This window comes from Streptomyces sp. CA-251387 (assembly GCF_050936625.1).
Lineage (GTDB): Bacteria > Actinomycetota > Actinomycetes > Streptomycetales > Streptomycetaceae > Streptomyces.
Genome location: NZ_JBNJMJ010000001.1, coordinates 2,675,073 through 2,729,754, shown reverse-complemented (window position 1 = coordinate 2,729,754; position 54,682 = coordinate 2,675,073). Strand labels below are relative to the sequence as shown.

Annotated in this window: 56 protein-coding genes and 1 pseudogene (2 of these 57 only partly in view); 21 read left to right on the top strand and 36 right to left on the bottom strand. The window is 70.3% G+C overall.

Annotation, left to right across the window (positions count from 1 at the left end; all coding sequences use genetic code 11):
• Positions 1 to 141: the 3' end of a hypothetical protein gene (locus ACQEV2_RS12215; protein WP_433039372.1), read on the top strand. It extends 675 nt beyond the left edge of the window; the window shows 141 of its 816 coding nt (coding positions 676–816); the start codon falls outside the window, past its left edge; the stop codon is at positions 139 to 141.
• A 252-nt stretch (positions 142 to 393) separates the two neighbouring features.
• Here the strand turns inward: ACQEV2_RS12215 and ACQEV2_RS12210 are convergent, their stop codons facing one another.
• From ACQEV2_RS12210 to ACQEV2_RS12195, 4 genes are all read right to left on the bottom strand, one after another.
• Positions 394 to 2,580 (bottom strand): AAA family ATPase, encoded by a 2,187-nt coding sequence (locus ACQEV2_RS12210; protein ID WP_433039371.1) that lies wholly within the window; start codon positions 2,578 to 2,580, stop codon positions 394 to 396.
• A gap of 262 nt (positions 2,581 to 2,842) precedes the next feature.
• Complete coding sequence (locus ACQEV2_RS12205; protein ID WP_433039370.1) at positions 2,843 to 3,163, bottom strand: hypothetical protein; 321 nt, start codon at positions 3,161 to 3,163, stop codon at positions 2,843 to 2,845.
• 123 nt (positions 3,164 to 3,286) lie between these two features.
• On the bottom strand, positions 3,287 to 4,159 hold the full coding sequence (locus ACQEV2_RS12200) for a hypothetical protein (protein ID WP_433039369.1): 873 nt from the start codon (positions 4,157 to 4,159) through the stop codon (positions 3,287 to 3,289).
• A complete protein-coding gene (locus tag ACQEV2_RS12195) occupies positions 4,156 to 4,374 on the bottom strand; it encodes a hypothetical protein (protein WP_433039368.1) in 219 nt (72 codons plus the stop codon). Before ACQEV2_RS12195 ends, ACQEV2_RS12200 begins: the two co-directional genes overlap by 4 nt.
• On the opposite strand from ACQEV2_RS12195, the gene ACQEV2_RS12190 reads away from it, so the two are divergent.
• Positions 4,367 to 4,891: a hypothetical protein gene (locus ACQEV2_RS12190; RefSeq protein WP_433039367.1), complete on the top strand. Its 525-nt coding sequence runs from the start codon at positions 4,367 to 4,369 to the stop codon at positions 4,889 to 4,891. The two genes, ACQEV2_RS12195 and ACQEV2_RS12190, sit on opposite strands and share 8 nt — an antisense overlap.
• On the opposite strand, the gene ACQEV2_RS12185 is transcribed toward ACQEV2_RS12190, so the two are convergent.
• The 3 genes from ACQEV2_RS12185 to ACQEV2_RS12175 form a co-directional block, all read right to left on the bottom strand.
• Positions 4,870 to 5,448, bottom strand: a complete 579-nt coding sequence (locus tag ACQEV2_RS12185; RefSeq protein ID WP_433039366.1) for a helix-turn-helix domain-containing protein — start codon at positions 5,446 to 5,448, stop codon at positions 4,870 to 4,872. The two genes, ACQEV2_RS12190 and ACQEV2_RS12185, sit on opposite strands and share 22 nt — an antisense overlap.
• Positions 5,445 to 6,764 carry a helix-turn-helix domain-containing protein gene (locus ACQEV2_RS12180; RefSeq protein WP_433039365.1) on the bottom strand — a complete coding sequence of 440 codons (1,320 nt, stop codon included), beginning with the start codon at positions 6,762 to 6,764 and terminating at the stop codon, positions 5,445 to 5,447. The genes ACQEV2_RS12185 and ACQEV2_RS12180 overlap by 4 nt, the downstream gene beginning before the upstream one ends.
• A 711-nt stretch (positions 6,765 to 7,475) precedes the next feature.
• Positions 7,476 to 7,952 (bottom strand): ATP-binding protein, encoded by a 477-nt coding sequence (locus ACQEV2_RS12175; RefSeq protein WP_433039364.1) that lies wholly within the window; start codon positions 7,950 to 7,952, stop codon positions 7,476 to 7,478.
• Between the two features lie 483 nt (positions 7,953 to 8,435).
• Between ACQEV2_RS12175 and ACQEV2_RS12170 the strand changes: the two genes are divergently transcribed.
• Together ACQEV2_RS12170 and ACQEV2_RS12165 are read left to right on the top strand one after the other, a co-directional pair.
• Positions 8,436 to 9,521 carry a hypothetical protein gene (locus ACQEV2_RS12170; protein WP_433039363.1) on the top strand — a complete coding sequence of 362 codons (1,086 nt, stop codon included), beginning with the start codon at positions 8,436 to 8,438 and terminating at the stop codon, positions 9,519 to 9,521.
• Positions 9,521 to 10,072, top strand: a complete 552-nt coding sequence (locus ACQEV2_RS12165; protein ID WP_433039362.1) for a GNAT family N-acetyltransferase — start codon at positions 9,521 to 9,523, stop codon at positions 10,070 to 10,072. Before ACQEV2_RS12170 ends, ACQEV2_RS12165 begins: the two co-directional genes overlap by 1 nt.
• A 41-nt stretch (positions 10,073 to 10,113) precedes the next feature.
• Here the strand turns inward: ACQEV2_RS12165 and ACQEV2_RS12160 are convergent, their stop codons facing one another.
• Entirely contained in the window at positions 10,114 to 12,006 is a 1,893-nt protein-coding gene (locus ACQEV2_RS12160) for a DNA/RNA helicase domain-containing protein (RefSeq protein WP_433039361.1), read from the bottom strand.
• A gap of 292 nt (positions 12,007 to 12,298) precedes the next feature.
• Between ACQEV2_RS12160 and ACQEV2_RS12155 the strand changes: the two genes are divergently transcribed.
• On the top strand, positions 12,299 to 12,523 hold the full coding sequence (locus ACQEV2_RS12155) for a cold shock domain-containing protein (RefSeq protein WP_433039360.1): 225 nt from the start codon (positions 12,299 to 12,301) through the stop codon (positions 12,521 to 12,523).
• A 46-nt stretch (positions 12,524 to 12,569) separates the two neighbouring features.
• Here ACQEV2_RS12155 and ACQEV2_RS12150 read toward each other — a convergent pair whose 3' ends face one another.
• The 13 genes from ACQEV2_RS12150 to ACQEV2_RS12090 all read right to left on the bottom strand — a co-directional run bounded on the left by ACQEV2_RS12150 (position 12,570) and on the right by ACQEV2_RS12090 (position 26,468).
• Complete coding sequence (locus ACQEV2_RS12150) at positions 12,570 to 13,346, bottom strand: hypothetical protein (RefSeq protein ID WP_433039359.1); 777 nt, start codon at positions 13,344 to 13,346, stop codon at positions 12,570 to 12,572.
• 41 nt (positions 13,347 to 13,387) lie between these two features.
• On the bottom strand, positions 13,388 to 13,864 hold the full coding sequence (locus ACQEV2_RS12145) for a hypothetical protein (RefSeq protein WP_433054382.1): 477 nt from the start codon (positions 13,862 to 13,864) through the stop codon (positions 13,388 to 13,390).
• Positions 13,865 to 13,884: 20 nt separating this feature from the next.
• A complete protein-coding gene (locus ACQEV2_RS12140; protein ID WP_433039358.1) occupies positions 13,885 to 15,162 on the bottom strand; it encodes an MCE family protein in 1,278 nt (425 codons plus the stop codon).
• Entirely contained in the window at positions 15,159 to 16,499 is a 1,341-nt protein-coding gene (locus ACQEV2_RS12135) for an MCE family protein (RefSeq protein WP_433039357.1), read from the bottom strand. Before ACQEV2_RS12135 ends, ACQEV2_RS12140 begins: the two co-directional genes overlap by 4 nt.
• A complete protein-coding gene (locus ACQEV2_RS12130) occupies positions 16,496 to 17,647 on the bottom strand; it encodes an MCE family protein (protein WP_433039356.1) in 1,152 nt (383 codons plus the stop codon). Before ACQEV2_RS12130 ends, ACQEV2_RS12135 begins: the two co-directional genes overlap by 4 nt.
• Entirely contained in the window at positions 17,644 to 18,801 is a 1,158-nt protein-coding gene (locus ACQEV2_RS12125) for an MCE family protein (RefSeq protein ID WP_433039355.1), read from the bottom strand. Before ACQEV2_RS12125 ends, ACQEV2_RS12130 begins: the two co-directional genes overlap by 4 nt.
• Positions 18,798 to 19,856, bottom strand: coding sequence for an MCE family protein (locus ACQEV2_RS12120; protein WP_433039354.1), 1,059 nt, complete (start codon positions 19,854 to 19,856; stop codon positions 18,798 to 18,800). The genes ACQEV2_RS12125 and ACQEV2_RS12120 overlap by 4 nt, the downstream gene beginning before the upstream one ends.
• The gene (locus ACQEV2_RS12115) at positions 19,853 to 21,115 is read right to left on the bottom strand and encodes an MCE family protein (RefSeq protein ID WP_433039353.1); all 1,263 of its coding nucleotides are present in this window, start codon (positions 21,113 to 21,115) and stop codon (positions 19,853 to 19,855) included. Before ACQEV2_RS12115 ends, ACQEV2_RS12120 begins: the two co-directional genes overlap by 4 nt.
• An 8-nt stretch (positions 21,116 to 21,123) precedes the next feature.
• Entirely contained in the window at positions 21,124 to 21,948 is an 825-nt protein-coding gene (locus ACQEV2_RS12110) for an MlaE family ABC transporter permease (protein ID WP_433039352.1), read from the bottom strand.
• Between the two features lie 11 nt (positions 21,949 to 21,959).
• Entirely contained in the window at positions 21,960 to 22,730 is a 771-nt protein-coding gene (locus tag ACQEV2_RS12105; RefSeq protein WP_433039351.1) for an MlaE family ABC transporter permease, read from the bottom strand.
• Positions 22,727 to 23,674 (bottom strand): ABC transporter ATP-binding protein, encoded by a 948-nt coding sequence (locus tag ACQEV2_RS12100; protein WP_433039350.1) that lies wholly within the window; start codon positions 23,672 to 23,674, stop codon positions 22,727 to 22,729. Before ACQEV2_RS12100 ends, ACQEV2_RS12105 begins: the two co-directional genes overlap by 4 nt.
• A gap of 544 nt (positions 23,675 to 24,218) precedes the next feature.
• Complete coding sequence (locus ACQEV2_RS12095) at positions 24,219 to 25,331, bottom strand: sigma-70 family RNA polymerase sigma factor (protein WP_433039349.1); 1,113 nt, start codon at positions 25,329 to 25,331, stop codon at positions 24,219 to 24,221.
• A gap of 54 nt (positions 25,332 to 25,385) precedes the next feature.
• The gene (locus tag ACQEV2_RS12090; protein WP_433039348.1) at positions 25,386 to 26,468 is read right to left on the bottom strand and encodes a lytic transglycosylase domain-containing protein; all 1,083 of its coding nucleotides are present in this window, start codon (positions 26,466 to 26,468) and stop codon (positions 25,386 to 25,388) included.
• A gap of 138 nt (positions 26,469 to 26,606) precedes the next feature.
• Between ACQEV2_RS12090 and ACQEV2_RS12085 the strand changes: the two genes are divergently transcribed.
• Entirely contained in the window at positions 26,607 to 27,053 is a 447-nt protein-coding gene (locus ACQEV2_RS12085; RefSeq protein WP_433039347.1) for a DUF6086 family protein, read from the top strand.
• A 90-nt stretch (positions 27,054 to 27,143) separates the two neighbouring features.
• Here ACQEV2_RS12085 and ACQEV2_RS12080 read toward each other — a convergent pair whose 3' ends face one another.
• On the bottom strand, positions 27,144 to 28,238 hold the full coding sequence (locus ACQEV2_RS12080; protein WP_433039346.1) for a hypothetical protein: 1,095 nt from the start codon (positions 28,236 to 28,238) through the stop codon (positions 27,144 to 27,146).
• Between the two features lie 212 nt (positions 28,239 to 28,450).
• Between ACQEV2_RS12080 and ACQEV2_RS12075 the strand changes: the two genes are divergently transcribed.
• From ACQEV2_RS12075 to ACQEV2_RS12060, 4 genes and pseudogenes are all read left to right on the top strand, one after another.
• Positions 28,451 to 29,950, top strand: coding sequence for an esterase/lipase family protein (locus ACQEV2_RS12075; protein ID WP_433039345.1), 1,500 nt, complete (start codon positions 28,451 to 28,453; stop codon positions 29,948 to 29,950).
• Between the two features lie 21 nt (positions 29,951 to 29,971).
• Positions 29,972 to 30,160: a hypothetical protein gene (locus ACQEV2_RS12070; RefSeq protein ID WP_433039344.1), complete on the top strand. Its 189-nt coding sequence runs from the start codon at positions 29,972 to 29,974 to the stop codon at positions 30,158 to 30,160.
• A 151-nt stretch (positions 30,161 to 30,311) separates the two neighbouring features.
• On the top strand, positions 30,312 to 30,578 hold the full coding sequence (locus ACQEV2_RS12065; protein WP_433039343.1) for a winged helix-turn-helix domain-containing protein: 267 nt from the start codon (positions 30,312 to 30,314) through the stop codon (positions 30,576 to 30,578).
• 149 nt (positions 30,579 to 30,727) lie between these two features.
• Positions 30,728 to 31,054 (top strand): annotated as a pseudogene (locus tag ACQEV2_RS12060) (hypothetical protein); the annotation flags it as partial.
• Positions 31,055 to 31,238: 184 nt separating this feature from the next.
• Here ACQEV2_RS12060 and ACQEV2_RS12055 read toward each other — a convergent pair.
• Positions 31,239 to 31,805 (bottom strand): DoxX family membrane protein, encoded by a 567-nt coding sequence (locus tag ACQEV2_RS12055; RefSeq protein WP_433039342.1) that lies wholly within the window; start codon positions 31,803 to 31,805, stop codon positions 31,239 to 31,241.
• Between the two features lie 157 nt (positions 31,806 to 31,962).
• Between ACQEV2_RS12055 and ACQEV2_RS12050 the strand changes: the two genes are divergently transcribed.
• The gene (locus ACQEV2_RS12050) at positions 31,963 to 32,289 is read left to right on the top strand and encodes a nuclear transport factor 2 family protein (protein WP_433039341.1); all 327 of its coding nucleotides are present in this window, start codon (positions 31,963 to 31,965) and stop codon (positions 32,287 to 32,289) included.
• 67 nt (positions 32,290 to 32,356) lie between these two features.
• Positions 32,357 to 33,343 (top strand): aldo/keto reductase, encoded by a 987-nt coding sequence (locus ACQEV2_RS12045; RefSeq protein WP_433039340.1) that lies wholly within the window; start codon positions 32,357 to 32,359, stop codon positions 33,341 to 33,343.
• Between the two features lie 260 nt (positions 33,344 to 33,603).
• Here the strand turns inward: ACQEV2_RS12045 and ACQEV2_RS12040 are convergent, their stop codons facing one another.
• Positions 33,604 to 34,368 carry an SDR family oxidoreductase gene (locus ACQEV2_RS12040; RefSeq protein ID WP_433039339.1) on the bottom strand — a complete coding sequence of 255 codons (765 nt, stop codon included), beginning with the start codon at positions 34,366 to 34,368 and terminating at the stop codon, positions 33,604 to 33,606.
• 134 nt (positions 34,369 to 34,502) lie between these two features.
• On the opposite strand from ACQEV2_RS12040, the gene ACQEV2_RS12035 reads away from it, so the two are divergent.
• The gene (locus ACQEV2_RS12035) at positions 34,503 to 36,143 is read left to right on the top strand and encodes an alkaline phosphatase D family protein (RefSeq protein WP_433039338.1); all 1,641 of its coding nucleotides are present in this window, start codon (positions 34,503 to 34,505) and stop codon (positions 36,141 to 36,143) included.
• On the opposite strand, the gene ACQEV2_RS12030 is transcribed toward ACQEV2_RS12035, so the two are convergent.
• Entirely contained in the window at positions 36,130 to 37,164 is a 1,035-nt protein-coding gene (locus ACQEV2_RS12030; protein ID WP_433039337.1) for a Gfo/Idh/MocA family protein, read from the bottom strand. The two genes, ACQEV2_RS12035 and ACQEV2_RS12030, sit on opposite strands and share 14 nt — an antisense overlap.
• 98 nt (positions 37,165 to 37,262) lie before the next feature.
• Between ACQEV2_RS12030 and ACQEV2_RS12025 the strand changes: the two genes are divergently transcribed.
• From ACQEV2_RS12025 to ACQEV2_RS12015, 3 genes are all read left to right on the top strand, one after another.
• A complete protein-coding gene (locus ACQEV2_RS12025; RefSeq protein WP_433039336.1) occupies positions 37,263 to 38,648 on the top strand; it encodes a multidrug effflux MFS transporter in 1,386 nt (461 codons plus the stop codon).
• Entirely contained in the window at positions 38,576 to 39,775 is a 1,200-nt protein-coding gene (locus ACQEV2_RS12020; protein WP_433039335.1) for a serine hydrolase domain-containing protein, read from the top strand. The genes ACQEV2_RS12025 and ACQEV2_RS12020 overlap by 73 nt, the downstream gene beginning before the upstream one ends.
• Positions 39,776 to 39,917: 142 nt before the next feature.
• Complete coding sequence (locus tag ACQEV2_RS12015; RefSeq protein ID WP_433039334.1) at positions 39,918 to 40,925, top strand: small ribosomal subunit Rsm22 family protein; 1,008 nt, start codon at positions 39,918 to 39,920, stop codon at positions 40,923 to 40,925.
• Positions 40,926 to 40,949: 24 nt separating this feature from the next.
• Here the strand turns inward: ACQEV2_RS12015 and ACQEV2_RS12010 are convergent, their stop codons facing one another.
• On the bottom strand, positions 40,950 to 41,159 hold the full coding sequence (locus ACQEV2_RS12010) for a DUF6243 family protein (RefSeq protein WP_433039333.1): 210 nt from the start codon (positions 41,157 to 41,159) through the stop codon (positions 40,950 to 40,952).
• A gap of 108 nt (positions 41,160 to 41,267) precedes the next feature.
• Here ACQEV2_RS12010 and ACQEV2_RS12005 point away from each other — a divergent pair, with 108 nt between their 5' ends.
• Positions 41,268 to 41,891, top strand: coding sequence for a TetR/AcrR family transcriptional regulator (locus tag ACQEV2_RS12005; RefSeq protein WP_433039332.1), 624 nt, complete (start codon positions 41,268 to 41,270; stop codon positions 41,889 to 41,891).
• 181 nt (positions 41,892 to 42,072) lie between these two features.
• Positions 42,073 to 42,810, top strand: a complete 738-nt coding sequence (locus ACQEV2_RS12000) for a bifunctional DNA primase/polymerase (protein WP_433039331.1) — start codon at positions 42,073 to 42,075, stop codon at positions 42,808 to 42,810.
• A 40-nt stretch (positions 42,811 to 42,850) separates the two neighbouring features.
• Here the strand turns inward: ACQEV2_RS12000 and ACQEV2_RS11995 are convergent, their stop codons facing one another.
• From ACQEV2_RS11995 to ACQEV2_RS11970, 6 genes are all read right to left on the bottom strand, one after another.
• Complete coding sequence (locus ACQEV2_RS11995; protein ID WP_433039330.1) at positions 42,851 to 43,846, bottom strand: hypothetical protein; 996 nt, start codon at positions 43,844 to 43,846, stop codon at positions 42,851 to 42,853.
• A complete protein-coding gene (gene efeU / locus ACQEV2_RS11990) occupies positions 43,806 to 44,678 on the bottom strand; it encodes an iron uptake transporter permease EfeU (protein ID WP_433039329.1) in 873 nt (290 codons plus the stop codon). Before efeU ends, ACQEV2_RS11995 begins: the two co-directional genes overlap by 41 nt.
• A 6-nt stretch (positions 44,679 to 44,684) precedes the next feature.
• Positions 44,685 to 45,968 (bottom strand): iron uptake transporter deferrochelatase/peroxidase subunit, encoded by a 1,284-nt coding sequence (gene efeB, locus ACQEV2_RS11985; RefSeq protein ID WP_433039328.1) that lies wholly within the window; start codon positions 45,966 to 45,968, stop codon positions 44,685 to 44,687.
• Between the two features lie 15 nt (positions 45,969 to 45,983).
• Positions 45,984 to 47,138 carry an iron uptake system protein EfeO gene (gene efeO / locus ACQEV2_RS11980; RefSeq protein ID WP_433039327.1) on the bottom strand — a complete coding sequence of 385 codons (1,155 nt, stop codon included), beginning with the start codon at positions 47,136 to 47,138 and terminating at the stop codon, positions 45,984 to 45,986.
• A 176-nt stretch (positions 47,139 to 47,314) separates the two neighbouring features.
• Complete coding sequence (locus ACQEV2_RS11975) at positions 47,315 to 48,133, bottom strand: heme ABC transporter ATP-binding protein (protein ID WP_433039326.1); 819 nt, start codon at positions 48,131 to 48,133, stop codon at positions 47,315 to 47,317.
• 145 nt (positions 48,134 to 48,278) lie between these two features.
• Complete coding sequence (locus ACQEV2_RS11970; RefSeq protein ID WP_433039325.1) at positions 48,279 to 49,364, bottom strand: FecCD family ABC transporter permease; 1,086 nt, start codon at positions 49,362 to 49,364, stop codon at positions 48,279 to 48,281.
• Between the two features lie 107 nt (positions 49,365 to 49,471).
• Between ACQEV2_RS11970 and ACQEV2_RS11965 the strand changes: the two genes are divergently transcribed.
• Entirely contained in the window at positions 49,472 to 50,116 is a 645-nt protein-coding gene (locus tag ACQEV2_RS11965) for a PhzF family phenazine biosynthesis protein (RefSeq protein WP_433039324.1), read from the top strand.
• A gap of 13 nt (positions 50,117 to 50,129) precedes the next feature.
• Here the strand turns inward: ACQEV2_RS11965 and ACQEV2_RS11960 are convergent, their stop codons facing one another.
• Both ACQEV2_RS11960 and map read right to left on the bottom strand, forming a co-directional pair.
• On the bottom strand, positions 50,130 to 50,777 hold the full coding sequence (locus ACQEV2_RS11960) for a heme oxygenase (biliverdin-producing) (RefSeq protein WP_433039323.1): 648 nt from the start codon (positions 50,775 to 50,777) through the stop codon (positions 50,130 to 50,132).
• Positions 50,778 to 50,891: 114 nt separating this feature from the next.
• Positions 50,892 to 51,749 (bottom strand): type I methionyl aminopeptidase, encoded by an 858-nt coding sequence (map, locus tag ACQEV2_RS11955; protein WP_433039322.1) that lies wholly within the window; start codon positions 51,747 to 51,749, stop codon positions 50,892 to 50,894.
• A gap of 69 nt (positions 51,750 to 51,818) precedes the next feature.
• On the opposite strand from map, the gene ACQEV2_RS11950 reads away from it, so the two are divergent.
• Positions 51,819 to 52,049 carry a hypothetical protein gene (locus ACQEV2_RS11950; RefSeq protein ID WP_433039321.1) on the top strand — a complete coding sequence of 77 codons (231 nt, stop codon included), beginning with the start codon at positions 51,819 to 51,821 and terminating at the stop codon, positions 52,047 to 52,049.
• Here the strand turns inward: ACQEV2_RS11950 and ACQEV2_RS11945 are convergent, their stop codons facing one another.
• Together ACQEV2_RS11945 and ACQEV2_RS11940 are read right to left on the bottom strand one after the other, a co-directional pair.
• On the bottom strand, positions 52,050 to 53,333 hold the full coding sequence (locus tag ACQEV2_RS11945; protein ID WP_433039320.1) for an MFS transporter: 1,284 nt from the start codon (positions 53,331 to 53,333) through the stop codon (positions 52,050 to 52,052).
• 60 nt (positions 53,334 to 53,393) lie between these two features.
• Entirely contained in the window at positions 53,394 to 53,996 is a 603-nt protein-coding gene (locus tag ACQEV2_RS11940; protein ID WP_433039319.1) for a hypothetical protein, read from the bottom strand.
• Between the two features lie 108 nt (positions 53,997 to 54,104).
• On the opposite strand from ACQEV2_RS11940, the gene ACQEV2_RS11935 reads away from it, so the two are divergent.
• Positions 54,105 to 54,682, top strand: partial view of a sialidase family protein gene (locus ACQEV2_RS11935; RefSeq protein ID WP_433039318.1) — the 5' portion only. It continues 496 nt past the right edge of the window; 578 of the gene's 1,074 nt are visible here — the first part of the coding sequence; the start codon lies at positions 54,105 to 54,107; its stop codon lies beyond the right edge, outside the window.

Here is a 54,682-nt window from a genome sequence, read left to right as displayed (position 1 = left end):
CTGCTACGGATCTACCGCAACCTGGTCCACCCCCTCGCGGAGAAACGAGCCAAACACAGCGCAGACTTCGACACAGCCGACCTCTGCTGGTCCACAGTCAACGCTGTGCTCAACGACCTGGCGGCAAGCAACCCTCAGTAAGCGTCGGTAATGGCGTTGACGGGTCTGACCGGTTATAACAATTCTCTACACCCGTCAACGTCGCGCTGCTGAGGCTCACCTCATCGATTGCGGGCGCAGACTGATCGCAAACTCCCCTTGGCGCCCTGGCGCAGGTAGACCCAACTTCCCTGCCAGACACAGGAGATGGTCATGCGGCGAGCGCCCTTGGAGTAGGTGCCAGGGCGTTCTGAGATTCCTCATGACGGCGCACACAACCGAGAATCGTCTGCGTCATTCAACTGCAGATGCTTCCCCGAATTCAGCCTGCGATCCCTCTGCTCCAGCCTGCTCGGGAATATCAACCGGGGACGGTCCCAGAGATGCTGCTCCGAAGAATGCCTCGAAGATGAGGTCGAACTCGCAAGCCGCGGAGTCCTTAAAGACAGGCAGGCCGCGGATGGCTTCCGCAGTGGTGTACCGCTCGCAGAACGTGCGCGCCCGATCGTTCTTATTGTTCGATTCGTTCGTCTGCAAGTCGGGATAGTAAGCCTCGATGGCCCCACGCTCCCACACGTAGATGTCCTCGTGACGGAGCATTCGCAGCAGATCCAGCTTCATCTTTTCTAGCTCAGGGTCGCTGGCTTCCTCCAGGATCCTGCGCGCCGATCCTGAAGCGGAGCGGGCGAAGAAGGCATCTACGGCGGCGTTCAGCTCATCGAATCCGCATAGTCCTTGGGCGTGCTGCTCGCTCTTTATCTGGGCCTGTCGCCACAGTTCCCGTGCGCTGCCACTGGTTCGGATGCTCTTGAGCGTCCTGTTGGAAACGTCCGATTCTTCCTCCTCCACCAACTCCGTGACCCGGCAGACGATCCGATCACGCAGTTCATGGCACTTTCTGCTGGCACCCAGCTTGTCGAATCCGTCAAGTACGGCGTCCAGGTCAGCAATGACTGCGACCCGCATCTCGAAACGCTGGAAGAACTTGCGGTACCGCTCGATGCTTCCCTTTCCCTCTACCTTGGCGATTGCGGCACCGTGCTTTTCGAAGTCCCACTGAGGGTTGAGGGTGCGCGCGATATGGGGAATGAGAGTTCGGTCGCTGGGACCCTCCACGAGGAGAACGGAGTTGGCGAAGAAGGCGGCCTCGTTGTTCTCGTACGTGATGATCTCGAACTGGTCCCGGGCGTTCATGTCGGACAGATCAATCACACAGGTCCGGCTGGCCGGCGGTTCCAGGGTGTGGTCCTTGACGACCTTCACGAAAGTACCTGTTGCCCCGGGGGCGCAGAACGAAGACGAGTGAGTGCTGACCAGGACGTCGTTGTAGTGCGAGAAGATCGTCAGGGCTTCAAAAAGCTTGCGCTGTGCCTGCGGGTGGAGGAAGACCTCCGGCTCTTCGAACAAGAGCAGACAGGGCTGCTGGGCGCTGTCGGGCTGCGAAGGCCGTGCAGTTTTGAGGTCCACATATGTACGCAGGATCGCGAACGCCACTGACCTGCGCAGACCGTCACCCTTGGTCTTGAACGGGCCACTGATGCCATCGTTGATGGCGATCTGGGCCTCTTCCAGCAAGCTGCGCAGCCGGGGTGGGGGAATCTCTAGACGCACGCTTGCGCGAGGGAAAGACTCTTGGAGGTTCTGCTGGATCAATGTCTCGATCTGGCGCACTTCCGGCAGCCGCCGGTCCGACTCGCTGCCGTCCTCTTCTGCCACCACATTGAGCTGGTTCCGCAGTTGGTCGAAAGAGGCTTCCAGCTCAGGGAGTTGATGCTCGATGTCTTCGAACAGAAGGGACAGGAGTCGACCGAAGGTCGCCGATGACGTCGTCTTGAGATCGTCGTTCAGCTCTTTCACGGCTGGGATGTAGATTGGCTCCGGCAGCAGCGGAGCCACCGACTTATCCAGACCGGTCATCAGGGGATCGTCGCCCGTGCTGTAAGCGTCTTCCGGAAGCGCGGCAACGAGTTCCGCCCACTCTCGCTTCACGGCGACACGCGTGACCTTCCCGGACAGCTTGTCGAAGATCTCCGGGTAGACGCCTCGAACGTTTGCCTCCAGCTCCTCGGTAGAGATCCTGGGGCGAAGGACCTCCTCAAGAGCTGGTTTCCGGAAACGGGCATCGCTGGGCACCTTCTTGACCACCCACATGGAGCCCTTTCCTGGACCGGTATAAGTCCGGGCCAAGGTGAGGCGGCCGTCGCTCACTTCTGGCTCGATACGTGAGCGGTGGCTCTCCTCCAGGCGCTGAAGGTCAGCCTCGCGAATTTCGGTGAAGGTGAGCTGGATGCGAACAGGTCGCGCGGGATCGAGAAAGTCGCCCTCCGTGACGGCGGCTGAGCGCAAGAAGATGTTGAGGGCCTGGAATACAGACGACTTCCCCGCATTGTTCTCGCCGATCAGACAACCAAAGCGGGAGAGGCGGATGTCAACCCGGCTGAGCCCCCGAAAGTTGTCGATCTTGATGTGTGCGAGGCGCATGGTGCTCCAGAAGACTGTCGGACTGAACCGACATCGTAGAGGCCCATGTGACCTCGACGTGGAAGTTCGGACACCGTGAGGGCAAGGTCCTGCCGTGAGTTGACGCAGCACAAGATGCAAGGGCCGTCGAACAGGCGCAGGAGGAGAGGAGCGTCGACGCGTCGACAAGTTGGGGCGGACCGTAACTGCCGACGCGGCGATGTTGATGGCCCGAGGTCCGCCAGCGGGTCCCGCATCGATCGGTGTGTCGGGCCTACGCAAATCAGTGCGAGCGGTCTCCGTTGTCCTGAGGCGAGGCGAGGTCTGGCGGATAGCCGTGGGCGCGGAGATAGGCATCCAGCGCGTAGGCCACGACGTCGCCGTGCTGCACGCCGTGGTCGGCGTGGTAACGGCGGATGCGGCGCTGGATTTGGAGGGCGTCAGGGACGGCGTAGTTGAGCTGACCGCGCTTGACGTTGCGGTTGCTGATGACTGCGAGCGTATCGGGGTGAGGAGCAAGCGGATCATCGGAGGGCTTGGACTGTGCTTCGAGTGCGTCGGCCAAATCACGCAACCGACGGGCGTGGTGAGAGAGGTCGGGCACGAAGTTGCTCCGGTCGGTCCGGATAGGCGGCTAGTTAGCCTCCTATGGGGCTATAGGAATAGTCGGCAGAGGGTGGCCGCGCACTCGGCGAGTTGGCGGCCACCCCATCTGTCGCATGGTGTGTCAGAACCCGCGGGTGGTGAGCCACTCGTCCAGTGCGACCGAGACAATGTCACCGATCGGCAGGTGGTCGAGTTCGTTGTCCAGCGCGAATCGCTTGATCCGCTTCTTCAGCTTCATTGCGGCGGGGACCGAGGAGTCGAGGCTCTCGCGCGTGATGATGCGTTGGTTGAGAACGGCGGCAGTCTCGGGAATGCCCTGAGGCTGGCCCGGTCCCTGAGCCCATGGGGTTCCCTGGCTCGGTGTTGCCTCCGCCCGCGTGCGCTGCTCCTGGTGAGACACCGGAACATCGCTCCTCACCGGAAAGGCCGTCCCGCCCGGGGCCGGAGAAACGGTTGGCCGTACGGCCACCTCGGTGGTGGGGGACACCCCTGCGGTCGGGGAGGTGGCTTGAGCCGGACCGGCCTGCGCAACCTGCTCGACCAGTGGCGCTGCCTGAGCCGCCGGTGCCGCGGGCTCGGCAGCCTGGGCCGCGAACTGCTCGTGACCCTGCGTGGAATGCCCGAAGGGAACTGACTGCACCGCGGCATCTGCCGCGGCCGGACCAGCCGGCTGGGCGGCCCAAGCCTGGCCGGGGCCGCTCGGTGCGACGTCGGCAGTTGGTGGGGCTTGGGGCTGCGGCCTCACGGAAACCATCTCGGTCGGGTCGCCCTGCGCCGCAGTCTCCACAGGGACCGGGGAAGGGGACGGGGCCTCGAACTCACCCGTAGCGGGACGGCCTTCGCCTTTCGCGACGGCCTGTTCGGCGGCGTACTGCTCGGGCGTGAGCTCGGCGGTCGGCGGAGGGGGCGGCGGGGTCGTCTTTCTGGCCCCGCCCAGGGCGCGCCCGCCGGTGCGGCTGGCGGGAGGCTTCGGCCTCTCGTTCTTCTCGCTCATGCCTCGGTCAGCTCCTTCATCAGGTTGGCGTACTCGCTCAGTTCGGTCGGGATCTCGCCGAAGGCCTCCATGTAGTGCACCCAGGAGTGGATGGTGGTGTCGGCGAGGGGGAAGGGTTCGTCGCGGTCCGGGCCGATGCCCTCGCCCTGGGCGGGGTCGAGGAGCTGGTCCATCGCGCGGCTGGGCAGGCTGGTGCGGTCGTCGGCCTTGACCATGACGACGTGGGCGGTGACGTCGTGGCGGTTGCGGGCGGCGGCGCGCTCGGCCTCGTCGAAGGTGGCTACGAGCTTGCGGCGCTCGATCTTGGTGGGGGGCGACTGGCACGATCAGCCGGTTCGCTTCGGTGACAGCCTCGTGGAAGAGGCGGGCGCTGCCGCCGCCTGCGTCGACCACGATCGCGCCGAACTCGGACCGCTTCTCACGGATGTACTCGGCGATGTCGTCGAACGGGTACCGCTCGACCACCAGGTTCTCGGGGATCTCGAAGCCCTCGGCCTGGGCGACCTTGAACCAGTCGTAGGCGGACTGGCTGGTGGCGTCGGCGTCCAGCAGCAGTGTCGGCAGGTCGAGGACAACGGCGTAGTAGAGGGCGATGAACCAGGCCGAGGTAGTCTTGCCGGTGCCGCCCTTGAGCATGCCGACAACGATCACGAAGGCGTCCCAGGCGCGGGCTGTGGCCGCCTCCAGGGTCTTGGTACGAGTGTTCTCACTCACGGGTGCTTGATCTCCTGAAACTGGAAGGTGCGTTGTCGTATGTGCGCGGGCCGCATGCGGGTGCCCGCTTGGTGCAGGAGCCGGTACACGGTGGCGACCGAGTAGTTGGACTCCTTGGCGAGGTCCGGGACCGTGGCGCCAGCCTCATAGCGCGCTCGCAGGGACAGCGCGAGCTTCTGCCGGTCAGCAGCCCGAGCTGCGGCGCGCATCCGCAGCGTCTGCTGCGTGGTGCGCACGCTGCCGCCGGCCTCGATCAGCAGACGCCGGGCAGCACGCTTCGTACCTTCCGCAGCCGCGGCAAGCTCGGTAAGGGTCGCGCCGTGCTCCTCGTACAAGGTGCGAAGATGCGCTGCGAGGCGTTGGCGTGCCTGAGGGTCCTGGCGCATGCGACGGGTCTGCCACGACGTGCGTATCACGGTCCCGGCATCGTGCAGCCGGTTGAGAACCGTGCCGTACGACAGGCCGCTGCTGGCCACGAGTTCGTCGACCGTGGCGCCGGACTCGTACTGCTTGCGCAGGTCCTCGGGCGTCACCGTCTCGCTCGCATCGGAGGTGACCGGGGGCTCTGGGTTCATGCGACGGACTCCCATTCGCTGAGGGCTTCGGCATGGGCGGCGGCCAGCTCGTCGTAACTGCGCTGGTCGGCAGGGGCGATGAGGATGAGCCGTCCATCGGTGGCGATCCGCCAGCCAGGAGCGGCGCAACCGGTGACCGGGTCGAGGACGCACCCACCGGGGGCGTGCCACGCAGACGGGATCTCGTCGGGGCGGGGTGCCGGGACGAGGACCTGGCGGCCGTCGCGGACGATCAACACGGCCTTGCTGCGGTGCTCCGACAGCCGCCCCAGCGCCTCCCGGTACGCCGACCGTTCGGCAGCGTGCAACGCCTTACGCTGGGCCGCGACGCCCGCGGTGCCGTACTGCCGGGCGACCGCGTCCCAGCCCTGTGCCGGGTGCGCGGTAGTGCCGGGAACCGCATCCGGCAGGCTGGTACCGAAGCCCTCCAGCGCGCGAGGCGTGAGGCTCCAGGTCTCTCCGCTGTGGTGCACGAGGCCGTGGTCGGCCAGGCGACGCAAGGTCCGGTAGGCGGTGGCCCGGGACACCGAGGCCGAGCCGACGAGCTCGCCAATGGTCTGGGCGGGTCGGGCGTGCAGCGCGCCGATGATCATGAGGGCGGAGCTGCCGAGGCCGTGGTGGGCGAAGGTGTCGTGGCCCATCAGGCGGCTGATGACGGTGGAGTCGATGTCGGCCGCCGCCCGTGTCTCAGGGGTGGGCCACTCCTCAAGTGCCGGGTCGGGGGGGTACTGAGTGGTCCGGAAACGAGACAGCGAAGCGGGGGCGTTGCCGTCGGCGAGGTACCAGGTGGAGCCCTCCCGGCCATGGCCGACTCGCAGGCGGCGCAGCCAACCCTGTGGCTTGAGGACCGTCTCGTAGACGACCCGAAGGGTCGTCCGGGATATCCCGGCTTCCTCGGCGGTCTGCCGCTCACTGGCGTGGTGCAGGGGCCCGCCGGCGATCTCGGCGAAGGTCAGGTGCGCCCGCAACACGCGCAGTGCGGTCCGCCCCCGCTCCCCGCGCCAGGGCGTCGTCTCGATCCGATCCCGCAGCGCGGCGAGAACCTCGTGCGCCTGCTGACGCGACTCCAGGACCCGCGTGCTGGCGACCGCGGCCGAGGCGCTGGCCCACACCCGGCGGATGTAGTCCAGGGCACGCGCCTGCCCGGAGCGCAGCGCGATGTGCTGGACGTGCCGACCACCCTCGTGGTCGGGGTGCCGCAGCAGCCGGGTCAGCTCGTCGATGGTGCCGCCGGCGCGGGCGACGTGGCAGGCAATGGCCGCGGTGATCCGGTGGCCGTGCTCGGCCGCGCCCTGACGGTCTGGGCGCGGGACCACGGTTCGGCCGTCGGAGCCGAGCCTGCTGTAGCTTCCCGCCGCGTAGCGGCCGGTGAGGTCTCCGAGCAGGACAAGGTCAGCCGCGGCTCGGGGCAGCCGGTGAAGTCCCAGTCGCTCGCTCGGGTGAAATGTCCGTCGGGATGGGTCTGCCTGATGGGTGTGGTGTGGCACTGTGGGGTCGTCTCGCAAGGACGTGGACGCCACCCAGGCCCGCTAAAACCACGGGTGGTGTCCGGAACCGACCTCCAATCGGTGCCAAGCGAAGCCTCCAGGATGGCCGTCCTGGAGGCCTTCGTATGCCTGGCTCCTCGGCGGAGGCAGGCGTCCCCATCGCGGCTCGACCGAGATCGACTCGGAGCGCCGCCAGAGGAGTCCTGACTGTCCGGCACCGCCCCGACCTCGGCCGACTCGGAACCAAAAACAGAGGGCGATTGCCTCTGACTGGCTCCGAGCAGCTCGGGTCGAATCGGGGTCGAATCAGAGCGGTTTCCTCTGACTGCCTCCGGTCGCCTCTGCAACCCGCCCTAGCAGGTCACAGCCGGTCCGATCCCGCAAAGTCGCAGGTCAGAAAGGTGCTCCAGGAATACCCGGCGTACAGCCCGACTCGTCTGCTGATCCCGCTACGACCAGGGAAACATCCTGGCCGCGGCGGGATTTTCTGTGTCCGGATGCAAGTGCCCGGCGGGCGGCGGGGAAGGTCCCGCCGTCGCCTCACGGGTGGGCGATCCCGCGCTCCCCGGCTTCGGGCGCACGGACTTCCGGCTCCATGCAGTCGCCCTCGGGCTTGCTGGTGCGCAGTTCAGCCCACACGCGTTTGCCCCAGTGCATGCGGTCGCTACCCCATCGGTCGGCGATGCTGTCGACCAGGGCCAAGCCGCGCCCCCCGACGGCATCCGGCGGGGCGTCCATGAGGTCCGGCATGGTGCGTGACCGGTCGGTCACGGCCAGGCGCACCCGGTCGGGCGCGGGGCGGGTGACGATCGCCCGGCACGCGGGGGAGCCGCTGTGCCGGACGGCGTTGGTGACCAACTCGGACATGATCAGCGTCCCGTCGTCGTCGAGGTGGTCAAGACCCCACGTCGCTAAGGCGGTTCGTACGAGGCGGCGGGCCGTACTCACGCTGGTCTCGCTGCACGGCAGCGTCTCGGAGTAGCCGGGAAAGCCGGTAGGACGGGCGGAAGCGGTCATGAGCATCGTCGTCCCCTCAGCTCCTGCTGGGCTCTCGGCCACGGAGCGGCGGGGACGTGCAGGCGGTTGGACGCATGGGGGGCTTCCCTTCGGTGGTGCGGTCGCGTGAGGGGACGCGCATCGGATCGTCGCAACGAGAAAACTCCCGTGTGCAAAGCGTCACCGGACTTCTCGCCGGACTTCCGGCGGACTTTTTTCAGGGCACCGGACTTTTCCCGTCAGGTGAGGCGACTACCGTCGGCAGGGGAGGCACCTTCGGCTACGGGGAGGCGCGAGGTGGACGAGACGTTGACCTCTTTCGCGCGTGCATGCATCGAGCGCGGATGGAGCAAACCGTCGCAGTTCATCCCGGCTTTCCAGGCGACCGCCGAACTGGTCGGGGAACATGTGACCCTCACTGACCGTCAGTTCCGGCGGTGGAGGCGGCCGAAGCCGCCCAGACCGCATCCCCCGGCTTGGCGGGTGTTGCACGCGATGTTCGGCATGGACCCTGTCGAGCTCGGATTTCCGGGGCCGGGCCCCAGCACGACGGCGGGCGCGTTCCGTGCGCCGCCGGAAGAGGTGACCGTGGACCGCAGGACGTTCGTCGCCGATTCCCTCGGCGTCGCCGCCGGGTTGGCGATGGGATCTCGGGAGAGCACTGGCATTCCCGAAGCCGTGGGCACCGCTCACCTTCTCGAACTCCGGGAGGGCCTGCGGTCTCTGTACACCCTCGACGACGCCTACGGCGGCGGAGACGTCCGTTCCCTCGCCGTCCGGCATCTGCGGCGTGTCCGCCGCATCATCAACACCAGCAGCTTCCCGGACACCATCGGCCGTCAGCTCCAAAACCTCGTGGGCGAGACGGCCGAGCACTGCGCGTGGCTGTACTACGACGCCGACGACCAGGACACTGCCCGTGCCTACTGGGGTGAGGCCCTGACGACGGCCACCATGCTCCATGACGCCGGTCTTCAGGTCCTGGTCATGGTGTCGCTGAGTATGCAGGCCAGCTACGAGGGTCGCCCTCGCGACGGGTATGACCTCGCCCGCGCCGCCCACCAACTCGCGGTCCCGTTCGGCTCTCCCGTGCTGTTGTCGCTCATCGCCGCCCGCGAAGCCCGCGCCCTGTCCCTGATGCAGGACCAGAGCAGCGCCCGCAAGAAGCTTGCCGAGTCCATGCGCATGGTCGAACGTTCCGAACGCGGACGGCCCGCACCGGACTGGGCCGCGTTCCACGGCCACGCCGAACTGGACTACGCCCAAGGTCTGCTCTATTCGGAGGCCGGGCACCACAAGGCCGCGGTCCCCTTCCTGCGGGCAGCACTCGCCCACCAAGACCGTTCGTACGGGCGCAACCTGGCCCTGTACCGCATCACCCTCGCCCGAGGACTCGTCCAGGCCGGCGAGGTCGACGAAGGCGCCGCCGAAGCGGTCGGCAGCCTCACCCACCTCGAAGAAGTCGAGTCCGGCCGCGTGACCCGCCGCATCACCGAGGTACGTGACCTGCTGTCCACCGTCGATACGACCAGTGCCCGCGACGCAGCTGAGCAACTGACCCAGTACACCCAGCAGAAGGGAACCGGCTGATGGCCGAGGTGACGTACGAGCGGCACGACGGGCCGGAAGCGGCCGGGCAACTCGACGCCTTCCTCCCGGCGTACGAAGAGGTCTACGCCGAACCGCCGTACTGCGAAGGACCCCGTGACGTCGCCGAGTTCATCGACCACTACCTGACCCAGACCCAGCGTCCTGGCTTCCGTCTCGTCCTCGCCCGCGACGCCGGCGAAGTCGTCGGATTCAGCTTCGGCTACTACCTCGCCCCTGACACCCGCTGGTGGCAGAACCTCCAGGACGTCGACCTCCCGGACGACTTCACCCGCGAGACGGGCGAGCGGACCTTCGCCATCATCGAACTCGCCGTACGCAAGCCGTGGCGCCGCCAGGGTCTCGCCGCCGCGTTGCACACACGGCTCCTCGAGGGCTTGGACGTCGAGCGGGTCACCCTGACGATGCGACCTGAACCCGAGGCCGCCCCGGCGCAATCGGCTTATGCAGCATGGGGCTATCGGAAGGTCGGCGTCTCCCACCCGTGGGAGGGGGCGCCGTATTACGACTGCATGGTGCGCGAGCTTCGTTGAAGCGGGGCGGGCTCGCATGCTCCGAACCCGCCCACGGAGGACTACACGAGGGCTGGTGCCTCGACCCCGGATGCCGGTTGGATGAGGGATCGCAGTTTCTCGCGGGTCTCCGGATCCGTCGAGTAGACGATCGTGCCGACCATGCCGCGGGTCAGCAGCACTTTGTACGTGTTGCGGATGAGTCGGTTGATGTCGTCGTCGGATGTTGCCTTGGTGAAGGACGGGTCCTTCGAGGCCGAGCGGTCCACGATCCAGCGGTCCGTCCGCCACACCAAGTCCGGTCCGATGATCACGCCCGACCAGTCGTACTCGAAGCCCTGGGCGGTGTAGACGCAGCCGACCTGGGTGAAACCGGCCGGGTCCGTGGCCCAGAGGGGCGCGGGTGGGGCGCCGAGTACGGATCTGTCTCCGTAGACGTTCCAGGGGCGGGCCCAGTCGCCGATGACGACGTCGGTGGGGAGCGTCGTCATGTCCGGGGTGATCTTCGTGGTCCACTTCCAGCAGTAGCCGGCCGACATCCGTGCGCCGTAGCCTTCCGCGCGGCGGGCGATGAGGAAGTCCTCCAGCTCGTGGGGGGATTCCGCGATCAGCAGCTGGAACTTGCCGTCCGGCTCCCACTGATGGGGTGTGCCGCCGTCCAGGCCCAGCAGGTCGATGACCCACTTCTCGTAGGCTTCACTGCCGCCGCATCGGAACTGGCCGTCCAGCGCCACCACCGTGCAGTCCAGGTTTTGCGCAGCGGCGGCCCGCTGAATCGCCTCCTTGGTGCCCATCTCGCCGGGGCGCACCACCTGGTGCTGGTCGAGGAGGAATACCGGTACTCGGGCCGCGTCCAGTAGCTCCGCCACCTGGGGGCGGCCGGTGCGCAGCTCCGCTTTCGTGTAGCGGTTGGCGGAGGTCTTCCGAAGGCGGTGGGCCTCGTCGCAGATCAGTACGTCGAGGTCGTTCGGCTCGGCGTCCATGAAGCTGTTGAAGTACTTGAACAGCTGTTGGACCTCACGCTTCCGGTTGCCGGCGACCTTCCGCATCGTCTTGGTGAAGGATTGCGAACCGGTCGCGTGGAGAGTGGGCACCCCGCGTCGGTACAACTCGCCCAGCAGCGACATCGCGACCACGCTCTTGCCGGAGCCCGGGCCGCCGGTCACCACGATCACTTGCTTGTGGTTGGACCGCCTGGCCTTGCGTACGGCGGACATCACCTTCTCGTAGGCGACCCGCTGCTCGGCGAGGAGCACGAACTGTTCACGGTCGCGGATCTCGGCCGCCGCTACGGACATCAGCTGCTTCGACGGCCGTACCTTGGCGTCGAGCAGTACGTCCGCTGCCTGCGCGCCGGGTTCGGCGGCGAGCCGCGAGCGCAGGAAGTCGAGGAAAGCGCCGCGCTGTTCGCCGGTGTACATCCGGCCGTGCTGGTCCTCCTTGACGCCGCGCAGCCCTGCGACCCCGAATTCGGTCGCGTTGTGGAGGAATGCCACACCGGCCAGGGACTTGGGTATCCGTTCCAACGCCCCGTTGAACGACAGCAGGTACTCGCAGTAACCCCGCACCTGCTCGATGGGGTTCAGCACGGGCTGTGCGTAGGAGTCGATCCGGCACAGCAGTGGTTCGTCTTCCTCCGGGTAGGCCGTGCTCCACTGCTTGAGTTCCACTACGACGTACGACGGTTCGCCGGTGGTGGGGTGAACGCCGGCCAGTATGGCGTCGGCGCGCTTGCTGGTGAGGGGCAGACTGTATTCGAGGAGGACCTCGACGGCGTCGAGCTCGGCCTCCATGAGTGCGTTGACGAGCGCCGGCAGGCTGCGTTCCCAGGACCGTATCTCCGCCTGCGCGGGCTTCCGGCCGTGCTGGTGACGGAAGTTCTCGGTCAGATGCAGAGCCAGCGACCCTTCGAGGATGCGGGCGGCCACGGACGCCGCGGACTCACGGAACAGCAAGAAAATGCCCCCAGGCAGCACGAAGAAGACTCGTGCGGGTGGGGGCATGTCCTCCGGTGTCCGCCGGCAGGCGGATCAGGAAGCCCGTCGGGCCGCTGAGATGGTGCTCGCCATCCTAGGCGAGCCTGCCGATCAAGAGGAGGGGACGGGGAGGGGACGGCGAGGGGACGGGGTCAGTCGGGCGGTGCGGTGGGACGCGGGGGTTGGGCGGCCGGGTCAGCGCCGCCATTGGATGCCCTGGCACGGAGGCTGCTCGAACACCGCGGCACCGACAGACCCGTAGGGTTTCCCCATGGTGACTGCGACGGTCCGTGAGTGGCATGACGAAGAAGGGTGGGGCGTGCTCGACTGCCCCGAGACTCCCGGTGGCTGCTGGGGCCACTACTCCGACATCCAGATGGACGGGTTCCACGTGCTGTCGGCCGGGCAGACAGTCGACCTCGTCTGGGAAGCCCCCGGCTTCAAGCAGGACGGGTACGACTACCGCGCGGTGAGCATCGTGCCCCGGACTGCCTGATGTCTGATGTCCGCACCTGAAGGCTGGGCCCGGGGCGCCACGGCCGTCAGAGCGCGTCCACCGCGCTCACCTTCCAGCCCTCGTCCGTGCCGGTCATCGTCAACCGCACCCGGTTCAGATCCACCCGCGACCCCGATACCTGCGTGCTCTCCGTGACCTGGTTGACGAAGAGCAGCACCACGACCTTCTCCGGGGAGGCCGAGACGACGGAGGCGGCCGGGGTTCCGCCGGCGGCCGGGGCTGCGATCGTTGCCTTCACCACGCCGTGGTACTTCGTGGCCGTCGGGCCGACCACCGTCTTTGTCGTCTTGCTGTACTCCTCTTGGAAGTCGCCTGTCAGGTGGGCGCGGGCCCGGGTGAAGTCCCGGTCCAGGTGGCGGTAGTCGTACGACAGGACGACCGGTGCCGCCTTCTGCGCCGCTGCCAGCGCCTCGGTGCGGGCGGTTTCCGTCTTCCGAGCGTCCCAGGATTTCCAACCCAGTACGGCAGCTGCGACCAGAGCCGCAACGAGCAGGACTCCGAGCAGCGCCGTGAGCAGCCTTCGGCGGCCAGGGGTGGACCGTTCCTCCGGTGCGTCGTCCTCCTCGAAAGCCTCCGGGGACGGCTCCGGTGGGTCCTGCCAGCCGTCCTTCGGGGCCTCGATCAGTACCGTGCGGCCTGCGGGCGGGTGCTCGGCGCCGGCGCCGAGCGCCTCGTCGGTGGCCGGCGCCGAGTCGGCGTCTCGGTGGCCGCGTTCCGCGCGCTTGGCTGCTGCGCGGGCGGCTGCGGTCATGGTGCGCCGGGTGGTGGGGCCGGGGGCGCGGCCGGTGGTCGTCTTCGGCATGGTCGTACTCCTCAATGATCCGTGCTGGCTCGTGGCGTCCGTCAGCCGACGAACTCGACGTCCGACGTCAGCCAGCGGCCGTCCTTGTGGACCAGGTCCAGCTGGAGGCGGTATGTGCGCGCCTCCCCCTGCGGCACCGCCGTGTTCGTCACCTTGCTGTCGGCCACCACGAGCACCCGCGCCGAGTCCTCGTCGGCGCGGACGATGCCCGCCTCCAGGACCTGGCCCTCCGACACCGACTTGTTCTGGGCCACCAGCTGCGTCAGCTGCTTCGTCTGTGCCGCGAACTGCTTCTTGAAGTCGCCGGTCGCGCCCGACAGGACGTTCGCGCTGTCGCGGTCGTAGTGCCGGTAGTCGAGGGAGGTGAAGTTCAGCGCTGACTGGCGGGCCGCGGCCAGGATGTCCTGGCGGCGCTGCTCCGCCTCGCGGTGTTCGAGGAGGCCGAACGTGAGCCAGATCGTCACTGCGGTGGTCAGGACCGTCGCCGCCACGAGTCCGGCCGTCACCATCCCCGTCATCATCCTAGGTCGCCTCAGCTTCATGCCATGGGGCCAACGAGCAGCCATTGCCACGACTCCTTTCCGAACACGGCCCGCTGGCCGCCCGTCGAGCCGATCTCGACGTTCCTGCCGTCCGGAGCGACGGTGGTGCCGGTCTCCGGGTCGTACGGGGTGACGAATGCGGCCTGGTTCGCGCCGCCGTAACCACCAGAAGCCCCCGGCGCGTTCTGCGCGCCCCGCACCGACGACTCGCTGCCGCGCGGCAGCGTGCAGCGGGCCTGCGTGTTCGCCTCGCGCGTGCTGGTGTCCGCCGGGTCTCGGCGTGCCGTGCCGTATCCCTGCTTGCAGGCCGGGGGGTCGTCGGCGTTCAGCACCATGCCGAAGTGGGTCGTGCCGTCGCCCGGGATCACCGTGTAGCTGCCCGCCACCATCACCGGGAAGGTGACCAGGGCCTGTTCCACGCCGGGCAGCCGCGCAAGCGTCACCTGGCCGCCGCTGATCAGGTTCGCCAGCAGGACCGACAGCTCCGGGCCTGTCGACTTCAGCAGCGAGTTCACCTCCTGCGCCGCCGGCCGGGCATTCCCGATCAGCTTGCGCAGGTCCCCGTCGCTCTCCTTCAACTGGGCCGACAGCAGCGCCAGGTCACGCGCGAAGGACTTGATCGACGAGCCCTGGTCCGCCTGTGTCTTCAGTACCGTCCGCGAGTCCTCGATCAGCTTGATCGTCTCCGGCAGTGCCTCCGACGCCGACTCGACCAGGTCGTTCCCCGAGTCCACCAGGCGGCTCAGGTTCGGGCCGGTTCCGGCGAAGGCCTCGCCCAACTCGTCGATCGTCACCTGGAGGTCCTTCTTGTCGACCGAGTTGACCAGGCGGTCGAGGGACAGAACCAGGTCTGTCGTCGGCAGCGGTACGCGGGTGTTCCGGCGCGGGATGTCGCTGCCGTCCAGCAGGTACGGGCCGTGGGACGTGCGCGGCTGCAGGTCGACGTACTGCTCGCCCACCGCCGAGCGGTTCGCCACGACGGCGAGCGTGTCCGCGGGGATGCGAGGCGCGCCGTCCTCGATGTCCAGGGACACCGAGACACCGTCGCCGCCCGTCAGGTGCAGCGCGCCCACCTTCCCCACCGGCACCCCGCGGTACGTCACCTCCGCGCCGGGGAACACGCCCCCGGAGTCGGGGAAGTCCGCGCGGACCGTGTAGCCGCGGTCCAGGACGTCGTCCACCAAACCCGTGTACTCGGCGCCCACGTACGACACGCCCACGGCGGTGATCGTGGCGAAGGCCAGCAGCTGGACCTTGACCGTACGGGTGATCACGGCTGGACCCCCTTCAGCATCAGCTCGGCGAGTTCGAGGTTGATCCCCTCGGGCCAGTCGCCCCCGGCGACGTAGCCGGCCGTGCACATCGGCGGGCACAGCAGGTCACCCCCGCCCGCGGACGGGGCCGAGGGCGACGACGGCGACGACGGCGCGCTCGGGCCGTTCGGGAGCGCCGTGGGTGTCGGTACGCCCGGCAGCTCCGGGAGATCCGGTACGTCCGGGAGGTCGGGGGTCTCGGGGAGCTCGGGGCCCGGAGTGTCTCCGTCGCCGCCCCCGTCCCCGTCACCCGGCTTCTTCGTCAAGTTGCCGTAGATGCCCGCCAGATCGAGGTCCGCGGTGATGTGGAGGTTCACATAGTCGCCCTTGATCGCGTCCACCGCGTTGCGCGGGAACGGGTAAGTCGTCAGCAGCTCAAGGGAGTTGGGCAGGTCGTCGCCCGCCTTGTTGAGCTGCTGCAGGATCGGGCGGAGCTGCTTGAGGTTGGCGACCGTGTCGTCGTGCGAGGCGTTGATCACCTTGGTGCCCGTCCGGCCCAGGTTCGACAGGGCCGTCAGCATCCTCGTCAGGTCGCGCCGCTGGTCGGCCAGGACCTTGAGGGCCGGGGGCATCTCCTCCACCGCCTCGGCGATGGTCTTCTTCTCCTTGCCGAGGCGTTTGGCCAGGCGGTCCACGGCCTTCAGGGCCCGGACGATGTCCTGCTTCTGCTTGTCCAGGCCGCCCAGGAACGTGTCCAGTTCCTTCAGCAGCGACTTGACCCTGTTCTCCCGGCCCTCCAGCGCCTTGTTCAGCTCCACGGTGATCGTCTTGAGCTGGGCCACCCCGCCGCCGTTGAGCAACGCGGACAGGGCCGACAGCACCTCCTCGATCTCCGGGTTGCGGCCGCTGCGGGACAGGGGGATGACGTCGCCTTCGGCGAGGCGGCCCACCGGCGCCGCGTCCGCGGGCTTCGACAGCGCCACGTACTTCTCGCCGAGCATGCTGGTCTGGCGTAGCTCGGCGATCGCGTTCGCCGGCAGCTTCACCGAGTCGGCGACGCGCAGGTGCACGCGCGCGTGCCAGCCGTCCAGCTCGACCTTCTCGACAGCGCCCACCGTCACGTTGTTGACCTTCACCGCCGACTGCGGCACCAGATCCAGTACGTCACGGAACTCGACGGTGACGTGGTACGCGTTGCCGTCGGAGGCGGCGCCGCCGGGCAGCTGGACGTCGTACCAGCCGTTGAACTCGCAGCCGGTCAGGAGCAGTGAGCCGACTGCCGCCCACGCCGCCACCCCGCCCTTGCGCAGCGCACCCCTTCGCAGCACGCCCCTGAACAGCAGGCTCTCGTCGCTCATGCCCTCGCCCCCAGGATTCCGCCGAGCGTGCGATCGACCGTGCCCGTGACCGCCGCGCCGCCCTCCGGCAGCTCCGGCAGGGAGTCGAACAGCTTCCTCAGCTCGGCGCAGTCGGGGTTCTCGCCGCCCTCGTCGCCCGTCGTCCTCAGTACGGAGCACAGCAGCGAGGCCGGGTCCTGCGCCTGGTCGGCGTTGTTGCGGGTGTCGAGGGTGCCGGCCGACGGGTTGTAGGCGTTGTTCAGGTTCGACATGCCGGTCGGGGCCACCTCCAACAGCTCCTCCAGTGCCGCCCGTTGGGTGACGAGGACCTTGGTCACCTTGCTGAGACCCTCCACGTTCGAGGTCAGCGACTTCTTGTTCTTCTTCACGAAGGCCGACACGTCACCGAGCGCCGTCCCCAGGTTCTTCAACGCCGCCGCCAAGTCCTTGCGCTCGCCCGCGAGTTGCTCGGCGACCTTGGCAAGGCTGCTGTTGAACGACCGCACGCTCTTGTCGTCTGCCGCCAGCGCCGCCGTGAAGACCTGGAGGTTGCGGACCGTGCCGAACAGGTCCGTGCGCCCGTCGGACAGGGTCGTGACCGCCGCCGACAGGTCCTCGACCGTCTGGTGCAGGTTCTTGCCCTGGCCGTCCAGGTTGTCCGCGCTCACGCCGAGCAGCCGGGACAGGGCACCGTCCTTGTTGGCGCCGTCCGGGCCGAGCGCCTCGGCCGTGGTGTGGAGGCTGTCGAAGATGCGGTCGAGTTCGACGGGGACGGCCGTACGCGATTCGGGGATCTCGTCCCCGGTTCGCAGCACCGGGCCGCCCCGGTACACCGGCAGCAGCTGCACGTAACGGTCGCTGACCACCGAGGAGTTGATGATGGCCGCCTGTGCGTCCGCCGGGACCTTGCGGCCGGAGTCGTACTCGAACTCGACCCGCACCCGGCCGCCCTCCGGCGTGATCTCCTTGACCTCGCCGATCCGGACACCGAGGACGCGGACGTCCGAGCCCGGGTAGATGCCGACCGTGCGCGGGAAGTACGCCGTGACGCGGACCGGCTCGGGACGCGGCCACAGGACGTAGGTGAGCCCGGCGATCAGGACCAGGACGGTCAGCAGGGCCGCGCGCTTCCTCCAGCGGGCGCCCACTGCGCCCCAACGGCTGCTCATTGCGCCCCTCCCGTCCGCGTCTGCGGCACCACCGGAGCCGCGACCAGGTTCTGGACGTAGGAGTCGAACCAGCGGCCGTTGCCGAGGGTGTTGGTGAAGAGCCGCACATAGGGCGCGAGGAGCTTGATGCTCCTGTCCAGGCTGGACTGATTCCGTTCGAGCATCTCCACCACGCGGTTCAGGCCCTTGAGAGCGGGCCCGATCTCCTTGTCGTTGTCCTGGACCAGGCCGGAGAGCTGGATGCCGAGCGCGGCGGAGCTCTTCAGCAGTTTGTGGATCGCCTCGCGCCGCTTGCTGATCTCCTTGAACAGCTTGTCGCCGTCCTTGACCAGGGTGGTGAAGTCCGACGACCGGTCGGCCAGGACGTCCGTGACGCCGTTCGCGTGGGCGAGCAGCTCGCGCAGCGCCTTGTCGCGGGAGGCCACCGTCCGGGAGATCTGCGACAGGCCCTTGAGCGACGCCCGTACCTCTTCGGGGGAGTCCTCGAAGGTGGCGGAGATCGTGTTCAGGGCCTTCGCCACGCGGTCGGTGTCGACCTCCTCCGTCGTGGTGGTGAGGTCGCTGAAGGCCTGGACGACGTCGTAGGCGGGGACGGTCCGCTTGAGCGGGATCTGGCTGCCGGGCGCCAACTGGCCGCGCCCCTTGGGGTGCAGGGCCAGGTACTTCGCGCCCAGGATCGTCTTGACCCGGATAGACGCCCCGGTGTCCGTGCCGAAGGCCGGCTCGCCCTTGATCTTGAAGGTGACCTTGACGTGGTCGCCGTCCAGGTCGACCTCCTCCACCTTGCCGACCTTGACCCCGGCGATCCGCACCTCGTCGCCCGGCTTGAGGCCGCCCGCCTCCGCGAAGGCCGCGCTGTACGTCTCGCCGTCGCCGATGACCGGCAGCCGGTCGGCGTTGAAGGCGGCCACCGTCAGCAGTGCGAGGACAGTGAGGCCGACCGCGCCGATGACGACGGGGTTGCGCTCGCGGAAGGGGGAGAGGTGCGGGCGGCGGATGCGGGGGAGCCGGATGCGGGGCGGCGCGACCCGCACCTTGATCAGCGGTTGCCGGCGAGGGCTGCGGCTCGGCAGCAGGCGGACGCGCGGCAACCGCAGCTTCGGCGGTTCCACCCGCACCCTGAACAGCGGCTCCGGACCGTGCTTGCGGCTCATGACCCGCACCTCGCCCTCGCCACGTGCAGATCGGGCGTGAGCACCTGCCGTGACGTCGACTCCGTCTTCGGCAGGACGATCCGGCCGTCGAAGTCACACAGGTAGAAGTTGAACCACGAGCCGTAGGACGCCGTCCCGGTCAGCTCGTTGAGCTTGTTCGGCAGCCGCTTCAGCACGCCCTCCACGGTCTTCTCGTTGTCGTTCAGCGTTCCGGTGAGCTCGGTCAGCTCGGCGATGTCGTCCTTCAGCGGCGGCCGTGCGTCCTTCAGCAGGCCCGAGGTGGCCTCGGTCAGGTCGCCGATGCCCACCAGGGACTGCCCGATGGGCTTGCGGTCGGCGGACAGGCCCGAGATGACCCGGCGCAGCTGCTTGAGCAGGCCGGAGAAGCGGGCGCCGCGCTTGTCCAGCGTCCCGAGCACGGTGTTGAGGTTGTCGATCACCGAGCCGATCAGCTTGTCGCGGCCCGCCAGCGTCGAGGTGAGCGACGCCGTGTGGACGAGGAGGCTGTTGACCGTGCCGCCCTCGCCCTGGAGCGTGCGGATGATCTCCGTGGCGAGCTGGTTGACGTCCTTCGGGCTGAGCGCGGCGAACAGCGGCTTGAAACCGTTCAGCAGGGCGTTCAGGTCCAGCGCCGGCTGCGTGCGGGACAGCGGGATCGTCGCGCCGGGGTGCAGCCGGGTGCCGTCGCCCGTGCCCTCGGTGAGGGCGACGTACCGCTGGCCCACCAGGTTGCGGTACCGGATGACGGCGCCCGTGCCGGTGAGCAGCGGCCGGTCCCGGCTGACCGTGAAGGAGACCTCGGCCAGCGTCCGGTCCTTGATCCGGATGCCCTCGACCTCGCCGACCCGCACTCCGGCCACCCGGATGTCGTCGCCCTTCTCCAGGCCGGTGACGTCGCTGAAGACCGCGCGATAGGTGTCCTTCGGGCTGAAGGAGATGTTCACGATGGTGGCCGCGAGCAGGGCCGTCGCCAGGATCGTCACCAGCGCGAAGAGGCAGAACTTGATCAGCGGCGCGGCGGTCTGCCGGGCGCCCTTGGCTGTCGTACGGCTCATGCCACACTCACCGCCGTCCCGCGCACCAGCGGCCCGAACAGCAGCGTCGTGACCGGCGGCACCTCGTCGGCGGGCACGCCCAGGACCGGGGCCACGAGCGAGCCGACCGCCCGCTGCTCGGCCTCGGTGGCGGAGACGCCGAGCGGGCCGTGGCCCGCGGACGAAACCCCGGACTTCGAACCGTCGTTGAGATGAGCCCCGGGCGCCGGCACCGGAGGATCCGGAAGATCACGGCAGTTGGGCCCCGACCGCTCGCCGTAGCGCGGCTCCTCACCGGGCTCGTATGCCCCCTGCGGCCGTACGACCTCCAGCGTGATGTGCATCTTGCCGCCGGCGAACGCCTCCTCCGATGCCTTCTCCTGCCGGACCAGACCGGCCAGCAGGCACGGGTACTCGGGGGAGTAGCGGGCGAACAGCTCCAGCGTCGGGCGGGAGACCTGGCCGAGGGTGATCAGCCGGCCGCCGTTCGCGTCGAGGAAGTCCTCGGTGGTGCCCGCGACGGTGGCCGTGCTCTTCAGCGCCGCCGCGAGCCGGTCCTTCTGCTCGACGAGCGTGCGGCTGGTGGTGATGGAGTTGCGCAGGATGTCCATCAGGTCGGGCGCCGCGTCGCCGTAGATCTCGGCGACCTCGGCGAAGCGGGCGATGTTCTCGGTGAGGGACGGCAGATGGGGGTTGAGGCGGCGCAGGTAGGACTCCAGGCGTGTGAGGTTGTCGCCGATGCGGTCGCCGCGGCCGTCGAGGGCGGTGGCGAACGCGGAGAGCGTGGCGTTGAGCTTGCCGGGCTGGACCGTGCGGAGCAGGGGCATCAGGTCGTTCATCAGCTGCTGGACCTCGATGCCGACGCGGGTGCGGTCCTGGGTGATGACGTCACCGGCGCGGATCGGGCGAGCGGACGAGGACGCGGCGCCGGCGGGCGGGACCAGGTCGACGTACTTCTCGCCGAACAGCGTCTTGGGCAGCAGCCGCGCGTGCACGTCCGACGGGATGTACGCCACGTGCTCCGGCTTGAGCGCGATGTCGAGGCGCGCCTTCGTCCCGTCGGCGTGCACCTCGCGCACCTCGCCGACCAGCAGCCCGCGCAGCTTGACGTCGGCCCGCGGATCGAGCTGGTTGCCGAGGCTGTCGGCCTCCAGCGTGATCCGCACGACCGGTGTGAAGGCCTGCTGGTAGACGGCGACCGACAGCCCCAGCAGCAGTGCGAGTACGGCGAGGAACACCACGCCGTACAACCGCAGTCTCAGCACCCTCGGCACCCTCATCGGGCGGCTCACCCCGCTATCCGTACGGTCGTGTTGGCGCCCCAGATCGCCAACGACAGGAAGAAGTCCAGGACGTTGATCGCCACGATCGAGGTCCGCACCGCGCGGCCCACGGCGACGCCGACGCCCGCCGGGCCGCCGCTCGCGTAGTAGCCGTAGAAGCAGTGCACCAGGATGATCAGGACGGCGAAGACGAGCACCTTGCCGAAGGACCACAGCACGTCCACCGGGGGCAGGTACTGCTGGAAGTAGTGGTCGTAGGTGCCCGCCGACTGGCCGTAGTAGCCGGTGGTGATGGTGCGGGCCGCGAGGTACGAGGACAGCAGGCCGATCACGTACAGCGGAATGACAGCGACGAACCCGGCGATCATCCGCGTCGTCACCAGGAACGGCAGCGAGGGCACGCCCATCACTTCCAGCGCGTCGGTCTCCTCGCTGATCCGCATCGCGCCGAGCTGGGCCGTGAAGCCGGCGCCGACGGTCGCGGAGAGCGCGAGGCCGGCCACCAGCGGGGCGATCTCGCGGGTGTTGAAGTACGCCGAGAGGAACGCCACGAAGTTGGAGGTGCCGAGCTGGTTGAGGGCCGCGTAGCCCTGGAGGCCCACCTCCGTGCCGGTGAAGAAGGACAGGAAGGCGATCACGCCCACCGTGCCGCCCACCACCGCGAGTGCGCCGCGGCCGAAGCTCACCTCGGCGAGCAGCCGCAGGATCTCCTTCTTGTAGCGGCGCAGGGTGCGGCCGGTCCAGGCCAACGAGCGGCCGTAGAAGGAGAGTTGGACGCCGAGCGCTTCCAGGGAGTGCAGCGGGCGTGCGAGGAGTCGTGGAAATTTCATCGTCGGTTCTCTCAACCCCTCTGCGGGACGACCTGGAAGTACACCGCGGTCATCACGAAGTTGGTCACGAACAGCAACATGAAGGTGATCACCACCGACTGGTTCACCGCGTCGCCCACACCCTTCGGGCCGCCCTTCGCGGTGAGCCCCTTGTAGGAGGCGACGATCCCGGCGATCGCGCCGAAGACGAGTGCCTTGATCTCGGCCGCCCACAGGTCGGAGAGCTGGGCGAGGGTGGTGAAGGAGGCGAGGTAGGCGCCGGGAGTGCCGTTCTGCAGGACGACGTTGAAGAAGTAGCCGCCCGCGACGCCGACCACCGACACCAGGCCGTTGAGCAGCACCGCCACCAGCATCGACGCCAGGACGCGTGGGACGACCAGCCGGTGAATGGGGTCGATGCCCAGCACCTGCATCGCGTCGATCTCGTCGCGGATCTTGCGCGCCCCGAGGTCGGCGCAGATCGCCGTGCCGCCGGCGCCCGCGATCAGCAGTGCGGTGACGATCGGCGACGCCTCGCGCAGCACGGCCAGCACGGAGGCGGCTCCGGAGAAGGACTGGGCGCCGAGCTGCCGGGTCAGGCTGCCGATCTGGAGTGCGATGACCGCGCCGAAGGGGATGGAGACGAGGGCCGTCGGCAGGATCGTCACGCTCGCGACGAACCACGCCTGCTGGATGAACTCCCTTGCCTGGAACGGCCGTCGGGGGATCGTCCGGAGGACGTCCAGCGCCATCGCGAACAGGCTCCCGGAGTGCCGCAGCGCGCCGATCGGTGACAGGCTCATGCGCCGGCCCCCGCCGTCTGGCGCAGCGCGGCCTCGCGCCGGGCGATGGCCTCCCAGCGCGGTGGCCGCGGGATGCCCGGCCCCGGCAGCAGGCGGGGAGTCATGGCCTGACTGCCGGGCGACTGTGTGCCCTTGCCGTCGTCGCCGAGGGCGGCGAGCTCCTGCTCGACCTGCGCGGCGTCCTTCTCCTCCGCCATGCCGATCGGGCCCTGCATCCGGCCGTTCAGGAACTGCCGTACGACCGGCTCGTCGCTGGTCAGCAGTTCCTCGCGCGGCCCGAACATCACCAGCTCGCGGCGGAACAGCAGCCCGATGTTGTCCGGGACCTGGCGGGCCGAGGCGATGTCGTGGGTGACGATCAGGAAGGTCGCGTCGATCTGGGCGTTGAGATCGACGATGAGCTGGTTGAGGTAGGCGACGCGGACGGGGTCGAGGCCCGAGTCCGGCTCGTCGAAGAGGATGATCTCCGGGTCGAGCACGAGCGCCCGGGCGAGCCCCGCCCGCTTGCGCATCCCGCCGGAGATCTCACCGGGCAGCTTCCCTTCCGCCCCGATCAGCCCGACCATGTCCATCTTCTCCAGCACGATGCGCCGGATCTCGCTCTCGGACTTACGGGTGTGCTCCCGCAGCGGGAAGGCGATGTTGTCGTACAGGTTCATCGAGCCGAACAGCGCGCCGTCCTGGAACAGCACGCCGAAGAGCTTCCGCACCTCGTACAGGTCGTGCTCGCGCAGCTTCGTGATGTCCCGGCCCTGGATCGTGATCGACCCGCGCTCCGGCTTCAGCAGTCCGACGAGCGTCTTGAGGAACACCGACTTGCCCGTGCCCGAGGGGCCGAGCATGACCGAGACCTCCCCGGCGGGCAGCGTCAGCGAGACGTCCTGCCAGATGACCTGGTGACCGAAGGACTTCGTCAGCCCCTCCACACAGATCTCGACACCCATCCGGTCCACCCTTCAGCCCGTGTCTTCGTCGGTGAGCACCTCCGACATCTGCTCTACGGGGAGGGGTCGGGCGTCCGTCGTTTCCGTGGCGGATTTTTTTCGGGCGGGTTTCGCGTGGGGGATTTGGGGTGGATTGCGGCTGGTTGTTCCTGGGATGACTTACGGCCGTGTGTCCGCGGCTACGGCGGTGAGCTCGCTGTCGGCGTGGGGGCGAGGAGGGCGACGGTGCGGCGGCGGAGATGTCCGGGAACGGCGTCGTGTCCGTCGGGTCGACGGTGGGGCCCACGGCAGGTCGGGACCTCGCGGGGTCCGGGCCGTCGACTGCGCAGGGCGCCTGCGGGCCCTTCGGCGCGGAGAACATCGGCAGCCGTCGCCGAGGTGGCGGACTCTTTCGGGCGGGTTACCGGGCGCGGTTTTGGGAGGTTTTGCGGTCGCGGGTCGCGGGTCGCGGGTCGCGGGTCGCGGGTCGCCAGTTGCCGGGTTGCCGGGTTGCCGGGTCGTCGGGATGCGGGGTCGCGGGGTTGCCGGGTTGCGGGGTCGCCGGCTACGGCAGTGTGTCAGCCGGCGGCACGGGCAGCGAGGTGGACGGTACGGCGGTGGAGGCGTCCGGGATCCCGGGCGGGGCCGTCGGATCGACGGACGGATCCACCGGCAGGTCGGGAACATCGGGCAGATCCGGCACGTCGGGGACGTCCGGCACCTCGGGGGTCAGCGGGACGTCCGGTGCGGACAGCACCGGCAGCGGGGACACCGGGACCTCCGGGACGGCCGGCACCTCCGGCACGTCCGGCACTTCTGGCAGCGACGGCACGGACAGCGGGAGGAACGATTCGTCCGCCGGGGACTCGGCGGCCTTCCGTTCGCCCGAGGTAGCTGTGGGCGTGTTTCCCTGAGGCGTACGGCCCGCCCCACTGCCGTCGGGCCGCAGCGCCTCCGTGCCGTCCGGCGTGGCGACGGCGGGCCGGGGCGCCGTACCGCCTCCGTCCCCGTTCCCGTCGAGAGCGTACGGCAGGACGAACCCCGCCACCGCAAGGGTCGCCGCCGTCGAGGCCACCGCCACGGCGTGCACCTTGCCGCCGCCGCGCGGCCGCCCCCACCCGATGAGGAACAGCGCGAACCCGAGGGTGGCGGCCAGCGACTGCCGCAGCGTCCGCCGTGCCCGGGCCAGCAGCGACTCGACGGTCCGGTAACTGAGCCCCATCCGGACGGCGACCTGCCCGACGTCCAGGTCCTCCGACTTCAGCCGCAGCGCCTCGGCCTGCCGTGCGGGCAGCTCACCACTGCGCACCGCCAGCCACTTCGCCTCGGCCCGGTCGCACACGGCCTCCTCGACGGGAACCGGGCCGGGGGCGATGAGGGTCGGGCTGGTGCGCACCTGCGCCTCACGGTTGACCTGCCGGTAGCGGTCGACGCACAGCCGCATCGTGACCGTCGTCAGCCACGCCGCGAGCCGCTCGTCGTCCAGGTCGGGGCGCTCGGCGGCACGCAGCATCGCCTCGTGCACCGCGTCCTCGGCGTCCTCCGCACTCATCGACCTGCGCCGGGCCACCTTGAGCAGTTGCTCACGGTGGCTCCACATGCGCCGCCACCGTTCGTCGGCGGCGTGCATCTCCGCAGGTGTCTCTGCGGGCATGTCCGCAGGCATGTCCGTCGCCATGAGGGCCCCTTCGCGCTCACCCACCGGCCTCGTGCTGTCCGGCGGGGGGCGACATTACCGCCGAGTATCGGCGGTTGTGGAGGGGGTGGCGGTCATCGAGTCCGCGCTGTTACTGGTGAGTGGGGTGCCGTCGGACAGCAGGTCGTCGCCGGGGAGCTCGATGTCCGGGGAGGGCAGGGGGAGTTGCGGGTTCTCGGGCGCCTCCCCGGGTTCGGTGGCCGGGCGGGACCGGGTGGGGGTCGGTGAGGCAGGGGACGACGGCGGGCGGGACGGGGTGGCGCTCGGGCGGGTCGAGGGGGGCGTGGGTGAGACCTCCTTCGGCTTGGAGGGGGACGGTGCCGGCTCGGGGCGTTCCGTGGAGGCGGCGGAGCTGTCCGGGACGACCCTGTGCCCGTCCAGGAAGTACGCGTACCAGGCCCTGACCGTGCGCAGATAGGCCGACGAGTGGTTGTAGCCGAGGATCGCCCGGTCCAGCTCGGCCGGGACGGACAGGTCCCGTCCACCCGCGCACAGGTAGCGCCCGGCGGCGAGGGCCGCGTCGAAGACGTTGTTCGGGTCGCTGCGCCCGTCACCGTTGCCGTCCGCGCCCCAGCGGGCCCAGGTCGACGGGATGAACTGCATCGGCCCGACCGCGCGGTCGTACGCCGCGTCCCCGTCGTGGGCACCGCCGTCGGTGTCCCGGATCAGCGCGAAGGCCACGCCGTCCAGCCGCGGGCCGAGGATCGGCGTCACGGTCGTACCGTCCGGCGTCACCCGGCCGCCCCGGGCCTGACCGGACTCCACCTGCCCGATCGCCGCCAGCAACTGCCACCGCAGCCGGCAGCCGGGCGCCTCGCGCGACAGCCGCTCCTCCGCCCGCCGGTACGCGGCGAACACGCTCGCCGGCAGCGCGGCGGCCGTCTCCGCCGGAGCCTGTGCCGTGCCGCCGTCGCGCTTTCCGGCCCGCAGCGGCGGCAGCTCGGTGCGGTACGGGGCGTCGCCGGAGACGCTCGGTCCGTGCTCGGCGGGCGTCTGCCCCGGCGCGGGCGCCGAGGCGCGTACCGGGACCGCTCCCGGCGCCTGTGAGGCGGTGAGCGCCACCATCGCCGCCACCGCGGCCGCCGTTCCCCTGACCCGCCTGCCCCTGTCCCCTGACACGTCCTGATCCCCTCCCTGTGCACTGCTGTCGTCTGCTCTACGTGCCAGGGGGGCGGGTCCGTCGCGGGGTTTCCAAGTGCTTATCACCTGCCCCGTCTTCTACCCTGTGCCGGAACGGCTGAGCAGGGGGGATCGGCGATGAGCATGTACTTCGACATCGGTGACGAGACGCTGTGGAACCCGTCGAACGGTGCCGGCCGCCTCTTCCTGCGGCAGGTCGAGGTCTTCGAGGCGGAGCTCGAGCTGCCCTCGGGAATCGGCCAGGGCAAGCACTGGGGCGACCCGGACACGCTCGAGGTCGATCCGGCCGTGTACGCGGAGTTCGCCCGCGGCCTGGTCGCCTGGCACTGCCGGACGGGGCACTCCGTGATCCTCGCGCTCTCCGAGGGGTTCGTGGCCACGGCGGTCGCGCTCGCCCGGCGCGCCGGAATCGAGGTGGCGGCGCCCGAACCGGGGTCCGGCCATGCGCCTGGTGGCGTCCAGCACGACGTGCAGGTTCCCAGTGATCCCCGGACCGGATCAGCCGCTGTTCTCACCGCCCTGGACACCCGGGCACGGGAGATGGACCGCTGGATGGCCCGCTGAGCCGGTGCGCCCAAGGCCCCGCCTTGCCGACCCGAACACCCCCGTCGGCTTGCCGTTCCCGCCTCTTGCCCGCCCCGGCTGAGACGTCTTCTAAGGCGGTCTCCGCACGCCGCTCAGCGCCTCCTCCGCCCGCTGGTCGACGATGTGGGTGACCAGGTGCTGGGCCGCTCCGAAGACGACCGCCCAGCCGAGGATCTGCGCGGAGCTGTCGAGGTCGCTCAGGCCGGGTACGAAAGCCCCCTTGATGAGCACGATTCCGGCCACCGCGGACAGCGCGCCCACGGGGAACTTCAGCACAGCCGTGGCGAGCGGCAGGCGGAACTTGTACTGCGTGGCCTGGTCCACGTGGAGCCGGTGCACCGCCGCGACCACGGTCAGGGCCGCTCCGATGAGCCCCGCGCACTCCACGGTCAGTACGTCCAGCGTGCTGGAGTACGTGCCGGTGGCGACATCCGTGACGGCGGGGGCCTCGGCCGTCGGAGGCAGGCCCTCGACCTTGTGTTCGCCGGTGGGGCAGACGACCCGGTTTCCGGGTGGCTGGGGGCGAAAGCACAGATCCAGGGACTGCTTGTCCAAGTAGCCCCACAGGGCCAGCGCGACCAGTCCCAGCGTCGCCGCCCCCGTGACGATCCAGAGCAGGTCCGCAAGGACGCGCACCCGCCGGTACTTGCCGCCCAGCGCCGCGTGGGCGAAACCGAGGGCCCTGACCAGTGCGCTCCGCTCCTGGTCCGTGAGCGGCCCGTCGCCGGCTTCGACGTTCCCGGCGATCTCCTCGACGGCCTGCCGCTGGGGGCTGTCCTCCGGCAGCTGGCGGCGCACGATGCCCAGGACCTCGGGGGTTCTCGCCCGCACCTCGTCGTCGGAAGCGAGGGAGAGCAGATCGGTCTCGGCGGCGCGGATGTTCGACCAGGCGCGTTCGAGGGTGCCGGATCTGGGCCGGAACCGCGATGCGTTCAGGCACGCTTCCTCGGCTTCCTGGAGATGCCGCTTCACTCCTTCGAGCCCGGCCTGCCGTCGGCCGTCGGCGTCGCCCACGGCGCGGCATTCCTCCTTCGCGAGCTGGGTTCTCATCCGGGAGATGACCGTCAGCGGCAGCTCCCGCCAGGGCGCGAGGTTGGCTCTGCCGCCGGAGCGGGGAGGCGGGGGCACCACGAAGAAGCGCCGGGCCTTCCCCGTGTCCCACATCCGGGCCTCCCTGACCTCCCTCGTGAACTCCAGTACGACACGACCGCGGCCCGCACCACCAGGCAACCTGCTCCCGACGGGTGAAAGCTCCCACCCCGGCCGGCCGAACCCCGCCCGACCCGGCACATCACCCGTCCGGGCTGTTCCTGGAGGCCGGAGTTCCGGACTTGCTCTAGGCAGGAGAAGGAGACCCCGGTGCTTGGAGGCAAGGCGTGGACGACAACCGCAGACTCCCCCTCGTCTATGTCCGGGGCTTCGCCGGCGGAACGAGCGGGATCAACAAGGCCGTGGACGACCCCTTCTACGGCTTCAACGAGGGGTCCGTGCACGTCCGCGTCGGCGCGCACAACCAGCCGCGCTTCCACCAGTTCGAGAGCCCGCTGCTGCGCCTGCTGCGGGAGGAGGGCTACGAGCTGCTCGTGAAGGGCAATCAGGAGACCTATCTCGCCGAACATGCGGAGATCCCCGCCAACTCCATCTGGGTCCACCGCTTCTACGACCGCTCGGCGACGACATGGGGCGGCGAGCCCCAGGAGTACGTGCTGGAGCACGCAGCCGCCGACCTGCTCGACCTGATCGACCGGCTGCGCGAGAAGTCCGGCGCGCCCGCCGTGATCCTCGTGGCCCACTCGATGGGCGGCCTGATCTGCCGCTGCCTGCTGCAGAAGGTGCTGCCGGACCTGGGGCGTGACGCCGACTGCGTCGCGAAGTTCTTCACGTACGGCACTCCGCACGGCGGCATCACCTTCGACATCGGGGGCGGATGGATGGAGCGGGCCCGGGACGCCCTCGGCATCCAGGGCGCCGACATCTTCGGCCCCCGGCGGATGTACGAGTACCTCACCCCGAAGGCCGACCTGGACCCCGACGGCCCGCCCAAAGGATGGGACGCCCGGGTCATGCCCCAGGGCCCGGGGAAGCTGCCCATCGAGCGGGTCTTCTGCCTGGTGGGCACCGACCCGGCCGACTACGACGTCGCCTTGGGGATGTCCTCCGCCGCCGTCGGCCCGCACAGCGACGGGCTCGTGCAGATCGAGCGGGCGTATGTCCCGGGCGCGCACCGGTCCTTCGTGCACCGCAGCCACAGCGGGCGCTACGGCATGGTCAACTCCGAGGAGGGCTACCAGAACCTGCGGCGGTTCCTGTTCGGGGACACCCGCATCGAGGCGTCGCTGGTCGACTACCGGCTGCCCGACGACGACGATCTCGTGTGGCAGGCCGAGGCGACGCTGTCGGTGCGCGGGCTGCCCGTGGTGATGCACGAGCAGCTCGCCGCCCACTGGTGCCCGATCCAGCTCGATGCCGCCAAGGACGGGCCGGGGGCGTCGGTGTCGCTGGCGACCACCTTCCTCAACAGCGGCCTGCGCCAGTCCACGGACGAGCCCATGCGGTTCATGCTCGACCTGCGGCTCATCTCCCTGCGCGAGCGGCACGGCATCCTCAGCTTCCGCGACCACCTGGAGCAGAGCGCCGACTTCGCCGACACCCTCGTCATCGACGTGGGCACACCTCAGGCCGGCCCCGGCATCTGGGCCGCCTGGAACTCGGAGATCGAAGGCGCCATCCGCGATCACCGTGTCGCCGGAGCACCCCGCTCCGACGAGGACCCCGCTCCCGGCCGCTGGGTCGCGCACATCAAACTGCCCGAGACCACGGCCCGTCTCGTCGGCGGTGACGCGAGGATCCGGCTCGTCGCCACGCCCTGGACGTAAGGGCCGCCAACTCGTGGCCGTATGCCGAAGCCGCCGTCGACCGACGCGGTACCGGACGTCCTGCTCGTCCTCGGCGATCCCCGCACCTGCGAGCCGCTCTCCGCGCTGCTGGAGCTCGCCGGATACCGCACCGTCGCGCGGTGGACCGCGGCACCGAGGCCACCACCGCGCTCGCCGAGCGCCGGTTCGATCTGGTCATCCTCGATGTGACACTGCCGGACACCGACGCGCTCCGGCACAGTCGCCGTCTCCTCGCCCCCGACCGGCCGTCCTGCTGCTCACCGGGACCGGCGAGTTCCTCGGCAGCCTCCCCGGCGGCGGCCCCTGCACGGACGGGCGACCGGGGGGCACCCCGGGCCGAGTGGCCGAAGTCCTCGCCCGGGCACGCCAGTTGGTCAGGGGAGGCGAGCTCGCGGGATGGGACGGCGCCCTGCGCTACGGCGACCTCGTCCTGGACGACGCCACCCACCTGGCCCGCCGCGGTGAGCGCACCATCGAGCTCACGCCCGCGGAGTACCGGCTGCTGCGCTGTCTGCTGGTCAACGCCGAACGCGTGCTGTCCAAGGAGCAGCTCGGGCGGCACGTCTGGGACGACCCGCCGACCGACTGGGTCGGGACGTCCGCGTAGGCGTGCGCCTCGGCGGTCGGCTCCAGCAACGAGGGCCGACCGAGGGAGCGCAGCGAGTCGTACGGCGACGGCCCGGTCGCCTTCCACGAGCTGCTGCGGCGCTGGCGGGCGGAGGGCGGCATGAGCGACGTACGCGTGGAGGACGGGGCATGAGCGCCGTGCGGTCGAGCAGATACGACGTCACAGGCAACCGGCGTGCACACAGCGCGCGTTGGACTGTGGAGCGGCTCAACCCGCCGAACCGGTCGTGGGGTTCCAACGGCGTCGCGTTCGGGCCCGACGGGCGGCTGTACGTCCCCCAGTTCCTCGCCGGGCAGATCAGTGCCGTGGACCCGGCCTCCGGGGACGTCGAGGTGGTCGTCCCGATGGACGGTCCCGTCCAGTCGCCGGACGACCTCGCCTTCGGCGCGGACGGCTCGATGTACATCGCCGACCTGGTGCCGGGGCGGGTGTGGCGGCGCGGCCGGGGCGGGGAGGGGACGGTGCTGCGGCTGACGCCGGGTGCTCCGCTGTGAGTGCCGCGACAGGTCGTGGGTCGGCCGCGGCACCATCGTGGCCGGTCGCGCCCACCCGGCGGAGCCGCATATCGACACAGCCTCGCGCACCTCCACGGCGCTGCCGAACCGGACCCGATGTGCTCAGGCGCCCGGAACGGGCCGCCTACTCCCCGAACAAGGACTCCTGGCCCTCGAACCCGGCCGCTCCCTCGTCCTTCTCCGGCTTGTCCAGCCTCCTGTTCCGCGCGCCCACCACCAGCGCCGTCGCGGCGGCCGTCGCCGCGAGGGCCGTCGGCACCATCCAGCCGCGGTCGAGGACATGGCCGAGCGCGTGGTCCAGGGAGAGGCGGCCGGGGCCCGCGATCGCGAGGCCGGCCGCGGCGAGGCCCAGGGTGGCCGCGTACTCGAAGCCGCCCTCCTGGTTGAAGAAGCCGTTCGGGGCGTGCACCGTGGCCGCGCCCGCCATTCCGCCGGCCGCCGCCGCACCCGCCGCCGGGGTCGCCAGCCCCAGCGCCAGCAGCGTGCCGCCACCGGTCTCCGCGAGGCCCGCCGCCACGGCACTGGCCTTGCCCGGCTTGTAGCCGACCGACTCCATGAACTGGCCGGTCCCCTGGATGCCGTGCCCGCCGAACCAGCCGAACAGCTTCTGCGCGCCGTGCGCGGCCAGCACCCCGCCGGCACCCAGCCGGAGCAGCAACAGCCCCAGATCACGTCGGTCATAAGCGCTCACAATGCCTCCCGGACAGAGAGCAGGAACACACAGCGGTTCGGACAGCAGGACCAGATCCCCTCCCGCGTATCCACCGTCGCACCGACGACACCCGCCCGGCCTCCCGTCGCCGCCGTTCGGGTGGCGGGCCGCCGGGGCCGGTGTGAGGCTGACCGGTATGACGATTCAGACGTCCAAACTCAGCGACCCCGCCGTCCGCGCCTTCGTCACCGCCGTCAACGCCCACGACCGCGAGGGCTTCCTGAGCATCCTCGCGCCGGGCGCGACCATGGCGGACGACGGCACCGACCGCGACCTCGCCGACTGGATCGAAGCGGAGATCTTCTCCTCCAACGGCCACATGGAGGTCGACAACGAGTCGAACCACGGCCGCGACCTCCTCGCCAGCTACCGCAACGACACCTGGGGCGAGATGCGCACCCGGTGGCACTTCGAGGTCGAGGAGGACGGCAGGATCTCCCGCTTCGAGACCGGTCAGGCGTAATCGCTTTCAGGAAGTTCACTCAAGGGCCTTGCCTTCGTGTGCACTCCAACCCCTAACGTCCCACCTCATGGAGACCAAGAGGACTTTGGGACGGACCGGCATCGCGGTAAGCGCTCTCGGCTTCGGCTGCTGGGCCATCGGCGGTGAGTGGCAGGCGGCGGACGGGCAGCCGCTCGGCTGGGGCAAGGTCGACGACGAGGAGTCGGTACGGGCGGTCCGGCGCGCCCTCGACCTGGGCGTCACCTTCTTCGACACCGCGGACACCTACGGTGCCGGCCACAGCGAACGCGTCCTCGGCCGCGCCCTCGGCAAGCGCCGCGCCGATGTCGTCGTCGCCACCAAGTGGGGCAACGTCTTCGACGAGGAGACCCGCACCCTCACCGGCGCCGACGACTCCCCGGAGTACGTGCGCCGGGCGCTGACCGCCTCGCTGAAGCGGCTGGACACCGACCACGTCGACCTCTATCAGCTGCACCTGTCCGACGCCGACCCGGAGCGCGCCGCCGAACTACGTGACGTCTGCGAGGAGTTGGTGCGCGAAGGGCTCATCCGGGCCTACGCGTGGAGCACCGACGACCCGGCCCGCGCCGCCGTCTTCGCGCAAGGGGAGCACTGTGCGGCCGTACAGCACGCGGCCAATGTGCTCCAGGACGCGCCGGAGATGTTCGCGCTGGTCGAGGAACTGGAGCTGGCGAGCATCAACCGCAGCCCCCTGGCGATGGGCCTGCTGACCGGCAAGCGCAGGACCGGGCAGGCCCTGGAGGCCGGGGACATCCGCAGCCGGCCGCCGCAGTGGCTGCAGGGCTTCGAGGACGGATCGGGCGCCGACCCCGAGTGGGTCGCCCGCGTCGACGCGCTCAAGGACATCCTCACCAGCGACGGCCGCACGCTCGGCCAGGGCGCCCTCGCGTGGCTGTGGGCCCGCAGCGCGCGCACCGTACCGATTCCGGGGTTCCGCTCCGTCGCTCAGGCCGAGCAGAACGCGGGGGCGCTGGAGAAGGGACCGCTCACGGCCGAGCAGATGACCGAGGTCGACCGGATCCTGGGTCGTTGAGCACCGCCGTACCGACTGTGCGGCAGCCGTTCCACGCACCGGTGCGTACCTCGCGGTCCCGCGCGAAGTCCACCCCCACCCGGTGATCGTGGAACGGCTGCCGCATCCCCCCTCGGTATGGCTTGCGGAATCTATCGGCTTCAAATGTGAAGCTCTGGTGCAGGCGAAGTTGAGCATATGCCGCCCACCGGCCGCGATGCTGCGGAACTTCATATTCCGCTTGTGCAAGTTGTGGAGGTGACGGTAGGGCGGCGGGAACCTCAGCCGCGCCCCACGTACGGCATCGCCGTCGCCAGTACCGTCGCGAACTGCACGTTCGCCTCCAGCGGCAGCTCCGCCATGTGCCGCACGGTCCGTGCCACGTCGGCGACGTCCATCACGGGCTCGGGCACCACCGAGCCGTCGGCCTGAAGCGCGCCCGTCTGCATGCGCGCGGTCATGTCGGTCGCCGCGTTGCCGATGTCGATCTGGCCGACGGCGATGCGGTACGGCCGCCCGTCCAGCGACAGCGACTTGGTCAGGCCGGTCAGGGCGTGCTTGGTCGCCGTGTAGGCCACCGAGCGCGGGCGGGGCGTGTGGGCCGAGATCGAGCCGTTGTTGATGATCCGGCCGCCCTGCGGGTCCTGCTCCTTCATCTGCCGGTACGCCGCCTGCGCGCACAGGAACGCCCCGTTGAGGTTGATGTCCACCACATGCCGCCAGGCGTCGTACGACAGCTCCTCGACCGGCACCCCGCCCGGCCCGAACGTCCCCGCGTTGTTGAACAACAGGTCCACCCGCCCGAACCGCTCCACGGTGGCGGCGAACAGGGCCGCCACGTCCTCCTGCCGTGACACGTCCGCCCGTACGGCGAGCGCGGCGCTGCCCGGCACCAGCGCTGCCGTCTCCTCCAGCGTCTCCACGCGCCGCCCCGCCAGCGCCACCGACCACCCCGCGCGCAGCAGTTCCACGGCGACCGCGCGCCCGATGCCGGAGCCCGCGCCGGTCACCACGGCGATCCTCGTGTCCGTTTGCCTGTCATTCATGGGACGGCAGGTTAGGCGAGGGTCCGCCATCCGGAACTCATGCGTCCGCCATCCGGGTGTTGTGTACGCGCCAAGCGAGTGTCGTCCCCGGCCACTCCAATGCCTCATGCATCCATCAGGCAGGGGAGGACCGTATGACCATCACACCACACGCGCCCCAGCACGCCCCCGAACTACGCGCCGCCGCCCGCCATATCGGCCGCCGCCGTTTCCTGACCCTCACCGGCGCGGCCGCCGCGCTCGCCTTCGCCGTCAACCTGCCCGCCGCGGGCGCCGCGAGCGCCGCAGAGCTCGACGCCCGCAAGATCGACGACGACCCCTTCACCCTCGGCGTCGCCTCCGGCGACCCGCTGCCCGGCTCCGTCGTCCTGTGGACCCGCCTCGCCCCCGCCCCGTACCAGCCCGACGGCGGACTGCCCGCCGAACGGGTCACCGTCCACTGGGAGCTGGCGCACGACGAGAAGTTCAGCCGGATCGCCAGACGCGGCACCGCCACCGCGCACCCCGAGTTCCACCACACGGTCCACGTCGAGGTCGACCAGCTCGACGCGGACCGCGTCTTCTACTACCGCTTCCGCACCGGCAGCTGGATCAGCCAGACGGGCCGCACCCGAACGGCGCCCGCGGCAAACGCCTCGGCGAGCTCGCTGACCCTCGCGGCCGTCTCCTGCCAGGCGTACACCGACGGCTACTACACGCCGTACCGCCATCTCGCGCAGGACGACGTGGACGTCGTCTTCCACCTCGGCGACTACCTGTACGAGTACGCGGTCAACTCCGTCGGCGGCTACCGCAACTACACCGACCGCACGCTCCCCGCGCTCTTCAACCGCGAGACGGTGACCCTGGAGGACTACCGCCTGCGCTACGCCCTCTACAAGACCGACCCCGACCTCAGGGCCGCGCATGCCGCGCACCCGTTCGTCGTCACCTGGGACGACCACGAGACCGAGAACAACTACGCCGACGACACCCCCGAGAACAACGTCCCGCCGGAGGAGTTCCTGCTGCGCCGGGCCTCCGCCTACCGCGCCTACTGGGAGAACCAGCCCCTGCGCAGCCCCCAGCAGCCCACCGGCCCCGACATGCAGCTCTACCGGCGCCTGCGGTGGGGCCGGCTCGCCCAGTTCGACGTGCTGGACACCCGGCAGTACCGCTCCAACCAGGCGTACGGAGACGGCGCCCAGATCCCCGGACCGGACGCCGACGACCCGGCGCGCACCATGACCGGCGAGACCCAGGAGCGCTGGCTGCTCGACGGGTGGCGCGAGTCCACGGCGCTGTGGAACGTCGTACCGCAGCAGGTCACCTTCTCCCAGCGGAAGTTCGACCTCACCACGCCGTCCCGGGTGTCGATGGACGCCTGGGACGGCTACCGCGCCTCCCGGCGCCGGGTGCTGGACGGGGCGAAGGCCGCCGGCATCGAGAACCTGATGGTGCTCACCGGGGACGTGCACGTCGGCTACTGCTTCGACATCAAGGACGACTTCGACGACCCCGACTCCGCCACCCTCGGCACGGAGATCGTGGCCACGTCCGTCGCGAGCGGCCGGGACGGCATCGACAAGCCCGCCAACTGGGACACGTACATGCAGGCCAACCCGCACATGAGGTTCTACAACGGGCGGCGCGGCTATGTGACCGTCGCGCTGGGGGAGGACCAGGCGCGGGCCGACTTCAAGACGGTGCCGTACGTGACCAGGCCCGGGGCGCCGGTCACGACGGCCGCGTCCTTCGTGACGGAGGCGGGGGCGCCGGGGCTCAAGCAGGCGTGAGCTCGGGCGCCAGGTCCTCGTCGGGGGCCTCGCCCGGGTAGCGGACGCCGACGCGGTCCCGGATCGCGTCGAGCGTCCGCATCACGGCCAGCGTGCCGTCCAGCGGGACCAGCGGGGACTCCGTCTCCCCGGCCCGCAGGGCCCGCATCACCTCGGCGGCCTCGTGCCGCAGGCTGTTGCGGGGCCCGTCCGCCGGGTCGGCCGTGAACTCCTCCGGGTCACGGCCGTCGCGGTGCAGCACGAAGCGGTCCGGGAAGAAGAAGCCGGACGGCACGTCGATACGGCCCTGCGAGCCGGTGACGGAGGCGGACGTCGCCGTACCGCCGACGATGGAACAGTGCACCGAGGCCATCGCGCCGCCGTCCCAGGAGAGCAGGGCTCCCGTCTGCAGGTCGACGCCCTCCGCGGACAGCGTCGCGCGCGCCGAGACGTCCGACGGCTCCCCGAGCAGCAGCTGGGCGAAGGACACCGGGTACACGCCCAGGTCCAGCAGGGCGCCGCCGCCCTGCGCGGGGTCGCGGAGGCGGTGCGAGGGCGGGAAGGGGCCTGCCAGCCCGAAGTCGGCCTGGACATGGCGTACTTCGCCGATCACGCCGTCGTCCACCAGCGCCTTGAGTCGCCGGACCACGGGATTGCAGTACATCCACATGGCTTCCATCAGGAAGCTCCCGCGCGCCTTCGCCAGGGCGACCAGTTCCTCGGCCTCGCGCGCGTTCAGCGTGAACGCCTTCTCGCACAGCACGTTCCGCCCGGCCTCCAGGCACAGGCCCGCGGCCGCGCGGTGAGCCGAGTGCGGGGTGGCGACGTACACGACATCGATGTCGTCGTCCTGCGCGAGCGCGGCCCAGTCGCCGTACGCCCGCGGTATCCCGAACCGCTCCGCGAACGCGTCCGCGGAGTCCTGTCTGCGCGAGGCCACCGCGACCACCTCGGCGTCGGGCAGATCGACGAGGTCCGCCGTGAACGCGGCCGCGATCCCGCCGGTCGCCAGGATCCCCCACCGCACGCTGCGTTCCGCCACCGCGGCCCCACCCCTCGCTCATGTCAGCACATGTGACGCTCGGCACTCTGTACGAGCTGAGAGCATAGAGGGCGGATCACTCGGAGAGGGAGGGGCGCATGGGCGACCGTGGGGGGCCGGCACAGGACGTGCCGCAGCCGGCCATACCGCAGCCGGCCGCACCGACGACGGAGCAGTCGGCCACACCGAGGACAGCGCAACCGCCCACACCGAAGACAGCGCGACCGCCCACCCGCTCCCTCCGCCGCACCGGCCTCCTCGTCACCCTCGTCCTGGGCGGCCTCACCGCCACACCCCCGCTGTCGATGGACATGTACCTCCCGGCGCTCCCGGAGGTCACCCGCTCCCTGCACGCGCCCGCCGCGACCGTCCAGCTCACGCTCACCGCCTGCCTGGCCGGCATGGCACTCGGGCAGCTGGTGGTCGGCCCGATGAGCGACCGATGGGGCCGCAGGCGCCCGCTCCTGGCGGGCCTCGCGGTGTACGTCGTCGCCACGGCGCTCTGCGCGCTCGCGCCCACCGTCGAGTTCCTGGTCGCCTTCCGGCTGGCGCAGGGCCTCGCGGGCGCGGCGGCGATCGTGATCGCGCGGGCCGTCGTACGCGACCTCTACGACGGCGTGGCCATGGCCCGCTTCTTCTCGACCCTCATGCTGATCTCCGGGGTCGCCCCGATCGTGGCGCCGCTCATCGGCGGGCAGATCCTGCGGGTGACGGACTGGCGCGGCGTGTTCGTCGTGCTCACGGTCGTCGGGGTGCTGCTCGCCGGGCTCGTCTGGCGGAGGCTCCCCGAGACACTCCCGGCGGCCGACCGGCACAGCGGCGGGGTCGGCGAGGCCCTGCGCGCCATGCGCGGTCTGCTCGCCGACGGGGCCTTCGCCGGGTACATGCTGGCCGGCGGGTTCGCCTTCGCCGCGCTGTTCGCGTACATATCGGCGTCGCCGTTCGTGATCCAGGAGATCTACGGGGCCTCGCCGCAGACCTTCAGCCTGCTGTTCGGGCTCAACTCGGTCGGGCTGGTGGTCGTCGGCCAGATCAACGGCAAGCTGCTGGTGGGACGGGTCAGCCTGGACCGGGTGCTGGGCGCGGGCCTGGCGGTGGTGATCCTCGCGGCGACGGCGCTGCTGCTGATGTCCGTCGGCGTCTTCGGCGAGGTCGGGCTGGCTCCGGTCGCCGCTGCGCTGTTCGTCCTGATGTCCGCGATGGGGGTGGCGCTCCCCAACGCCCAGTCCCTGGCCCTGCTGCGCACCAAGCACGCCGCCGGATCGGCCTCCGCGCTCCTCGGCACGTCCTCCTTCCTCGTCGGCGCGATCGCCTCGCCGCTCGTGGGCATCGCCGGGGAGGACACCGCCGTTCCGATGGCCGTCGTCCAACTGGCGGCAGCACTGGTGGCGCTGGCGTGCTTCATGGGAATGTGCCGTCCTTGGAACAGACGTGCGGATGGACGTACGGATGGACCTGTGGGTGCGGAGGGAGCAGACAGCTGAGCGCGCCGAGACTGCGCGGGGACACGCCGGAAAGGGCCGGACTCGACCCCGAGGAGATCCGTCACCTCGTCCGCGAGGTCCACGACCTCACCACCGGCTCCCGCCCCTGGGCGGCCGGAGCGGTGCTGGTCGTCGGGCGGGGGCCGTACGTCGCCGTCGAGGAGGCGGCGGGCTGGGCGGTGCGGTACGCGTCCTACGACGAGGAGACCGACGCGGGGGTGGAGCTGCCGCCCGCCGCACGCGTTCCGATGACCACGGCCACCCCCTTCGACCTGGCCTCCCTCACGAAACTCTTCACCTCGGTGGCCGCGGTGCAGCAGATCGAGCGCGGCACGCTCGGCATCGACGCGCGGGTCGGGGCGTATCTGCCGGACTTCCGGGCGGCCGCCCGGCACGACATCACCGTGCGCCAGCTGCTCACCCACACCTCGGGGCTGCGGCCCGAACTCCCGCTGTACGACTGCGCGGACGACGCGGAGCGCCTGGAGCTGCTGCGCGCGGAGCCGCCGGTGGGGGTTCCCGGTACGTACTGCTACTCGGACCTGAACCTGTTGTTGCTGCAACACGTGCTGGAACGCATCACGGGCCGCGCCCTCGACGTCCTGATCCACGACGGCATCACCCGCCCCCTCGGCATGACCGCGACCCGCTTCGGCCCGTGCCCCGGTGCGGCGGCGACCGAGGACCAGCGGCGTCCCTGGGCCAAGGCGGACCGGGGAATGCTGAGGGGTGTCGTCCACGACGAGAACGCATGGGCGCTGGGCGGGGTGGCGGGCCACGCGGGACTGTTCTCGACGGCCCGGGACCTGGCGGTCTTCTCCCGCGCCCTGCTCTCGGGCGGCGCGTACGGCCCCGCGCGCATCCTCGGCCCCGACTTCGTGGAACTGCTCCTGACCCCGCCCGGGCTGGGGTTCGCGGTCGACCAGCCGCGGTTCATGGGGGAGCTGGCGGGGCGGGGAGCGGCGGGGCACACGGGTTTCACGGGGACGTCGCTGGTGGTGGATCCGGCGACGGACACGTTCCTGGTGCTGCTGGCGAACACGGTGCATCCGCGCAGGCGGACGCCGGACAACGGGCCGAGGGCACGGGCGGGGACGCGGGTGGCGCGGGCGGTGCGGGGCCTGTAGCGGGCCGCAAGGTGTTACGCCCCCGCCGCCCCTAACCGTCCCGTCCCTGGGGGCTGCCGCCCCCAGACCCCCGCTTCGGCCCTGAAGGGGCCTCGTCCAGGGGCGGAGCCCCTGGTTCGCAAGCGCCTCGTAGAATCGGCGAGTGAACGCCCCCGCATCCCCGGCAGACGCCCTCCGCAGCAGTCTCGCCACCCTCCTCGACGGCCTCCCACCCCGCCAGGCCGCCCAGGCCGTCGACCGGCTGATCGCCAGCTACCGGGGCGCCACCCCCACCGACGCCCCGATCCTCCGCGACCGAGCCGACGTGGCCGCCTACGCCGCCTACCGGATGCCCGCCACCTTCGAGGCGGTCCACGCGGCACTGGAGGCGTTCGCGGCGGCCGTACCGGCATGGACCCCCACCAGCCACACCGACATCGGCGGCGGAACCGGCGCCGCGACCTGGGCCGTCACCGCGACCTGGCCCGGCGAGCGCAGCGTCACCGTGCTGGACTGGGCCGAGCCCGCCCTCGCGATCGGCAGGGAGATCGCCGCCGCCAACCCGGCCCTGAAGGACGCCCGTTGGCACCGCGCCCGGATCGGCTCGGCACTCACCCTCGACCCCACCGACCTCGTCACCGTCTCCTACGTCCTCAACGAGCTCACCGCCCCCGACCGCACCGCTCTCCTCGACACCGTCGCGTCCGCCGCCCGGACCGTCGTGATCGTCGAACCCGGCACCCCCGACGGCTACACCCGCGTCATCGAGGCCCGCGACCACCTGATCACCGCCGGCTTCCGCGTCGCCGCCCCCTGCCCGCACAGCGCCGCCTGCCCCATCGTCCCCGGCACGGACTGGTGCCACTTCTCGGCCCGCGTCAGCCGTTCCTCCCTGCACCGCCAGATCAAGGGCGGCTCCCTCGCCTACGAGGACGAGAAGTTCAGCTACGTCGCCGCCACCCGCCTCCCGGCCACCCCGGCCCCCGCCCGCATCGTCCGCAAACCCCAGATCCGCAAGGGCCAGGTCCTCCTCGACCTGTGCGAGACGGAACCCTCCCTGCACCGCACCACGGTCACCAAACGCCACGGCGACCTCTACAAGGCGGCCCGGGATGCGGAGTGGGGAGACGCCTGGCCCCCGGCCGAGGACCAGGAAGCCCAGGCCATCTAAGCCACCCAGGGCAATCCAGTACTGTCACGACGACTCGTCGGACGTCGCTCCGCCCTGCCGTCTCTCCTGGAGTCGTTTCTCCTGAAGCCTGCGCAACAGCTCCTTCTTCTGGGTCTGGGCGTCGGTCCCGGCACCGATCCGGCCGCCTTGCCCACCGCCGCGCAGCGCCTTCCGGCCGAGGTTCCGTCGCGTCCCGCCGACTCCCAGCATGTTTCCGGCTCCGCTTCGGGCCATCTTGAACTCCTTTCACCATCCATCTGGTACGAGACGTATCGTCTCGTGCGCCGATGTCTCAAGGTTTCAGCGAGACGCTGCGTCTTGTCAACCTGATAAATTCGGCCCATGGAAGCCCAGAAGTCCGCCCCCAACGCCACCCGCCGCAGCGAGAGGTCCCGTCGCGCCATCTACGACGCCGCCCTCGCCCTCGTCGCAGAAGTCGGCTACCCCAGGACCACCGTCGAGGGCATCGCCGCCCGCGCCGGCGTCGGCAAGCAGACGATCTACCGGTGGTGGTCGTCGAAGGCGGACGTGCTGATGGAGGCGTTCCTCGATCTCGCCGAGCAGGCCTCGCGGGACCTGGGCCAGGAGCCCCACGTCTTCCCGGACACCGGAGACCTCGCCGCCGATCTCAAGGGTGTCCTGCGTGCCACCGTCGACGAGTTGAAGGACCCTCGGTTCGAGGCCCCGTCCAGGGCCCTGGCCGCGGAGGGTGTGGTGGACGAGCAGTTCGGCCGGGAGCTCGTCGCCAAGCTCCTGCAGCCCTCGCTCGACCTGTACATCGAGCGGCTGCGCGCCGCGCAGGCGGCGGGGGGCGTACGCCCCGAGGTCGACCCGCGCATCGCCCTGGAGCTCTTCGTCTCCCCCCTCGCCCAGCGCTGGCTCCAGCGCACGGGACCGATCTCGTACGAGTACACCGACACCCTCGTCGACTACGCCCTCCACGGCATCGCGGCCCGGGCGCGATAGGGGGCACGCGCAGGCGCACGGTAGGGGGGTAAATCCCGCCAAAGCAGCTCATTACCCCTGATCAAGGTGCTGTGTATCACCTCGCCCCACCTGGCCCGGTTGTCCGCTACGGCCCCCCGGGGCGCACGATGGTGGGACCATAGGGCATGCTGTTCCGCACGACAGCGAGGCGAGGGGATAGATGAGCGCGGAGTTGGGCGGCCGGACCGGCCTGCAGGGCAAACTCTCCCAGTGGCTGCGTGGACGCCGCCCGAAGGACGCCGCCGCGGACGACGGCGGTCGTGAGGCCCTGCTGCTGGCCGCCGCCGGAGCGGGTCTGCCGCTCGCGCCCGCCGCGCACCCCGCCCCCGGTTACCGATGTTCCTGTGACCGCGTCGGCTGTCCCACGCCCGCCCGGCACCCGGTGTCCTTCGCCTGGCAGACGCAGTCCACCACCGACCGCGCCCAGATCGAGCGCTGGGCCCGCCATCAGCCGCAGGCCAACTTCATCACCGCGACCGGCATGGTCCACGACGTGCTCGACGTGCCGCTGGAGGCCGGGCGCGAGGCGCTGGAGCGGCTGCTCGGCGCGGGGATCGAGGTCGGGCCCGTCGCCGAGAGCGACGACGGCCGGCTGCTGTTCTTCACCCTCACCCGCGGCACCCCCGAGGACGAGGACGAGTGGTGGCCCTGTGAGCTGGACTGCCACCCCGAGACCATGGACGAGCACCCGGGACTGCGCTGGCACTGCCGGGGCTCGTATGTCCTCGTACCTCCCGCGCAGTTGCCCGGCGAGGGACAGAACGTGCACTGGGTACGCGGGCTCGAACACCCGCTGCCCGACCCGCTGACCCTGCTGGAAGTCCTCACCGACGCCTGCGCCCGCTACGTCGGCGAGGAGCCCGACCACGTCCCCGCGGGCTGGCCCCTGCGTCACTGAGCTGCCGTAGCAGGCAGCTGAACTGCGCAGGAGCCCCGCGCTACTCGCCCTTCGCCGACGTCAGTCCCTGAATCCGGCCGAGGACGTCCACCTTCCCGGCGCCCTTCTTCGGGGTCAGCGCCGCCTCGTTGGAGACGATCTCCATCGTCAGCGACTGCTTGATCTCGCCTTCCGTCAGGGCCTCCACGGCCTTGTTCGGCGCGACGAGCGTGGTGCCGGTGTAGGCCGTCTGCTTCTCGAAGTGATGCGTGGTGAAGAACACCAGCGCGCCACCGTCCGCGGTGCGCAGTGCCAGCGGCGCGTAGTCGCCGTTCGTCCTCGGCTCGTCGATGTACTGCCTGACCAGGCCCGGCTTCTTGGCCTCCTTCGCCCGGTCCGCGCGCCACTTGCTGGTGTTCAGGCCGTCCGCGAAGGTGTTCCCGCCGTTCTTGAGGTAGTTCGCGTACGCCTTGCTCAAGTCCGCCGGCGCCACGGCCAGTTCGGCCGAGTTCGCCGGGACCGCCTCGGCCCAGCCGTCCTTGTCCGTCCTGAACTTCGGTACGTCGCCGGGGGCCATCAGGGTCAGATACGTCGCCTCCCACGGCTCGGACAGGCTGTTGCGGCTGAACACGAAGACCCAGCGCGCGCTGCCCCCCTTGTTGGCGGCCGCGTCCGCGACGAACCAGCGCGGCCAGCCCGCCTTCTTCGGGATCGTGAACTTGGCGTCCGACAGCTCCAGCGGGGTGTACGACGGATTGCCGCCGGGACTGGTCGCCTTGCTCGCCTTCAGCCGCGCCTCGAGTATGTCGCTGAGCGCGCCGGAGACGTGATCGGCCTCCAGGGAGATGTCGTAGGCCTTCTCGGCCTTGTTGTACGCGGTAGTGAACTGCTGGAGCGCCTTGGCGGCCTCCGCCTTGGTGGCCGAGGGGAGAATCTCCCTCTCCCCGTGGACCACCACGCATCCGCTCGCCGTCAACGACAAAGCGGTCACCGACGCCGCAATCAGTACGCTCCGGTCAAGCCTGCGGAGCCTTCGAGGGCCGCGTTCCCTGCTCATCAGGTCCCTTCACCTTCCCCTTCCCGGAGGCGAACCCTACCGGGGCCAGGAACAGCGCGAGCGTCGGGATCAGGTACAGCAGCCACACCGTGACCTGGAGGACGGTCGGGTCCGGCTGGAAGTTGAAGACGCCCTTCAGCAGGGTGCCGTACCAGCTGGACGGATCGATGGTGTCGCTGATGTCGAAGGCCTTGTTGCTCAGGCCCGGCACCCAGCGCGCTTCCTGCAGGTCGTGGAAGCCGTACGCCAGCACGCCCGCCGCCACGACGACCAGCATGCCGCCGGTCCAGGTGAAGAACTTGGCGAGGTTGATGCGCAGGGCACCGCGGTAGAACAGCCAGCCCAGGACGATCGCCGTGGCGATGCCCAGCGCGACGCCGATCAGCGGGCGCGGGGTGCCGTCGCCGGCCGCCCGCACCGACGCCCACACGAACAGGGCCGTCTCCAGACCCTCCCGGCCCACTGCCAGGAACGCCGTCGCGACCAGCGCACCCGTGCCCATCTGCAGGGCGGCGTCCAGCTTTCCGTGCAGCTCGGACTTCAGGTGCCGGGCGGTGCGCCGCATCCAGAACACCATCCACGTCACCAGGCCCACCGCGAGGATCGACAGGGAGCCGCCGAGCGCCTCCTGCGCCTCGAACGTCAGCTCCTGGGAGCCGAATTCGAGGGCGCAGCCGAAACCGAGGGCGAGCGCGACCGCGACGCCGATGCCGATCCAGATCGGCTTCAGCGCGTCCCGCCGGCCCGTCTTCACCAGGTAGGCGATGAGGATGCAGACGACGAGGCTGGCTTCCAGGCCCTCGCGCAGACCGATCAGATAGTTGGAGAACACGGTCCCTTACGCCTCCTCGGAGAACAGCGTGCTGCCCCACCAGTCGTCCTTGTCGCGGACGCCGGGCGGGACGGCGAAGACCGCCGAACCCACGTGCTGGATGTACTCGTTGAGCGTGTCCGTGGCCAGGTTGCGCTGGATCGGGATGAAGCCCTTGCGGACGTCGTTCTGGTACGCCAGGAAGAACAGGCCCGCGTCCAGGCGGCCCAGGCCGTCGGTGCCGTCGGTGAAGGAGTAGCCGCGGCGCAGGATCGTCGCCCCGTGGTTGGAGTCGGGGTGTGCGAGCCGGACGTGCGCGGTGGGCAGCATCGCCTTCAGGAACGGCTCGTCGCGCTCCTTGGCCTTGCCGACCGGGGCGCCCTCGCCCTTGTCACGGCCGATGATGTCCTCCTGCTCCTGCAGCGAGGTACGGTCCCAGGTCTCGATGTGCATGCGGATACGCCGGGCGACGAGATACGAGCCGCCCACCATCCAGTCGGGACCGGCCTTCTCGTCCACCCACACGAACTTCTTCAGCCGGTCCGTCTCGGTGCCCGCGATGTTGCGGGTGCCGTCCTTGAAGCCCATGAGATTGCGCGGCGTCTGCTCCTCCGGCGTCGTCGACGACGTCTTGCCGAAGCCGAGCTGCGACCACTTGATGACGACCTTGCCGAAGCCGATGCGGGCCAGGTTGCGGATCGCGTGCACGGCGACCTGAGGGTCGTCGGCGCAGGCCTGGATGCACAGGTCGCCGCCGCTGCGGTTCTTGTCGAGGTTGTCACCGGCGAAGTGCGGCAGATCGACGAGGGCTTCGGGCCGCCGGCCGGCGAGGTCGAACTTCTCGAACAGCGACGGACCGAACCCGATGGTGAGGGTCAGCCGTGACGGCTTCAGCCCCAGCGCCTCACCGGTGTCGTCCGGCGGCGCCTCGGCCAGACCGCCGTACGCGCCCTCGCCGACCGCCTGCCCGGCGGTCATCCGGCGCGCGGCCGCCGTCCAGTCCTTGAGCATCTGCACGAACGCGGCCCGGTCGTCGGTCTTCACGTCGAACGCGGCGAAGTGCAGCCGGTCCTGCACCGGGGTGGCGATGCCGGCCTGGTGCGTGCCGTGGAAGGCGACCGCGGCGCCCGTCGCGGCGCCGGCCGGGTCCACGTCGTTGCCGGTGCGGGTCATGGCGACCGTACCGCCGGCCGCGGCGGCCCCGAGCGCCAGGCCCGCACCGCCCCAGCCGATCAGCGCGCGCCGGGTGGGTGCCGTCGGGCCGCTGTCCGTGTCCGTGGGTGCCTTCGGGCTGCTGTCCGTGTCCGTCATGGCTTGGGCTCCCGGTTACTTCGCGACGGCGGCGGCGAGCTTGGACAGCGGCTCCGCAAGGGCGTTGACGCCGTCCGACAGCTCCTTCTGCTGGGCCTCGGTGACCTTGTCGTAGGAGACGAAGTCGTACGAGTTCTTGTCCGCGCGGTACTTGTCGAGCAGCGTGTTCAGCGCGGCGAACTGCTTGTCGAGCTCGGTGACCAGCGCCTGGTCGTTCTCCTTGGCGACCGGCTTCAGCAGCTCGTACGCCTTCTGCGCGCCCTCGACGTTGGCCTTGAAGTCGACCAGGTCGGTGTGCGAGTAACGCTCCTCCTCGCCGGTGACCTTGCCGGTGGCGACCTCGTCGAGCAGCTCCTTGGCGCCGTTGGCCATGGAGGTCGGGGTGATCTCGGCCTTGCCGACCCGCCCCTGCCAGTCCTTCAGGTCGGTGATCAGCTGGTCGGCGAGCTCCTTCTCCCGGTCGCCGATCTTCTTGTCCTTCCAGAGCGAGCGCTCCAGGCGGTGCCAGCCGGTCCAGTCCTTCTCCGGGTCCTGGCCGGCCTCCAGGCCGTCCTCGCGGACGTCGACCTTCGGGTCGATGTCGCCGAAGAACTCGGCGACCGGCTCGGTGCGCTCCCAGCCGATGCGGGAGGGGGCGTAGGCCTTCTTCGCGGCCTCGATGTCGCCGTCCTTGACCGCCTTGGCGAAGGTCTCGGCGAGCGGCAGGGTCTGGTCGGCCTGCTCCTGTGCGTACTCGCGATAGGCGGCGACGGCCTTGTCCAGCCGCGGGTCGCGCTTGGCGGCGGCGCCCCCGCCGGTGGCCTTGACGGTCTGGCGGATGCCGTCGCCCTTCATACCGGGCTTGCAGGCGATCGTGTAATTGCCCGCCTTCACCTCGGCGGTGACGGTCTGCTTGGTGCCGGGGCCTATGTTCTCGCGCTCGGTGACGATGCGGTCGTCCGGGAAGAGGATGTAGACCTCGGTGACCTTGGAGCCCTTGTTCTCGATGGCGAGCTCGACGTGCCCGGCCGGGAACTCCTTCTTCGACACCTCGCACTTGTCGTCCGTCGCGGTCACGTTGATGACGCGGTCGCCGCCCTCCGAACTGCCTTTCTCGGTGCAGCCGGTGACGGCGGTGAACGCCGCCACGGTCGTGGCGGCGACGACGGCGGACAGTCTGAAGGGGCGCATTTCGGCTCCAAGGAGGTACCTAGCGGGCACACAGATAAGGTGAGATTCCCCAAACTTATCTGAGGCTTACCTCACCAAAACCGGTACGTCCAGTGAAGCTTCTCTCATCGACGGCGTACGAGCACAGCTTGATCACGGAGGCTCAAAACAGCCCCCATGGTCCGGTCAAGGGGCGGTCAAGCGAGCCGTTTCGGGGTGATCAGGACGGCCCCGGTCCGCGGATGCGGGAACACCTCGACCGGCTGCTGGTAGACGTCCGACAGCAGCCGCTCCTCGAAGACCTCGGCCGGCGGACCCCCGGCCGCGACCCGGCCGGCGCACAGTAGCGCGACCCGGTGTGCGTAGGCCGCCGCGAGCCCCAGATCGTGCAGTACGACGACCACCGCGTCCCCGGCCCGCGCCCGCTCCCGGCACACCCTCAGCACCAGCTCCTGATGCCGCAGGTCCAGCGCCGCCGTCGGCTCGTCGAGCAGCAGCAGCGGGGCGCGCTGGGCGAGCACCCGGGCGAGCGCCACGCGGGCCCGCTCCCCGCCGCTGAGCGCGGAGAACGGCCGTACGGCGAAGGCGGTCACCTCGGTGGCGGCCATCGCCTCGGCCACGGCGAGGTCGTCCTCCGCGGGCGAGGAGACGTGGGGTGCGCGGCCCATCCGTACGACGTCCGCCACGGCGAAGGGGAAGGACAGCGTCGCCGACTGCGGCAGAACCGCGCGACGCAGGGCGAGTTCGGCGGGGGACCAGTCGGTCGCCGGGCGGCCGTGGATCCGTACGACACCCGCGGCGGCCGGGAGGTCGGCGGCCAGGGCGCTCAACAGGGTGGACTTTCCCGCGCCGTTGGGGCCGACGAGGGCGAGGACCTCGCCGGCGCGGACGGTCAGGTCGACGCCGTGGAGCACCTCGCGGGGGCCGAGGCGGACGTGGAGGTTGGCGGCCTCCGCGAGGATGTCGCCGGGCTTCGCGGGCGGTGGGGGTGCGGGGTGGGGGCGGAGGAGTCTCATATGTGGGCTTCCTGGGCGGGGCGGGGTTTCGAGTCGTCGATTGCGGCTGGGGTGCCGAATGTCTGGCTCGGTCGCCTTCGGGGCGCCACATGCCGGTGTCGTCGGCCCGGTGAGGTGGGTGGGCTCTTGCTCGGCGTTGTGCTCGTCATGCCCAACCGCCCTGGCGGCGCCGCGTCCTGCGCAACAGCCAGAAGAAGAACGGGCTGCCCAGCAGTGCGGTGAGGACGCCCAGCGGCAACTCGGCGGGAGCCGCCACCGTGCGGGCCGTCAAGTCCGCGGCGAGGAGCACCACCGCTCCGAGCAGGGCGCTGCCCGGCACCAGGAACCGGTGCCCGGGGCCCGCGGCCATCCGCAGCAGATGCGGCACGACCAGGCCGACGAAGCTGATGATCCCGGAGACGCTCACGGCGGCCGCCGTCAGCAGCGCGATGACGAGCACGAGGACGATCCGCAACCGCTCCACGTCCACGCCCAGATGCCGCGCGGGCCGCTCGCCCAGGGCCAGCAGGTCCAGCCGGCGGGCGTACAGCGGCGCGACGGCCAGCCCGAGTGCCGCGCACGGCAGCACGGCCAGCACCTTCGGCCAGGTCGCCTGGGAGAGCGAGCCGAGCTGCCAGAAGGTGATCTGCTGGATGGCCGCGGCGTCCGCGAAGAACAGGAACAGCCCGATCACCGCTCCGCCGAAGGCGTTCACCGCGATGCCGGTGAGGATGAGCGTGACGACTTCCGTACGGCCGCCCGAGCGCGACATCGCGTACACGAGCAGCACGGTGACGAGCCCGGCGGCGAAGGCGAACACGGAGACCGTCCAGGTCCCGAGGAAGTCGACGCCGAGCGCGATCGCACCGACCGCGCCCACCGCCGCGCCCGACGAGACACCGATGACGCCGGGCTCGGCGAGCGGGTTGCCGAACACGCCCTGCATCAGCGCGCCCGCGCAGCCGAGGGAGGCGCCGATGAGCAGCGCGAGCACGATGCGCGGGAACCGGACGTTCCAGAGCACCGACTCGGCGACCCGGTCGAGCTCCGTGCCGCCGAGGCCGATGCGGTGCTGCAGGGAGGCGAGGACGTCGCCGACGGGGACCGGGTAGGCGCCGATGGCTGCGGCGATCGGGGTCAGGGCGAGGAGGACGGCGATCAGGGCGGTGGCCAGGAACCACGTGGTGGGGCGGCGTCTGGGGGGTGGGGTGTCCGAGGTGGTCGCGGGGGCGGCCTCTTCCAGTACGGTCACGCGGGTAGTTTAGGTTAGGCTTACCTTCATTCGCTAATGGTTGATGAGTAAGGCCGTTGCTGCGCCTGCGCCGACCTGGCCGCCCCGCACGATGCTTCAATGCCCCCGTGACTGACTACGACGTCCTCCGCGTCTTCTGCGGCCCCACGGGTGGATACGGCAACGAACTCGGCGTCGTCCGTGACGGATCGGTGATGCCCGAGCGGAGCGACCGGCAGGCGTTCGCGGCCAAGCTGGGGTTCAGTGAGACCGTGTTCGTCGATGACCCCGAGCGCGGGGTGATCGACATCTATACGCCGACTCTGCGGTTGCCCTTCGCCGGGCACCCCTGCGTCGGGACGGCCTGGCTGCTCGACGTGCCTGAACTGGTCACCCCGGCCGGCGTCGTGGGGGCGCGGCTGGACGGGGAGTTCAGCTGGATCGAGGCGCGGGCGGAGTGGGCCCCGCCGCGCACCCTGCGCCAGTGCGCGACGGCCGCCGAGGTCGATGACCTGGACGTCCCGCCGCCCGGTGAGTGGATCTACGCCTGGGCCTGGGAGGACGAGGCGGCCGGACGGATCCGGGCCCGCGCCTTCCCCGGCCGTGCCGACGGCATCGAGGAGGACGAGGCCACGGGCGCCGCGGCGCTGCTCCTCACGGACCGGCTGGGCCGCGCCCTGAACATCACGCAGGGAGCGGGGTCGCAGATCCTGACGGCACCGCAGCCGGGGGGTTGGGTGGAGGTCGGGGGCCGCGTTTTTCTGGAGCGGTAGCCCCCGGAGGCGGTCACGCCGACAGGCGGAACTCCTCGCCCAACGCCTGGAAGACCCCGGTGTTCAAGGCGAACGCCTTCTTGCACTCGGTCACGATCCGCTGCCTCTCCAGGTCGTCGGCGTGCACCGCGTCCAGCAGCTCGCGGTAACTGCGCTTGAACGCCGCCGGGTTGGGGATTGCGTCGAAGACGTAGAACCGGACCCCGTCGCCCTTCTTGGCGAAGCCCCACGTCTTCTCCGCCTTGTCGCGGATGATCTGGCCGCCGGAGAGGTCGCCGAGGTAGCGGGTGTAGTGGTGGGCGACGTAGCCGCCCGGCCAGCGCTCGGCGCACTCGCGCACCCGGTCCGCATACGTCCGCGTCGCCGGGAGCGCCGACAGCCCCGCCCGCCAGTGCGGACCCCGCAGATGCGCCAGGTCCCGCTCCAGCGCCGGCAACCGGAACAGCTCCGGCCGGACGAAGGGGCCCGCCATCGGATCCGACGCCAGCCGCTCGGCCCCGGCCTCCAGCGCCTCGTACACGAACCACAGCTGCTCGGTGTACCGCGCGTACGCGTCGACGCCGAGCCGTCCGCCGAGCAGGTCGCTCATGAACGTCGAGGTCTCGGCCTCCACGTGCTGTTCATGGGACGCCGTGCGGATGAGTGTCGAGAAGGAGTCCATGAGCCATATCCTCTAAGGTAAGGCTAACCTAAGTCAATAGGCTTGCCGACACTCTGTCGGTAAAAGACTACAAGAGAAAGCCCGCCCCGGCAGGGCGGGCTCGGTGATCGCTGATCAGGGGAGCGTCAGGATCTCCGCCCCTGTCTCCGTCACCACCAGCGTGTGCTCGAACTGCGCCGTCCGCTTGCGGTCCTTCGTGACGACCGTCCAGCCGTCGTCCCACATGTCGTACTCGTGCGTCCCGAGCGTCAGCATCGGCTCGATCGTGAAGGTCATGCCGGGCTGCATCACCGTCGTCGCGTGCGGGCTGTCGTAGTGCGGGATGATCAGGCCCGAGTGGAAGGAGGAGTTGATGCCGTGGCCGGTGAAGTCGCGGACCACTCCGTAGCCGAAGCGCTTGGCGTACGACTCGATCACGCGGCCGATGACGTTGATCTGGCGGCCCGGCTTGACCGCCTTGATCGCGCGGTTGAGGGACTCGCGGGTGCGCTCCACCAGCAGGCGGCTCTCCTCGTCGACGTCTCCCACCAGGTACGTGGCGTTGTTGTCGCCGTGCACCCCGCCGATGTACGCCGTCACGTCGAGGTTGATGATGTCGCCGTCGCGCAGCACCGTGGAGTCCGGGATGCCGTGGCAGATCACCTCGTTGAGCGAGGTGCACAGGGACTTGGGGAAGCCTCGGTAGCCGAGCGTGGAGGGGTAGGCGCCGTGGTCGCACATGTACTCGTGCGCCACCTTGTCCAGCTCGTCCGTCGTCACACCGGGCGCGATCAGCTTCGCCGCCTCGGCCATCGCCTGCGCGGCGATCCGGCCGGCGACACGCATCGCCTCGATGGTCTCCGGGGTCTGCACCTCCGGACCCGAGTACGGCGTCGGCGCGGGCTTGCCGACGTACTCGGGGCGGCGGATGTTTCCGGGTACGGAACGGGTGGGAGAGAGCTCCCCTGGAACGAGCAGCGACTGGCCAGACATGCCAGCGAGTCTAAGACAGCGGCCATGGGGGACCATGTCCGTGGCGAGCCCAGGCGAAAGGAGCCGGTCATGGCCCTGTTCAAGAAGCGGACGGTCGGGAAGCCGGGGGAGTGGTACTACTGCCTCGTGCACAAGAAGGTCGAGGAGGGGCCGGAGTGCCCGGCCAAGGACCGCTTCGGGCCGTACACCTCCCGGGAAGAGGCCCAGCACGCCATGGACCTCGCGCGCGAGCGCAATCTCGAGTGGGAGAACGACCCCCGGTGGCACGACGCCCCGGCCGGGCCGGCTGACGAGGACTGATCAGCCCCGCGCAGGTGCCGGTGCGGTGGCCGCCGCCCGCTGCTGCCGCAGCCGTACCGCATGCTCGTTGGTGCGCGCGTCGTACGACATCAGCTTCGGCAGACACAGCGCCAGCAGCCCCACCGCGCCCACGCACAGCAGCCCTCCCGACCACACGGACGTCCGGACGCCCTTCCAGGCGGCGACGCCCCCCACATAGGTCTGGCCGAGCTGCGGTCCGACCGAGTACGACAGCAGCTCGATCCCGGCGAGCCGGCCGCGCAGCTCGTCCGGGATCGTCTGGTTCCACATCACCCCGCGGAAGATGCCGCTGACCATGTCGGCGGCGCCGCCCAGCGTCAGGAACAGCAGCACCAGCCATACGCTGCCGCACACACCGGCGGCCGCGATTGCCACGCCCCACAGCGCGGCCGACACGACGACGGCCCGCCCGTGCCGGTGGACCCGTGAGGTCCAGCCGCTGGTCAGGCTCACCAGCATCGCGCCGGCCGGGACGGCCGCGTACATCAGACCGAGCGACCACGGGGCGTCCAACTCGTCCGCCAGGAACGGCAGTACGGCGAGCGGCATCGCGAAGAGCATCGCCGCCATGTCGATGACGTACGTGCCGAGGAGCTCCTTGCGGCTCCAGGCGTAGCGGGCGCCCTCGGCGATGGCCTTGAGGGACGGCTTCGCCGCCGCGTGGGAGGCGGGGGAGGGGGCGATGCCGAGGGTGAGCAGGACGGAGGCGACGAAGGTCAGCAGGTCCGCGCCGTAGGCCCAGCCGAGCCCCGCGTACGCCACGACCACCCCGGCCAGGGCCGGGCCCGCCACGCCGCCGACCTGCCAGCGCAGCGCGTTCAGTGAGGCGGCGGCCGGGAGGTGCTCGTGGGCCACGATCCGGGGCCACAGGGCGTCCAGGGCCGGGCGCTGGACCGAGACGAGGGCCGAGGACAGGGCGGCGACGGCGTACAGCGGCCAGACGGCCGGGCTCGGCAGCACCGCGTTGACCAGCAGCGCCGCGCTCAGCACCGCCTGCCCGGCCTCCGTCCACACGATCAGCTTCCGCTTGTCGAGGGCATCGGCGAGCGCGCCCCCGTACAGCCCGAACACGATCAGCGGCACCAGCTCCACGGCCCCGATCGCCCCGACCGCCGCGGCCGATCCGGTGAGCTCCTTGATCTGCACCGGCAGCGCGACGAAGGTCAGGAAACTGCCGAAGGAGGAGATCAGTCCGGCGAGCCACAACCTGCGGAAGTCGGCGGAGGCCCGCCAGGGCGCGAGGTCGGGCAGTACGGAGGTCACGAGGGGCCATGTTCGGGTGAGGCCGGAGCCGGGGGCAACCGCTTTTGTGAGCGGGCGGCATCACCAGCGCGCAGGTGGCGGTGCCGTCAGCAACTCCGCCAGCTGTGCCAGACGGTCCCGGAAGCGTCGGCGCCCCCTAGGAGAGGGCAGCGCGTTCTCCCCGGCCGCCGCGCTCACCAGGTGCTGCACCGTGTCCAGGTCCAGCTCCGCACCCTCCGGCACGGCCAGCGCCTCATGTGCCAGGGCCGTCAACTCCCGCTCCTCGGCGCCGAGCGCCAGCACCGTCGCCCCGGCCTGCCGGGCATCGTGCACCCGCTCCAGCAGCGGTGCCCCGGGCCCGCCCGGCGACACCACCAGCAGCGTCTCCCCGCGCCGCGCCGCCGCCAACCGTCCCAGGCCCACCGCCAGATGCGCCGGATCCGAGGCACGCGCGCCATGCCGTACGAGGGTCGGGGCCAGCTCCGGCGTGCCGGACCACGCGGCCTCGTCCACCAGATGGGCCGCCAGATGCCACGGCTCGTACTCCGGTGTGCCGACCAGCAGCAGGCCACCGCCGTGCGCCACCGCCGACGCCCGCAGGGTCCCCGCGAACCGCCGCGTGGACCCCAACCACTCGGTCCCGGCGAGCACTTCACGGAGCAGCGCGACACGTACGGCGTCCATGTGCCGCATCCTGCCGCAACCGTCCACTCGTGACCCCGAGTTCACCTCGAATTCGCCCGGTACGGGGAAGCAGAGGGGCCCGGCGGCCATGTGTGAGGAGTACGAGTCATGACCGAGACCAGCGTCCCCTTCCGCGCGGGCCAGGAGGGGTATGCCTCCTTCCGTATCCCGGCCGTCGTCGTCAGTCACCGGGGCACGGTGCTCGCCTTCTGCGAGGGCCGGGTCGACTCGGCCCGCGACCACGGCCACATCGACATCGTGCTGAAGCGGTCGACGGACGGCGGTCACACCTGGGGCCCGCTCAAGGTGGTCGCCGACAACAACTGGCACCTCGCCGGCAACCCGGCCCCCGTCGTCCTCGACACCGGCCGCATCCTGCTCGTCTATATCCGCAACCACGCCACCGCCACCGAGGACGCCATCCTGCGTGGCGAGGTGAACGACGACGACGGGCGTCGCATCTGGGTGCGCCACAGCGACGACGACGGCCTCACCTGGTCGAGCTCCAAGGAGATCACCGCGCAGGTGAAGAAGCCGGGCTGGCGCTGGTACGCCACCACGCCCGGCCACGCCATCCAGCTGAGCACCGGCCGGGTCGTCGTCCCCGCCAACCACACGATCCCGCCCACCGGCACCGACACCGGCACGGAGGCCAGGTACAACAGCGGCCACTGTCTGCTCAGCGA

Excerpts from the sequence above, each read along its gene's own strand:
- ACQEV2_RS12210 (WP_433039371.1), bottom strand. The coding sequence starts at position 2,580 with ATGCGCCTCGCACACATCAAGATCGACAACTTTCGGGGGCTCAGCCGG.
- ACQEV2_RS12200 (WP_433039369.1), bottom strand. The coding sequence starts at position 4,159 with ATGAGCGAGAAGAACGAGAGGCCGAAGCCTCCCGCCAGCCGCACCGGC.
- ACQEV2_RS12195 (WP_433039368.1), bottom strand. The coding sequence starts at position 4,374 with ATGGTCAAGGCCGACGACCGCACCAGCCTGCCCAGCCGCGCGATGGAC.
- ACQEV2_RS12185 (WP_433039366.1), bottom strand. The coding sequence starts at position 5,448 with ATGAACCCAGAGCCCCCGGTCACCTCCGATGCGAGCGAGACGGTGACG.
- ACQEV2_RS12175 (WP_433039364.1), bottom strand. The coding sequence starts at position 7,952 with ATGACCGCTTCCGCCCGTCCTACCGGCTTTCCCGGCTACTCCGAGACG.
- ACQEV2_RS12170 (WP_433039363.1), top strand. The coding sequence starts at position 8,436 with ATGGACCCTGTCGAGCTCGGATTTCCGGGGCCGGGCCCCAGCACGACG.
- ACQEV2_RS12165 (WP_433039362.1), top strand. The coding sequence starts at position 9,521 with ATGGCCGAGGTGACGTACGAGCGGCACGACGGGCCGGAAGCGGCCGGG.
- ACQEV2_RS12155 (WP_433039360.1), top strand. The coding sequence starts at position 12,299 with ATGGTGACTGCGACGGTCCGTGAGTGGCATGACGAAGAAGGGTGGGGC.
- ACQEV2_RS12150 (WP_433039359.1), bottom strand. The coding sequence starts at position 13,346 with ATGCCGAAGACGACCACCGGCCGCGCCCCCGGCCCCACCACCCGGCGC.
- ACQEV2_RS12145 (WP_433054382.1), bottom strand. The coding sequence starts at position 13,864 with ATGACGGGGATGGTGACGGCCGGACTCGTGGCGGCGACGGTCCTGACC.
- ACQEV2_RS12135 (WP_433039357.1), bottom strand. The coding sequence starts at position 16,499 with ATGAGCGACGAGAGCCTGCTGTTCAGGGGCGTGCTGCGAAGGGGTGCG.
- ACQEV2_RS12130 (WP_433039356.1), bottom strand. The coding sequence starts at position 17,647 with ATGAGCAGCCGTTGGGGCGCAGTGGGCGCCCGCTGGAGGAAGCGCGCG.
- ACQEV2_RS12125 (WP_433039355.1), bottom strand. The coding sequence starts at position 18,801 with ATGAGCCGCAAGCACGGTCCGGAGCCGCTGTTCAGGGTGCGGGTGGAA.
- ACQEV2_RS12120 (WP_433039354.1), bottom strand. The coding sequence starts at position 19,856 with ATGAGCCGTACGACAGCCAAGGGCGCCCGGCAGACCGCCGCGCCGCTG.
- ACQEV2_RS12115 (WP_433039353.1), bottom strand. The coding sequence starts at position 21,115 with ATGAGGGTGCCGAGGGTGCTGAGACTGCGGTTGTACGGCGTGGTGTTC.
- ACQEV2_RS12110 (WP_433039352.1), bottom strand. The coding sequence starts at position 21,948 with ATGAAATTTCCACGACTCCTCGCACGCCCGCTGCACTCCCTGGAAGCG.
- ACQEV2_RS12105 (WP_433039351.1), bottom strand. The coding sequence starts at position 22,730 with ATGAGCCTGTCACCGATCGGCGCGCTGCGGCACTCCGGGAGCCTGTTC.
- ACQEV2_RS12100 (WP_433039350.1), bottom strand. The coding sequence starts at position 23,674 with ATGGGTGTCGAGATCTGTGTGGAGGGGCTGACGAAGTCCTTCGGTCAC.
- ACQEV2_RS12095 (WP_433039349.1), bottom strand. The coding sequence starts at position 25,331 with ATGGCGACGGACATGCCTGCGGACATGCCCGCAGAGACACCTGCGGAG.
- ACQEV2_RS12085 (WP_433039347.1), top strand. The coding sequence starts at position 26,607 with ATGAGCATGTACTTCGACATCGGTGACGAGACGCTGTGGAACCCGTCG.
- ACQEV2_RS12080 (WP_433039346.1), bottom strand. The coding sequence starts at position 28,238 with ATGTGGGACACGGGGAAGGCCCGGCGCTTCTTCGTGGTGCCCCCGCCT.
- ACQEV2_RS12070 (WP_433039344.1), top strand. The coding sequence starts at position 29,972 with ATGCCGAAGCCGCCGTCGACCGACGCGGTACCGGACGTCCTGCTCGTC.
- ACQEV2_RS12050 (WP_433039341.1), top strand. The coding sequence starts at position 31,963 with ATGACGATTCAGACGTCCAAACTCAGCGACCCCGCCGTCCGCGCCTTC.
- ACQEV2_RS12045 (WP_433039340.1), top strand. The coding sequence starts at position 32,357 with ATGGAGACCAAGAGGACTTTGGGACGGACCGGCATCGCGGTAAGCGCT.
- ACQEV2_RS12040 (WP_433039339.1), bottom strand. The coding sequence starts at position 34,368 with ATGAATGACAGGCAAACGGACACGAGGATCGCCGTGGTGACCGGCGCG.
- ACQEV2_RS12035 (WP_433039338.1), top strand. The coding sequence starts at position 34,503 with ATGACCATCACACCACACGCGCCCCAGCACGCCCCCGAACTACGCGCC.
- ACQEV2_RS12025 (WP_433039336.1), top strand. The coding sequence starts at position 37,263 with ATGGGCGACCGTGGGGGGCCGGCACAGGACGTGCCGCAGCCGGCCATA.
- ACQEV2_RS12010 (WP_433039333.1), bottom strand. The coding sequence starts at position 41,159 with ATGGCCCGAAGCGGAGCCGGAAACATGCTGGGAGTCGGCGGGACGCGA.
- ACQEV2_RS12005 (WP_433039332.1), top strand. The coding sequence starts at position 41,268 with ATGGAAGCCCAGAAGTCCGCCCCCAACGCCACCCGCCGCAGCGAGAGG.
- ACQEV2_RS12000 (WP_433039331.1), top strand. The coding sequence starts at position 42,073 with ATGAGCGCGGAGTTGGGCGGCCGGACCGGCCTGCAGGGCAAACTCTCC.
- ACQEV2_RS11995 (WP_433039330.1), bottom strand. The coding sequence starts at position 43,846 with ATGAGCAGGGAACGCGGCCCTCGAAGGCTCCGCAGGCTTGACCGGAGC.
- efeB (WP_433039328.1), bottom strand. The coding sequence starts at position 45,968 with ATGACGGACACGGACAGCAGCCCGAAGGCACCCACGGACACGGACAGC.
- efeO (WP_433039327.1), bottom strand. The coding sequence starts at position 47,138 with ATGCGCCCCTTCAGACTGTCCGCCGTCGTCGCCGCCACGACCGTGGCG.
- ACQEV2_RS11975 (WP_433039326.1), bottom strand. The coding sequence starts at position 48,133 with ATGAGACTCCTCCGCCCCCACCCCGCACCCCCACCGCCCGCGAAGCCC.
- ACQEV2_RS11960 (WP_433039323.1), bottom strand. The coding sequence starts at position 50,777 with ATGGACTCCTTCTCGACACTCATCCGCACGGCGTCCCATGAACAGCAC.
- map (WP_433039322.1), bottom strand. The coding sequence starts at position 51,749 with ATGTCTGGCCAGTCGCTGCTCGTTCCAGGGGAGCTCTCTCCCACCCGT.
- ACQEV2_RS11950 (WP_433039321.1), top strand. The coding sequence starts at position 51,819 with ATGGCCCTGTTCAAGAAGCGGACGGTCGGGAAGCCGGGGGAGTGGTAC.
- ACQEV2_RS11940 (WP_433039319.1), bottom strand. The coding sequence starts at position 53,996 with ATGGACGCCGTACGTGTCGCGCTGCTCCGTGAAGTGCTCGCCGGGACC.